The sequence below is a fragment of the Phyllobacterium sp. 01N428 genome (genome assembly GCF_056399405.1).
In genome coordinates this window covers 279742-335878 of record NZ_JBFTRH010000006.1, presented here as the reverse complement: position 1 = coordinate 335878, position 56137 = coordinate 279742, and the positions used below count along the sequence as shown (strand labels likewise).

The following is a 56137-nucleotide window of genomic DNA, read 5'->3' as shown; positions in this document are numbered from 1 at the left end:
ATTAGCACAAGTTTCCCTGCGTTATTCCGTAGTAAGGGGTAGATTCCCACGCGTTACTCACCCGTCTGCCGCTCGTATTGCTACGCGCTCGACTTGCATGTGTTAAGCCTGCCGCCAGCGTTCGTTCTGAGCCAGGATCAAACTCTCAAGTTGAAAATTTGATATTGGCTTTTAAAGTCGCGCACCCGTAAGGGGCGCAATCTTCATTGGTCACGCTTAGAATCGACGAGAACATATTTACACCTGCATTCAACCCCAAAGGGCCAAATGCCTGTCATATCTTCTCTCGAAACGTGTCCGCCAAAGTATCTGTTGAACTTCTTTCGAAGTTCCGCAGGACCCTGCCGCCCACGTCCTTAAACCTTGCCAAGGACCGCTAGCACCAACACGTCAGTCTCGCAACCAACCATCCTGCAAACCTTAGGGCGCATTCAGCAACCGCCAGCGGCGCCCCGCCCTCGTTGTGCCGGTATATAGACCCCACCCAACAAAACTGTCAACACCGATTTTGAAGAATTTATGAAAAATATGACGGTTCGATTTCGCCGCCCTGCACAGCCCTTGCAATGGCTACGAAATCCCGGCCCGGCAAATCCAAATGTGATGGCCTTGGCCACAAACATGCCCCAATCGCGACCTAGCGCTCGCGCCGACATGCGGGCTTTTTCAAACAGCAACCGCGATCGAGCGAGCGAGGCGCACATCCGTTTCGGCGGCCTGCGTTGACATAGTGAAGTCACGGGGGCAAAACTGCGGCCTCGTTGATTTCATGCCAGGGCAAACCTGGCCGGCAAACGCGCCGGGAACCTGCATTCACAACGGCGACGGGATCACACTTTAAAGTATGAGCGAGTACGAGGGGCACTCATCGATCGATCCGGGCAATGAGCCGCCGCTTATCACGGACGGACGCCGCGGGCCGCCTGACCGCCGCGAAATCTCGGCGCGCTGGCTGGCCGGCACGTTTCTTACCGGCATTACCTCGAGCATGCTGATGGGCGTTGCCCTGTTCGCGGCGCTCGACGGGCGTGAACAACTCGCAACACCGCCGGAATTGATCGGCCGCAATGCCATGCCGGCCCCGGCCGACGCCAGCGGCGTGACCAAGGGTTCGCGCGTCGTCGCAACCACCCCCATACAGAAGAACCGGGACCGCCGCCGACTCGACGTTTCGACAATGTTCAAGGATGGCGAGCGCGATGTCGTCCGCTCCATGCCATTCGAGTTCGTACACATTGAACTCGCCGACGTGCACAATACCAATCGCCGCTATCCAAACTTCAATCCGCTCGACGTCTTTGCCGAAGCGAATGAGGATACGGACCCCACGCCGAAGACCGGTCAGATTTACGGCGCCAAGGTCGAGAGCGAAGTCAGCCTGCGCACCGTCGATTTCCCGCTGACCACGGCGCAATATGATCCTGCTGACGATCTCAGCGTCGACGAAGTTGAAGAAGTCGTCCGCAACACCGGTTCGCTTTTGACCGATGGCGCCATCCAGGTTGCTTCGCTGCACTATGTCGATCCGCTGCGTTTCGGTACGGATGACGACCCCTACAATTTGCGCAGTCCGCTCGCGGTCAAGATCATCCAGGAGAATGTGAGCGTTGCGCCGCGCCTGCCCGAGGATGCAGCGAGCACCGGATATTCGGAAGCGCTGATCCCGTTCCGCAGTGACAAGGAAATTACCGCCGCCCTCGCGGACGCCGGCTATGAGAGCGATGATGCGACCGGCATGTCCGGTGCAATCAGCAAGCTCTTGAACTCGCCGCGCCTCAAGAGCGGCAGTGTTCTGCGTCTCGGCATCGAATCGCGCGATGATCTCGATCGTATCGTGCGCGCCAGTGTCTATAATGGCAGCACGCACATTCTGACGATCGCGCTCAACGACAAGGAACAATATGTCCCCGCCGACGAGCCGGAAATGACGCCCGGCCTGCAGGTGGCGTTCGACGACAGTCCCGCCGGATCGCGGCGCGCCGAAGATCTGCCGACGGTCTATGACGGTATCTACAGGGCCGGCATCGCCTATGGCATGACCGATCCGATGATCAAGCAACTTATCCGCATGCTGGCTTCCGATGTCGACTTCCAGTCGCAACTGAGCCCCACGGACGAACTTGAAGCGCTGTTCTCACTGCCTGCAGGCTCCGACAAGGCCGGGGACGAATCGGAAATTCTCTATGTCGCCGCGAACTTCGGCGGCGACCTCAAGAAGTTCTATCGGTTCCACGGCGAGGACGGCACGACCGACTATTACGACGAGAACGGCAAGAGCTCGAAACAGTTTCTCCTGCGTAAGCCGGTGCCCAACGGCACCTTCCGCTCGCCGTTCGGCATGCGCCGCCACCCGATCCTCGGCTATTCGCGCATGCATACCGGCGTCGACTGGTCAGCGCCCCGTGGCACGCCCATCGTCGCGGCCGGCAATGGCGTCGTTGAGCGCGCCGGCTGGACCAATGGCTACGGCATCCAGACCCTCATCCGTCATTCCAACGGTTACGAGAGCAGTTATTCGCACCAGAATGCCGTGGCAAGCGGCGTAGTTGCGGGCGCGCGTGTGCGCCAGGGACAGGTCATCGGTTATCTTGGATCAACCGGCCTTTCGACCGGGCCGCATCTCCACTACGAGGTGATCGTCAACGGTTCGAAAGTCGATCCGATGCGTATTCGCCTGCCGAGCGGCGGCGAACTGCAGGGCAATGATCTCGTTGCCTTCCAGCGCGAGCGTGAACGGATCGACCAATTGCTTCAGGACGAAAATTCCGACGCCACCAAGGTTGCAGCGAGCGGGTAAGTACCCGCTCTATTCCTGGAACTCTACCGTCACGCCCTTCTGAACCATCTTGGAAAGCTCCGTTGCGTCCCAATTGGTCAGGCGCACGCAGCCATGGCTGTTGGTCTTGCCGATCTTCGACGGTTCAGGCGTGCCGTGAATGCCATAGGTGGGCTTCGACAGCGCAATCCACACGGTGCCGACCGGGCCGTTCGGGCCGGGCGGAATCGTAAGGACCTTGTCGTTCTCACCCTGCTTGAAGTTGAGCTTCGGATTATAGGTGTAGTTCGGATTGAGTGCGATACGCTCGACCTGGACCGTGCCCGAAGGCGATGGCGTATCGGTCGATCCGATCGTCGCGGGATAGGCGACGATGAGCCGGCCCTCGGCATTATAGCCGCGCACCTGCTTGCGGCCCTTGTCGGCGATGATCCGCGTTACAGCGCCGCCGGCATTCTGGCCGGGATTGGCCACCTGGATGGAAACACCAGGCGTGTTGAAATTGATGCCCGGATTGATCTCCTTGAGATAAGTCTCATCCATATGGAAGCGTTCGGCCAACATCTCTGTGACCGAAGTAAACGCCATGCGCTCGAGTTGCGCCTTGTGGCCGTAATCTTCCGGGATGGAGGCGACGAAGGGATAGGCCGCGTCCTCCGAGGTGATCGTATAGGACACGAAAGCGGGTCCGCCGGTTTGTTCGAGCGAGGCGTTGATCCCGTCATCATTGAGCGGATCGAATTGCTGGCCGGTCATTTCCTCGAATGCCGCGACAGCCTTGTCGACATTGCCGCCCTTGTGGCCATCGATCACGCCGGGTGACACGCCGATCCGATCGAGCAGGACCTGGATTGCGGCGATCTTTGCCTTCGCGCCCTGCCCCTTCGGCAATTCTACTGTCGGCGCGGGATTTGGATGAGCGGGTATCTGCTCCTGCTGCGGCGTATCGTAGAACCCGTCGTTTTGCGAGTCCGGTGGATTGAAATTCGGATCCGCCGGATTGAGATCGGCCTCGCCGCCTGTGGGCGGCAGCGGCTGCCGGTCGACGCTGCCATAGTCGCGCTCGGACGGGAGCGCCGATTGCTGTTCATAGCGATCATTGCCTGGTCCTGCATAGGGATCGTTCGGGATGGCGCCGGTGTCGTAGGGGTCCTGCGGCGCGTCAGGGAAGTAATCCGCACCCTGATCGTTGCGCGGCTCTTCCACCGAAACGACACGGCCGCGGCGATCAACCGTAACCCTGCGGCCATATTCATCATAGTAGGAACGATAGGCTTCGCGGCGCGGGCGACGCTCGCCTTCGAACCATTGCGCCAACATGTATGGCTTGGCGGCATTGACGGCAGGCGCAATCATTCCGGCCGCGCTCGACGTCGCCGGGGCGGTAACCCCCGCTGAAGCAACGAGCAACAATCCGAGCAATGAATGATGATAAGAGGCCATGCCATAAGATTCCGGTTATTGCCGATAACGCGACATTAATCATAAATGACCGAACTTCCTGTCATTATGGTTAATGCCTTCGCGCTTTTATCGTTGCATTTATGAGATGAACGAGACGTGAAAATGGCCGCGCTGTGGCGGCCATCTTCTTTATTTCAGTGTTGCGAAAGCGCAATCATGCTGCTTCGCTCTTGTCCCGCTCCGGCGCGGATTTGACCGACTTGAAATTCAGCCGGTCCGACCCCGCCGTGATCTTCACCGTCGAGCCGTCCAGAATATCGCCGAGCAGGATTTTCTCTGCCAGCGGATCCTGCACCTCTTTCTGGATGACACGCTTCAGCGGGCGCGCGCCATAGGCCGGATCATAACCCTTCTCGGCAAGCCAGTCGGTTGCTTCGCTGTCAAGCTTGATCGTGATCTTGCGATCGGTAAGCAGCTTCTGCAAATGCTCCATCTGGATCGCAACGATCTTGCCCATATCCTTGCGCTTCAGGCGATGGAACAGGATGATTTCATCGACACGATTGAGGAACTCCGGCCGGAACGCCGATTTGACGACGCTCATGACCTCGTCACGCGCCACGTCGACGTCCTGGTCTTCGCCCAGCGCAGTCAGATATTCGGCCCCGAGGTTCGACGTCATGATGATCAGCGTATTGCGGAAATCAACCGTTCGTCCCTGCCCATCGGTGAGCCGCCCATCGTCGAGCACCTGCAGCAACACGTTGAACACATCCGGATGTGCCTTCTCGATTTCGTCGAAAAGGATCACCTGATAGGGCCGCCGCCGTACCGCTTCCGTCAGGGCACCGCCTTCCTCGTAACCGACATAGCCGGGAGGAGCGCCGATCAAACGCGAGACCGAATGCTTCTCCATATATTCGGACATGTCGAGGCGTACCATCGCCGTCTCGTCCGAGAACAGGAATGCCGCAAGGGCCTTGGTCAGTTCGGTCTTGCCGACGCCTGTTGGTCCGAGGAAGATGAAAGAGCCAATCGGCCGGTTCGGATCCTGCAGACCGGCACGCGCCCGGCGGATTGCTTTCGACACGGCCTGGACTGCCTCACCCTGGCCGACGACGCGCTTGGCAAGCTCGTCTTCCATGCGCAGCAGTTTGTCACGCTCGCCTTCGAGCATCCGGTCGACCGGAATGCCGGTCCAGCGCGAAACGACCTGGGCGATGTGGTCGGAGGTGACCGTCTCCTCTACCATCGACGTGGCGTTGTCCTGCTGTTCGGCGGTGGCAAGTTCCTTCTCGAGCGCCGGGATTGTGCCATAGGCAAGTTCGCCGGCTCTCTGGTATTCGCCATTGCGCTGGGCAGCCGCGAGCGCATTGCGCGCATCTTCAAGCTGCCGCTTCAGATCCGCCGCATGGCCGAGCTTCTGCTTTTCCGACTGCCAGGTATTGGTCAGCGCGGTCGACTCTTCTTCAAGCTCGGCGAGCTCGTGTTCCAGACGTTCAAGCCTGTCGCGCGAAGCATCGTCCTTCTCTACCTTCAGTGCCTCGCGTTCGATCTTCAGCTGCATGATGCGCCGATCGACCTCATCGAGTTCCTCCGGCTTCGAATCGACCTGCATGCGCAGCCGCGCCGCACTCTCATCGACAAGGTCGATGGCCTTGTCCGGCAGGAAGCGGTCGGTGATGTAGCGGTTCGACAGCGTCGCGGCCGCAACGAGGGCCGAGTCCGAAATGCGTACCTTGTGATGCTGCTCGTACTTCTCCTTGAGGCCGCGCAGGATCGAGATTGTGTCCTCGACCGTCGGCTCGTCGACGAAGACGGGCTGAAAACGACGGGCAAGCGCCGGATCCTTCTCGACATGCTTGCGGTACTCGTCAAGCGTGGTTGCACCGACGCAGTGCAGCTCGCCGCGCGCCAACGCCGGCTTCAGAAGGTTGGAGGCGTCCATTGCGCCTTCGCTCTTGCCGGCGCCAACGAGCGTGTGCATCTCGTCGATGAAGAGAATGATCTCGCCATTTGCCGACGTCACTTCCGAAAGCACGGCCTTGAGGCGCTCCTCGAACTCGCCGCGATACTTCGCGCCGGCAATGAGCGCGCCCATGTCGAGCGCCATCAGCTTCTTGTCCTTCAGGGATTCCGGCACGTCGCCATTGACGATGCGCAGTGCCAGTCCCTCGGCGATGGCAGTCTTGCCGACGCCGGGCTCGCCGATGAGCACCGGATTATTCTTCGTGCGTCGTGACAGGACCTGGATCGTTCGGCGGATTTCATCGTCACGACCGATCACCGGGTCGAGCTTGCCCGCCCGCGCGTCGGCGGTAAGGTCGCGCGCATATTTCTTCAAGGCGTCATAGGCATTTTCGGCGGAGGCCGAATCCGCGGTGCGACCCTTGCGGATATCATTGATGACGGCATTGAGCCCAGCGGGCGTTACGCCAGCACGGCTCAGGATTTCGGAAGTCTTTGCCGATTTCTCGATGGCCATGGCCGTCAAGAGGCGCTCGACGGTAACAAAACTGTCGCCGGCTTTCTTGGCCACTTCCTCGGCCGTGGCAAAAACCTTGGCCAATGGCTGCGAAAGGTAAAGTTGACCATTGCCGCCCGTTACCTTGGGCATCGCGTCAAGCGCTGCCTGAAGGCCGAGGCGAACCTCTTCGACATTGCCGCCGGCGCGTTCGATCAGCGACGCAGCAAGGCCTTCCTCATCGTCGACGAGAACCTTCAGCAAGTGCTCGGGAGCAAACTGCTGATGATTGGACGAGAGGGCAAATGTCTGCGCCGACTGGATGAAACCCCGAACCCGTTCGGTGTACTTCTCAATATTCATTACTGTCTCCTTTTCCCGGACGACCCTTAAGCGGCATCGTGCGGTGGTCTGGTGACGGGCCCCCTGCGAGAGGCGGACCCATTCGCTCGAGGCAAATATGGGAACCAGTTCCTAGGCTCGCAAGGTCGAGGCGGAAGGATTTATCATGCCAGAACTAAAGCAAATTATCGATATAAATCATGGCGCATGCCGGCGCGCCCGGGAAGAAGCAATGATGGATTTGGGCGGCGGGCTCTGATCTGCGGCAAGTTTGCCGAATGGTCAGGCTTGCAGCGCAATCGCGAGCGCGGATCCTCGGGTAAGCCGGGGATTAGGGCCAACCAGTCGGCATGTGCTCAACGGCGCCTCCGCGATCTCGCATTCACAAAATGAATAAGCCGCCCGCGAATGAACGCAGGCGGCTTATATCAAGAAAACCGAAATCAGACGTCCGATTCGACCGCGGCCCGGCGCTTCTTCACTTCGGCGACAATTCCTGCCGGCGAAAGATCGTTCGCGGCATCGGCTGTGCTCGGTGCGTCACTGTTGCCTTCGGCCACACGCGGTTCACGCGGGCGAGCCGGGCGACGACCGCGCGGTGCGCGGCGGGCGGACTTGGCCTCGGCATTTTCCGCGTCGACAGATGCCTCGGCCTCCGCCGGCCGGGCCTCGGGCTGAGGCTGCGGCTGGCGCTGGCTTGCCGTATCATCATCATAGGCGACCTCCGCGGGCGTGCCTTGAATGACCGGCTGCGGTCCGCTGCCATTGATCGGCTGGTGCACGATACGTTCGACCTCGTTGCCGTTGTCGTCGTCATAGCCCATGTCGTCGTCCTGGTCATCGCGATCGTCGCGCTGGAACTGGACGGGAGCCTGGGCCTGTGCCGCTAGAATGATTCGATTGTAGTGCTCGGCGTGCTGAAGGTAGTTTTCAGCCATTACCCTGTCGCCGCTGCTCTGTGCATCACGTGCCAGAGTCGTATATTTTTCGGCGATGTGCTGAGCATTTCCCCGAATTTTGACGTCGGGTCCGTTGCTTTCGTAATTGCGGGATAGTGGGTTCGGACCTTTTCGGTTGTTGTTACCGCGTCCGCGCATGCGCCTATTCTGCTGTACTGGCCTCATACTTATCTCTTTTCAGAAAATCAGGGGCGCTGTTTTGCTCACCATTTGAGTCAAAAAGCTTCGCTTCTCAAGTGCCGACCTGAAGCGCGCCCCGCGCTTCAATCGCATCCAAAGTTTCATAAAACTTTTGTGCTGCCGCAAAAACCGTCTTCTCCAAAGTTTTCCCGAAGAAAGATCAAACACCCAGAAATTCCCTACCAACTTCTTGATAGGCAGAACCAGTTTTGTTCGGTTTAGAGCGGTATCCGGAAACTATCCGTCTTCGCGGCAAATTCCAAGCCTTTTTTCAAGATTTTTACGCGGCTGTGAACAAAAGTGCCCGTTCATGGCCGCCAATATCCGTCTTTGTGGCCTCCAGCACCAAATCTGAAGCAGCGAAAATCGCTGCAACGTCGGCGCGTTGATCAAAACCTATCTCCACGACAACTGCTCCACCTTCCCGAAGATACTGGCGGGCCCCGGCGGCGATGATTCGGTATGGTCCAAGACCATCCTCCCCGCCATCGAGCGCCCGGACCGGATCGTGCAATACAACTTCACGTTGCAGGCCTTCGATGTCAGCCGTCCGTATATAGGGTGGGTTGGAGACAATCACATCGTAGACGCCCGTCACGGTGGAAAACCAATCCGAATGCAGGCAGGCAAAGCGCTGCGATACTTTGTTAAGGTGGGCATTCTCGCGCGCCGTATCAAGGGCGCCTGTCGATATGTCGACACCCACGGCCCGCAATTGCTGCAATTGATTGAGCAGCGCCAAGGCAATGGCTCCGGTGCCGGTGCCGAGGTCGAGAAGGTCGGCAACGCCCAATTCCTGAATACGGCGGCGCAGGAAAGGCAGCACGAGTTCCACAATCGCTTCCGTATCGGGGCGCGGCTCCAGCGTTTCGCGCGACAGCGTCAGTTCGATATCGAAAAAGGCCCGTTTGCCGATAATCCGATGTACGGATTCGCCGTTCATTCGCCGGTTAAGCACCACTTCCAGCCGCGCATTCGTTGCAGAATCCACCTGCCTGTCGGGGTTCCGGATCGTTTCCAGTTGATCGGTTTCGGTAACCCATTCAACCAGAAGGCGAGCATCCAGCGTGGCTGTTTCTATTCCTGCACGCGCAAGACGGTCGCGCGCGTGCTTGTGTGCGTCGGCGAGGCGCGCCGTCGTCATAGCCCATCGTTCATCTGGGCGAGCAGGGCCGTCTGGTGATCCGAGATCAAGGCGCCGATGAGTTCGTCGAGATCGCCTTCCATGATGCGGTCGAGTTTGTAGAGCGTCAGGTTGATGCGGTGATCCGTCACACGCCCCTGCGGGAAATTGTAGGTGCGGATACGCTCCGACCGATCACCCGAACCGACCTGGCTGCGCCGCGCCTCAGAGCGCTCGCTGTCCGCCTTCTGCCGCTGCATGTCAAAAAGCCGCGACCTGAGCACCTGCATGGCGCGCGCGCGGTTCTGGTGCTGGGACTTTTCGGCCTGAACGACGACGATGCCGGACGGAATGTGTGTAATGCGGACGGCCGAATCGGTGGTGTTGACGTGCTGGCCGCCGGAACCGGAGGCCCGCATCGTATCGATGCGGATGTCCTCCTGGCGGATATCGATGTCGATTTCCTCGGCTTCGGGCAGAACCGCCACGGTTGCCGCCGAGGTATGAATGCGCCCGCTCGCTTCCGTATCGGGGACACGCTGCACGCGGTGTACGCCGGATTCGAACTTGAGCTTGGCAAAGACGCCCTTGCCGGAGACCATGGCGATGACTTCCTTGTAGCCGCCGGCTTCGCCATCGCTTGCCGAAATGAGCTCGACGCGCCAGCCATTGGCGGCTGCGTAACGCTCATACATGCGAAAGAGGTCGCCGGCGAAAAGCGCAGCTTCCGAACCGCCAGTCCCGGCGCGGATTTCGAGGATCGCGTTGCGCTCGTCGGCGACATCCTTCGGCAGGAGCAGGACCTGGATGTCCTTTTCGAGTTCGCCGATCCGCTCGTCGATCTCCGGCAGTTCCGCCTCGGCAAGCTCGCGCATATCCCGATCGGTCGCTGCATCATCGAGCATTGCCTGCAGCCCATCGGCCTCGCTGCGCGCGGCCAGAAGCTCACGGATCTTGGCGACAACGGGCTCGAGCTCGGAATATTCCGATGCGAGCTTCACATAGGTTTCGGAATCGGGATTGCTCGACATCTGCGTTTCCATCATGGAAAAGCGCTTCAGCAGCTGATCCATACGATCCTGCGGAATGGACATTATTCAAAACCTCTAGAGTGGAACGCCAGCTCGCTCTGCGTACTTCATAAGAAAATTGCGCAACGTGCCGGTCTCGCCGTGATTGTCGATCGCGTCCTTGAGCTGGGCGCTAAGTTCGCCAACGTCCAGAGAGCCGAGCATGGCTTTGACAGGACCGATCGCGGCCGGGGACATTGAAATGGAACGATAGCCGAGCCCGATCAACGCCATGGATGACAAGGGCTTGCCCGCCATTTCACCACAAAGCGTCACACTCGTATTGTTGCGCTCGCCCGCCTCGGCGATCTGGCGCAGCACCCTCAGGAACGGCACCGAGAGATTGTCGAAGCGATTGTTGATGATCGAATTGCCCCGGTCGACCGCCATGACGAACTGGAAGAGGTCGTTGGAGCCGACTGATACGAAATCGACTTCGGCCATCAATTCGTCGAGCTGCCACAGCAGCGACGGCACCTCGACCATGGCTCCGATCTTGACGCGGGTCGGCAGATCATAGGCAAAGCGCGACAGGTGCTGGACTTCGCGGTTGATCAGTTCGCTGGCCTTGCGCACTTCCTGCACTTCCGTGACCATCGGCAGCATCAGGCGCAATTCGCGGCCGCCGGCGGCCTTGAGCAGGGCGCGTACCTGTGTGCGCAGAAGGCCAGGCCGATCGAGCGTGAGGCGCAAAGCCCGCCAGCCCATCGCCGGATTTTCTTCGTTTACGTTGCTGCGAAAGTAGGGGAGCACCTTGTCGCCGCCAATATCGAGCGTACGGAAGGTGACCGGCCGGTCGCCGGCGGCTTCGAGCACAGACCGATAGAGGCGCTCCTGCTGTTCGGCGCGCGGGAAGGTCGATGCAATCATGAACTGGAGCTCGGTCCTAAAGAGGCCGATGCCCGCCGCCCCGGCTTCGGCAAGCTGCGGAAGATCGACCAGCAGGCCGGCATTCATCAACAGCTTGATCGCGATGCCATCCTTGGTGATCGATGGCTTGTCGCGCGATTCGCGATAGAGGGCCTGGCGCTTGGCGCGGAACCGCACCTTCTCCGAATAGGCAGCCTCAAGTTCCGATTGCGGTCGCAGATGTACACGCCCGTCATCGCCATCGACGATCACGGCATCGTTGTTTTCCGCCATGGAAACGACGCCCTTGACCTGGCCCGCCACCGGAATGCCCATAGCGCGCGCCACGATGACCACGTGGCTGGTCGCCGCCCCGTCTTCGAGCACCAGCCCGCGCAGGCGTTCGCGCGGATAGTCGAGAAGCTCCGCGGCGCCCATCGAGCGCGCGATTATGATCGCGTCCTTCGCAAGCGTTCCAGCCATGGTCTTGACATCGCGCCCCATCAACTGGCGCAGCAGCCGATTGGCAAGGTCGTCGAAATCGCTCAGCCGCTCGCGCATGTAGGGGTCGGTCAGATGCATCATGCGGGCGCGCGTATCGCTCTGCACCTTCTCGACTGCGGCTTCCGCAGTGAGGCCGTTGCGGATCGCCTCTTCGAGGCGCCGTACCCAGCCGGTATCGTGAGCAAACATGCGATAGGCTTCAAGCACTTCGCGGTGCTCGCCTTCGAACGCCACGTCGCGCCGCGACAGCATGTCGTCGATGGAAATACGCAAGGACCCAAGCGAGCTCTCGAGCCTGTCGATTTCGGCATTGATATCTTCGTTAAAGAGATTGGTTACGACGATGCGCGGCTCGTGCAGCACAACGTGTCCAAGGCCAACCCCGTCGTTGAATGCGCTGCCGCTGAAGCTCATCGGTTTGCCAAGGTCGAGTTCGACGCCGGGCCGCGCGATGCGGGGAATATCGCCTGCGGCAACCATCTCGGCAAGCACCATGGCCGTAGTCTCGAGCGCCTCGACCTCATCCTCGCGGTAGACGCGCTTGGTGCGGTTCTGAACGACCAGAACGCCAAGCGTGCGCCCGGCCCTCAGGATCGGCACGCCGAGGAAGGAGTTGTAAATTTCTTCTCCCGTTTCCGGCAGATACGCGAAGGCCGGATGCGCTTGCGCATCGGTCAGGTTGAGCGGTCGCGCGCTTGCAGCGATCGTGCCGACGAGACCCTGACCAAGGCGCAGTTGCGCCAGGTGGACGGCCGACGGGTTGAGACCTTCGGTTGCGTATAGTTCGAGGACCCCATCGGAGCGCAGCACGTAGAATGAGCACACTTCCGCGACCATGTTCTGCGCGATTTCGCGAACAATGCGGTCGAGCCTCTCCTGCGGCTCAAGAGCCTCCGCCATTAATTCGCGGAGGCGCTTCAGCATCACACGAGGGCCACTTATCGGGTCGCGTGTAGGCACCGGATGCCTTTCTCCCATTGTCAATTGTGGCAAGGCCACCGGGACCTCACCAAATCAGTCGATCCATCATGTCAGTCGGCACGAACGCCGACAAACAGAATCTCGCTCGTTAATGCTTATCGAGACCGTACACAGAATGCAAAGTGCGTACGGCGAGTTCCGCGTAGGGTCCATCGATCAGGATCGAGATCTTGATCTCGGAAGTCGTGATGGCGCGGATGTTGATTCCCTTGTCTGCAAGGGCGCGGAAAGCCGTGGCAGCGACGCCCGCATGGCTGCGCATGCCGATGCCGATGACGGATACCTTGACCATGCCGGCTTCGGACTGGATAACGTCGAAACCGACATCCTGCTTGACCTTCTCCAGAACAACGAGGGCCTTGTCGAGATCGCCGGTCGGGACCGTGAACGTCATGTCGGTCTTCGACCCGTCCTCGGAAATGTTCTGAACGATCATGTCGACATTGATGTGCGCTTCGGCGAGCGGGCCGAAGATGCCGGCGGAAATGCCGGGGCGGTCGGCAACACGCCGCAACGAAATCTGGGCCTCGTCCTTGGCGTAGGCAATTCCAGTGACAACCTGCTGTTCCACGATTTCTTCCTCGTCGCAAATAAGTGTTCCGGGCGGATTGATCAGATCGCCCATGCCCGGTGCATCGGGATCCTCGAAGCTGGATCTGACAAATGTGCGCACTTTGTGCACCATGGCAAGCTCGACCGAACGGACCTGCAGCACCTTGGCGCCGAGGGAGGCCATTTCGAGCATTTCTTCGAACGAAATGCGCGAAAGCCGGCGCGCCTTGGGCTCGACGCGCGGGTCGGTCGTATAGACGCCGTCGACGTCCGTATAGATATCGCAGCGGTCGGCCTTGACCGCGGCGGCGATGGCGACGGCGCTGGTATCGGAACCGCCGCGCCCGAGTGTCGCTATGCGGTTGTCCGGACCGATGCCCTGGAATCCCGCGATCACCGCGACCTGGCCCTCCTGGAAGCGCTCGATCAGAAAGGAGCCGTCGATGTCGACGATGCGGGCCGCACCATGCGCATTGTCGGTCTTGATCGGTATCTGCCAGCCCTGCCAGGAGCGGGCATGGATACCCATGGATTGCAGGGCGATGGCAAGGAGCCCGGATGTAACCTGTTCGCCCGAGGCTACGATGGCGTCATACTCGCGGGCGTCGTGCATCGGCGACGTCTGCCGGGTCCAGCCCACGAGTTCATTGGTCTTTCCGGCCATTGCCGAGACGACGACGGCAACCTCGTGACCGGCATCGACCTCGCGTTTGACATGCCTGGCCACATTGCGGATGCGGTCAATATCGGCCACCGAAGTGCCGCCGAATTTCATCACGATGCGTGCCATGGAAATTACCGTTCTGGAAAGCCTGAAAACTGGGTCGGAAAAGAGTCGTTTGAAATGAACTGGCTCTTTGCCAAATGAATGCGGCCTCCCATAACGAAATTATCAGCCGACTGCAAGAATGCGAATAAACGCGCGGTCGTCCTCTTCAGGAGGCTCCGTCGCGATCTTCGAATGTGTCATGCGCTATGTTGCGACCGCCATAAAAAACTCCGAGGATCAAGACGGCGTCCGATTTGACCAAAAAGGCAACGCTGACGGTGCGCTTGAAGCCGATGATTCGAATGCCTTGCATGATATCGTCACGAACTGTCCCTCGCTTCGGAAAGGTTGCGAGGCTCATGCAGAAGTCTTTAATGGCAGATAGATACGCGAGCGCCCTTAACGTCCCGGCGGACTCCTGAATATATCGGTGAAGATCAATGAGGTCCTGTTCAGCCCGTGGATGGAACAGGACCCGATAGTTCATTTTTCAGATTGCTTGCAGATCGGAGATGGGCTTCGAGCCTTGAGAACACCTGCTCTCCGGGTACAGGCAGCGAAGGGTCATTCTGGATTTCCAACGCCCGCCCTGCGATTTCGTTTCGGAGCCAGTTCTCCCTGGCCTGCTCATAGTCTTCAAGCATACGTAGACCGGCCCTCACGACTTCACTGGCATTGTTGTAGCGGCCGGAATCAAGCTGCCTTTTTATAAATTGTTCGTAGTGCTCATTGAGTGCGATGCTTGTCATGATGGGGCACACCTCAGGTGTCATTTTGGATGATGTCGATCTTGGTGACAATAGATACCAAAGAATGACATTCATTGACACCGGGAACTGTCACTCGCATTGCGCCTTGACATTGCCTCCTGGAACAGGCCACTCGAAAACAGTCAAAGAGGATAAGGCCATGGCGACAACCGAGCGCACTACAATCGATGCCGCAGAAGTCGAGCGGTTCTCTCGCATGGCAGCCGAGTGGTGGAACCCGCAGGGCAAGTTCCGCCCGCTGCACAAGTTCAATCCAACCCGCCTTGCCTACATCAAGGAAAAAGTCTGCGGCCATTATGGCATCGACCCTCATACGCCGATGCCGTTTTCCGGCCTGCGCATTCTCGATATCGGCTGCGGCGGCGGACTTCTGTGCGAGCCGATGGCGCGGCTCGGCGCAACGGTGGTCGGCGCTGACGCCGGCGAGACCAACATCGAGGTCGCCAAAATCCACGCCGCGCAGAGCGGCCTTGCCATCGATTATCGGGCGACAACGGCAGAAGCGCTGGCGGAGGCCGGCGAACAGTTCGACATCGTCCTCAATATGGAAGTGGTCGAGCATGTCGCCGATGTCGAACTTTACATGTCGGCCTGCGCGCAGATGGTAAAGCCCGGCGGACTGACCTTCGTTGCTACCATCAACCGGACATTGAAGGCGCTGGGGCTCGCAATATTTGGAGCCGAGTATGTCTTGCGGTGGTTGCCGCGCGGAACCCACCAATATGAAAAGCTCGTCCGCCCGGAAGAACTCGAAGCCGCGCTGCGGCAATCCGGGTTGGATGTCGTCGAGAAGATAGGGGTGACCTACAGTCCGCTCAGCGATAGCTGGAACCGCTCCCGCGATACCGACGTCAACTATATGGTGCTGGCTACGCGGCCTTAGTTGCCACCAGCACCTTGGCTTCCATGCGCTGGGCCTTCGTCGTCATCAGCACGCCGATTGTGATGATGAGGGCGCCTCCCCAGGTTGCAAGCTGGTAGACTTCGCCGAGAAATAACGTCCCGGCAAGCAGCGCAACTGCCGCACCCACATAGCCGATCTGGCTGAGATAGACCGGGCCGCCCACCGCCTGCAGCCGAAAGTACAGCGCGAACATGCAGGCAGAAGCCATCACTTGCGCGACAACAAGCCAAGGAATGCCGCGAAGCGGCGCAACCGGAAAGCCGCCAGTCATATAGAAAATGATCGGGATCAGGAGCAGCGCCGTCATAAGGTGGCTGCCAGCCGCGAGCTCGGTCGGATCGGCGCCCGCCGGCCAGTCGACCGTGCGGTAGACGTTGCCGAGCGCGAGCAGAACCGGAATAAGCAAACCGATGGCAACCCAGAGCGGCTCGGCCGGCTGCCCGACCTGTCCGCGGGTGAAGCCGACGATGACGGCGCCGACAAACCCGAGAAGAATGCCGAGGAGGCCGAGCGGACTTGGCCTGCGCAACTTCAACATGACAGAGAACAGCAGGGTGAAGACCGGCGACAGCGTGTACATGATGCCGGTATAGCCCGATCCGAGATGCGGGATGGCCGAAAGCGTCATCAGGTTGGGAACGGCATAGGAAACGAGTGCGGTGATAACGTAATAGCGCAGCATGTGCGCATTGAGCTGCGGCCGCTTGCCCATGACGAAAAAGGCCGCCAGCAGCACCGTCCCGGCGCCGAGTGAAATGACGAATGCCCACAGCGACGGCGCAACACCTGCCACGAATGCGAGCTTGCCGAAGGGAAGCGTTAGCCCAAGGAAGGCGCCGGTGAGAACCAGCAGAACGGCAGCGGAGTTCAATAATTGCATGGGAGAATCACCTCGGTCCGGAGAGGTGAACCTTAGCCATTGGCATCAACGCAGCAAGATCAATTGCGCTCTTCGGGAAAGACCGGAAGCGGCATCACATCGACACCGTCATCGAGAAGCGACTTGACCTCCTCCTGGGAAGCTTCGCCATAGATGCCGCGCTTTTCCACCTCGCCAAAATGGATCTTGCGCGCCTCTTCGGCAAAGTCACTGCCGACATAATCGGCATTCTCGCGCACCTTTCTGGTCATTTCTTTGAGCTCGCTGACCATCTTGCTCATGGCAACGGCGATCTTCTCCTTCTGTCGCCCGGTCGTCACCGACGGCGCCATCAGCGCTTTGCCGATGTTGTGCGAGCCGCAAGTCGGGCAGGCTACCAGTCCGTTCCCCACCTGGGAATCGAAGTCGTCATTGCTGCGGAACCACCCTTCGAATTCATGGTCGTGCTCGCAATGGAGCGAAAACCGGATCATGATGCGACGTCGAGCCTTGTCTTTTCGCCGTCATTTTCGACGATCAATCCGAACGGACGCGCATTCTTGAGGTTCGGTACCTTCGCACGCGCGGCGGCGCTGAGTGCCGGATCGATATCGGCGACAATGATCGCGGGATCGGCGTGGGCAGCCTCTGCGAGAACTTCACCCCAGGGAGCGACGATCAGCGAGTGACCGAAGGTCTCGCGCCCGTCTTCATGCACGCCGCCCTGGGCAGCCGAGATCATGAAGGCGCCGTTTTCAATCGCCCGGGCCCGTTGCAGCACATGCCAGTGCGCCTCACCCGTCTGACGGGTGAAGGCGGCCGGAGCCGATATAACCGAGGCACCGGCAAGCGCCTGGGCGCGGAAAAGCTGCGGGAAGCGCACGTCGTAGCAGATGGCGAGCCCGAGGCGAGCAAACGGCAGATCGATGAGGACGGTATCAGCGCCGGGCGCATAGACGGCGGACTCGCGCCAGCTCTCGCCATTGTCGAGATCAACGTCGAACATGTGGATCTTGTCGTAGCGCGTCAGGATCTTGCCGTCTGGACCGAATACGAATGCGCGGTTCGCAATCTTGCCGTCATCGCGGGCGATCGCCGTCGATCCGATGTGAAGATGGATGCCATGTTTTGCGGCAAGCGCCGAGGCCGTTCGCACGATGACATCGTCTGCTTCGCCCTTGAGCACGCTTGCCAGCGCCTTGCGGTCCCGCTGCAACGCGCCGGTCATTTCCGGCGTCTGCACGTAGACAGCGCCTTTGCCGGCCGCATCTGCCACATATTCGGCAAGGTCAGCGGCATTGCGCTCTGGATCGACGCCGGAGCGCATCTGGATGGCGGCTGCACGAAATGACGTCATTGGATCATCCTCAAGCGAGTTCGCCGGTCTTCAACAGTGTGTCGAGCCGGCCCTGGTTTTCAAGCGCATAGAGATCATCGCATCCGCCGACATGTGTCTCGCCGATGAAAATTTGCGGGAACGTTGTGCGGCCATTGGCACGCGCCAGCATATCCTGACGGGCCGACGGCTCGAGGCTTGCATTGTGCTCGACGAAGGCGACGCCTTTCTCCGCAAGGAGGCTCTTGGCCGCCGTGCAATAGCCGCAACCATTGCGCGTATAGATTGTTACATCAACCATTCGAATACTCCACGTTGCTCCCTATATAGGCATGAAAAATCAACGCGGAAAGACCTGAACTTTGCGACATCTCGCCGTCAGATGGGCAATTCTTTTGCTAGCGCACGGCTGAAAGTGAGAACATCGACCCTTGACGCACCCCCGCGCAGCAATGCGCGTGACGCGGCCTTCACGGTGGCCCCGGTTGTATAGACGTCGTCGATGAGAAGGATGCTCCGGCCCCGGACCTTGATTTCCTGCGCCTCGGGCACCTTGAAGGCGCCGCTCATGTTGAGCCGGCGCGCATTCGAGCCGAGACCGACCTGCTGGCGCGTCCGCTTCACACGTTTGAGCGCATCAGGATCGAACGTCTTGCCGGCAAGACGCGCAACATGCCGGGCGAGTTCGGCCGATTGATTGAACCGGCGAAACCAGAAGCGCCGCGCGTGGAGCGGTACCGGCACGATAATATCGCAACCCTCCAGCAGTTCGGTGCCGGCGCGCAGCATCCAGCGGGCCATCCATGGTCCGAGATCGGTTCGGTCATTATATTTCAGCCCCTGCACCATCTCGGCCACAACGCCCTCATGAACGGCTACCGAACGGGCGCGCTCGAAAGGCGGCGGATCGGCGATTGCTTCCGCGGACAGGATTTCGGCGCCAAGGTCGTGGCTGAATGGCGTCCCGAGAACAGGACAGTAGGGCTTCTCGATAAAGCGAACCTTGGCCCAGCATGCACCGCAAAGACTGCCGGGCTCCGCGACAAGCCGCTCGCAGCCCGAACACACCGGCGGAAACAACAGCGTGGCAAACTGGCGTGTCAGCCCTTTCGCAAGCCCATGCGCCGTCTGCTTGAAGGTTTCCGCTCGGGTTTTCATTGCAATTCGTTCCAAGGCGACGCATCTACCCGTTGACTATACATTGATCAGAGAAATTCGGAATGGAACGGCATCAGGTTTTCGATCGGGCATTGTTGCTGAAACGGCGCCTGCGGGCGTTGCGCCAACACGGCAGCTCCGCCGATTTTCTGCTTGGGCGGGCAGCCGATGATCTCGAAGAACGTCTTTCGGCTGTCGAGCGCCGCTTCGATGTGGCGGTCGATCTCGCTGGCCATAATGGCCTCGGGGCGCAGGCTCTGCTGCGCTCGGGCAAGGTCGAGAGCATCTTGCGCGTTGAACACGATGCATGCTTTCTTGATCGGTCGTTTCCCGGAGTTGTCGCCGACGAGGAGGCCTTGCCGCTCAAGGCCGGGTCCATAGACCTGATCATATCCCTGCTTTCGCTGCACCTGACCAACGATACGCCCGGCACGCTGCTGCAAATAAGGCGCGCCCTCAAACCAGATGGCCTCTTCCTTGGTGCCATGGCGGGTGAGAACACGCTTGGCGAACTGCGCGAATGCCTGCTCGCGGCCGAGAGTGAAATTTATGGCGGCGCATCCCCGCGCGTCGCGCCGTTTGCGGATGTGCGCGATGTCGGCGCACTGCTGCAGCGGGCCGGCTTCACTCTGCCGGTCACGGATATCGAAACCTATACGGTCCGATACGACACGGCGTTTCACCTGATGCGCGATTTGCGGGCCATGGGCATGCAGAACGTTCTCCTCGGGCGTTCGCGTAAGCCGGTGTCGCGGCGCTTCTTCGCGCGCGTTGCGGAAATTTACGCGGAACGCTTCAGTGACCCGGACGGGCGCATAAGGGCGACGTTCTCGTTCATCTGGATGTCCGGGTGGGCCGCACATGAGTCGCAGCAAAAGCCGCTGAAACCAGGCTCGGCCAAGGCCAAGCTCGCGGATTTTCTCACCAGCGTCGAAAACCTCGAGAAGAAATAGCGATCAGCAGTCGCCGCTTTGCGAGCCGTCGCTTTTTATAATGCAAACCGCATTGGGCGAGCGCTGCAATACGCTGCGGTGAATCGTATAGGTCTTCGTCGCCGGCTCGTCCTTGCGGATGGAGCCGGTTGCCATCTCGTCGAGAGACCGGCCGGCGGAATAATCGACGACGGATTGCGACCCGCGATCGGCCAGCGGCGCTATGATCAGCGCCAGCGCAATGGCGGCCGAACCGAATAGCAAAGTGATGCGCAGCAACCCGGTACCCGCATTCATAAGCGTACCTGACAGCCGCGGTTCATCCTCGCGATAGTCTTCCTTGCGCGCCATGCCCCACCTGAACTTCATTGCCCCAATTCGGCTAAAAGTCGCTCAATCAGGTGAAGGATTCATTAACACTTGGAAGACTTGGCAATTTACAGTTGTGTTCAAAGGAGATCGATCAGAAACGGGATCAAGGGTATGTCGGCAGGCGGCATCGGATAGTCGCGCATGTCTTTTGCCCTTACCCATTTCAGCGCCTGCCCTTCCATGGGACGAGGAATACCCTCATAGCGGCGGCAGATGAACAGCGGCATCAAGAGGTGAAAAGTCTCATAGGTATGGCTCGCGAAGGTAAGCGGCGCGAGGCAAGCTGGCTTGACCGTGATGCCAAGCTCTTCATGCAATTCGCGAATAAGGCTCTCTTCGGGCGTTTCACCCGGATCGACCTTGCCGCCGGGAAACTCCCAGAGCCCCGCCAGCGATTTGCCTTCAGGGCGCTGGGTCAGGAGCACGCGCCCATCGGCGTCAACAAGGGCGCAGGCCGTAACGAGAAGGATCGGGTGCGATACGCGCTCACTCATGATCGGGCGCCTGCCTGTAGACGTAACGATAGGCTTCCTTGAACCCCAATTGTTCGTAGAGTCCGATCGCGGCGGTATTTTCGACCTCGACCTGCAGCCAGGCCTTTTTTGCCCCATGCTGTTCGGCCCACTTCAGTGCCGAGCGCACGATCGCGCGCCCAAGTCCGGCGCGCCGGCGCTCGGCTGCGGTGCTGATGTTGAACAGGCCAACGAGAGCTCCGTCCTGAACGCCGATCGCCGTTGCGACCGGTTCCGCGTTCTCCTCGATTACAAAAAGCCCCTTTGAAGGTTTGATTCCGCTGATCACTTCGAAAAGGCCGGGCTTCACTGAAGGATCATCTCCCTGGACCTTGATCGAAGCATCGATGAACCTGCCGATGTCCTTGAGCGGTATTTGATCGATGGCGTCGCCGACATCGACATGCGCGAGATCGGCAACCATGACCATCGATTCATCGAAGCGCGCCCAACCTATGCTTTCAAGATAGGTATCGAGTTCCTGTGGCGCCAGCGGCGAAAGCCGGAACGTTGGCGGCCTGCCATAGGCGCGAAAGCGCTGCGCTGCGCGCGCGACACGATTTTCCATATCGGCAACATCCCCGGGATCGAGCGGATTGACCGAATTCAGCCGTTTCGAGGGATGACTCGCGGTAATGCGAATGGCCCAGCTTCCATCGTAATGAACCGAGGACGCTGGCCAAGCCCTGAATCCAACCGCCTCAATCTGTCTGATCTTCGCCAGTTGCATTCGCTATCCTTGTATGAGCAAGCCCGCCTAGCTGCGATAATCGCCGTTGATGGCGACATATTCCTTCGTCAGGTCGCAGGTCCAAACAGTTGCCTTGCCCTTGCCGAGGCCTATATCGACTCGGATTTTGACATCCTCATTCTTCATGTAATCAGAGGTTGCGTCTTCAGAATAGTCCGGATCGCGTTCACCGTCGCGGGCAACGCGAATGTCGCCGAACCAGATGGCAAGGCGGTCGCGGTCGGCCGGTTCGCCTGCCTTGCCAACGGCCATGACGATACGGCCCCAATTGGCGTCCTCGCCTGCGGCAGCGGTCTTGACGAGAGGCGAATTGGCGATCGATAGAGCAATGCGCTTGGCCGAACCGTCGGACTTTGCGCCAGTCACGTTGATCTCAAGCATCTTGCGTGCCCCCTCGCCGTCGCGAACGACCTGCAGGGCGAGGTTTTTGAGGATCCGGTCGAGCGCCTTCTTGAAATCTTTCAGCCGCTTGTCTTTGACCCTGGTGACAAGCTCGGCGCCGCGTTCGGCTGCCGAGCCCGTCGCGAACAGCAGAAGCGTATCGGAAGTGGATGTATCGCTGTCGACGGTAACGGAATTGAAGCTCTTGCCGACGGACTTCGACAGGAGCTTCTGCAGCACATCCGACTCGATCGGGGCATCGGTCGCAACGAACGACAGCATGGTCGCCATGTCAGGCGCGATCATCCCGGCGCCCTTGGCGATGCCGTTGATGGTGACCGGTACGCCGCCAAGCAGGACCGTCTCCGTCGCGACCTTGGGGAATGTATCGGTCGTCATGATTGCACTTGCGGCTTCCTGCCAGAAGCCGGGCACGGCCTTCTTCGTCATATCAGCAAGGAGATGGCTGAACTTGCCCGCGTCCAGTGGCTCGCCGATGACGCCCGTAGAAGCGAGAAACACTTCCCCTGTCTTGCAACCCACGGCCTTTGCTGCCGCTGCCGCAGTCAGTTTGGTCGATTCGCGGCCTTTCTTGCCGGTAAAGGCGTTGGCATTGCCCGAATTGACCACAACCGCGCGCGCTTTCCCGCCTTCGAGGCTGTCGCGGCAGAAATCGACCGCGGCAGATGGACATTTCGACCTAGTGAAAACGCCGGCGACCGCTGCCGGCTTGTCAAAGACGATCATAAGGACGTCGGTACGGCCCTTGTACTTTATTCCGGCCTCGGCAGTGGCGATCCTGACCCCATGGATATCCGGCATGGCAGGATAGTGTTTCGGTGCCAGCGGCGAGACAGACGTAGACATTGGGCGACCTCGAAAAGCGCTTTTGACAATGTGGGAGGACGTTGGGACCCGGCGCATGAACGCCGGGTCCCTATCAATTACTGTTGCTGCTGCGCTTCCATGGCAGCCTTCATGGCCTTTTCGGTTTCAGGATCGCCATATTCGATCTTCAAGTCGCCGCGGTCCTTCTTGACGAGGTCAAGGTAACGCTCGCGAATGAGGATCGACTTTACCTGCTCCTTGACCTGGTCGAATGCCGGCGGCTGCTGCACGCGCTTGTCTTCGAGCTTGATCACGTGGAAGCCGAACTGAGTCTGCACCGGCACCTTGGTATACTTGCCGATTTCGAGCTCATTGGCTGCCTTTTCGAATTCCGGCACCATCTGGCCCGGTCCGAAATAGCCGAGATCGCCGCCCTGGGCCGCCGAACCATCGGTCGACTTGGCCTTGGCAACGTCCTCGAACGATGCGCCGCCATCGAGTTCCTTGATGATGGCTTCGGCTTCTTCCTTGGTCTTCACCAGAATGTGGCGCGCGCGCACCTCATTCTGCGGCGGCATGGCAGCTATTTCCTTGTCGTAGCGAGCGCGGATGTCGGCATCGGTGATCTTGTCGACGACCTGCTGCTTGAAATAGTCGTTGTGAAGCGCGCGATCCTTGAGGAATTCAAGGCGTGCCTGGAATTCCGGTGTCTGGTCGAGCTTCTCGGACTCCGCCTTTGCCGCCAGCGACTTGATGTCGATGATCGCGGCAAGAGCGGCCAAACGCCGCTGCTCTTCCGGAAGGCGCGAAAACTGCGGATCAAGATCGGCGGCGATCTGGTCTACGTCCTTCACGGTAACTTTCTCACCGTTGACGGTCGCAAGGACCTTGTTCGGATCGACTTTCGCGGGCTCTGCCTGGGTCGCATCGGGCTTCGGGGCTTCTGTTTTTCCTGCGTCCTGAGCAATGGCCAGAGTGGAAACACCGGTCAAAAGCAAAGCAGCAGTCATCAATGAAAGGGTTTTACGTATATGCGTCATGGTCAATTTCTCCTCGGAAGGACCGGTACGTGCTAGGAATGCGGCAGAATTTTGCTATGGCGAAGCGATCAATCGCTTGCTGCTTCAACATTGACATAATTCGGGACCCCTCTTATCTGTCCATCGGCTTTGCGTCCAGATAGCTTGGCAACCATACGCTTATAGATTTGGCTTGGTGTCCGTATTGTAACAGGCATGCTTCATGCGGGCGGCGGGCGCCATTAAATGCCGGGTTTCCTGGCAAAACGGATTAGAGAGGACCAGGGATGGTCAGTTTCGGCGGCCTTGCCCGCAAGATTTTCGGCTCCTCGAACGAGCGCCGTGTCAGAGGCTTCAAACCTCGCGTTGAGGAAATCAATGCGCTTGAAGCGGAAATGTCATCACTTACCGACGAACAACTGAAGGCGAAGACCGCGGAATTCCGCGCGAAGCTCGCCGAAGGCACCAAGCTCGACGACCTGCTGGTACCGGCATTCGCGGTTGCACGCGAGGCGGCCAAGCGTGTCCTCGGCATGCGCCCCTTCGACGTGCAGTTGATTGGCGGTATGGTGCTCCACCATGGCGGCATTGCGGAAATGCGTACGGGTGAAGGCAAGACGCTGGTTGCGACGCTGCCCGTCTATCTGAACGCCCTCGAGGGCAAGGGCGTTCACGTCGTGACTGTGAACGACTACCTTGCAACCCGTGACGCGCACTGGATGGGCCAGGTCTACAATTTCCTCGGCCTGACGTACGGCATCATCGTTCATGGTCTCGACGACGAGGAACGCGCAGCGGCCTACAATTCCGATATCACCTACGCCACGAACAACGAACTCGGCTTCGACTATCTGCGCGATAACATGAAGTATGAGCGCGCGCAGATGGTGCAGCGGCCCCACAACTACGCCATCGTCGACGAAGTGGATTCGATCCTCGTCGATGAGGCGCGCACGCCGCTCATCATTTCCGGTCCGCTCGACGACCGCTCCGACTTCTACAATCTAATCGACACATTCATCCTGCCGCTTAAGCCGGAAGACTACGAGGTCGACGAAAAGCAGAAGACCGCGATCTTCACCGAAGAAGGCACCGAGAAGCTCGAAAATCTGCTGCGCGATGCGGGCCACCTCAAGGGCGAAGGCCTTTACGACATCGAGAACGTCGCGGTGGTGCACCACGTCAACAATGCGTTGCGCGCCCACAAACTGTTCCAGAAAGACAAGGACTACATCGTCCGCGGCGACGAAATCGTCATCATTGACGAATTCACCGGCCGCATGATGCCGGGCCGCCGTTTCTCCGAAGGCCTGCACCAGGCACTCGAAGCCAAGGAACATGTGACGATCCAGCCCGAAAACCAGACGCTGGCATCGATCACCTTCCAGAACTACTTCCGCATGTACAAGAAGCTCGCCGGCATGACCGGTACCGCTTCGACGGAAGCCGAAGAGTTTGCCAATATCTACGGCCTCGAAGTCACCGAAATTCCGACCAATCTTCCCGTCCAGCGCAAGGATGAAGACGACGAGGTCTACCGGACCGTCGAGGAGAAATACAAGGCCATCATCCGTGACATTCGCGAAGCGACAGGCAAGGGCCAGCCGGTCCTCGTCGGAACGACGTCGATCGAGAAGTCCGAACTGCTTGCCGAACGCCTGCGCAAGGAAGGTTTCAAGGACTTTCAAGTCCTGAACGCCCGTTACCATGAGCAGGAGGCATTCATCGTCGCGCAGGCGGGTGTCCCGGGTGCGCTGACCATCGCCACGAACATGGCCGGTCGCGGTACTGATATTCAGCTCGGCGGCAATCTCGACATGCGGATCAAGGCCGAACTGGACGACATGCCGTCCGGCGACGAGCGCACCGCCAAGGAGGCCGCAATCCGCGCCGATATTGCGCGGCTGAAGGAAAAGGCGCTTGCCGCCGGCGGTCTCTACGTTCTTGCCACCGAACGCCATGAAAGCCGCCGCATCGACAACCAGCTGCGCGGCCGTTCCGGCCGTCAGGGCGACCCAGGCCGCTCGAAGTTCTTCCTGTCGCTGCAGGACGACCTCATGCGCATTTTCGGTTCCGAGCGCATGGACGGCATGCTGCAGAAGCTCGGCCTGAAGGAGGACGAGGCCATCGTCCACCCCTGGATCAACAAGGCGCTCGAAAAGGCGCAGAAGAAGGTCGAGGCGCGCAACTTCGACATCCGCAAGAACCTTCTCAAATACGACGACGTGATGAACGATCAGCGCAAGGTGATCTTCGAACAGCGCATCGAATTGATGGATGGCACCGATCTCAGCCAGACCACCAGGGAAATGCGCGAGGACGTCATCGACGACCTTCTCGCCCGTCATACGCCGGAAGGCGCCTATGCCGAGCAGTGGAACATCAAGCAGCTCGATGAGGACGTCCGCAACATCCTCAATCTCGACCTGCCCGTCACCGAATGGGCGCTCGAGGACGGCATTACGCCGGACGACATTCGCGAGCGCCTGACCGAGGCGGTCGAAAAGGCAGCGGCGGATCGCGCCGAGCGATTCGGCCCCGAGATCATGGCCTATGTCGAGAAGTCGGTAATCCTCCAGTCGCTCGATGCGCTTTGGCGCGAGCATCTAGTCAATCTCGACCATCTGCGTTCGGTCGTCGGCTTCCGTGGTTATGCGCAGCGCGATCCCCTCAACGAGTACAAGACCGAAGGCTTCGAGCTCTTCCAGACGATGCTCGTCAACCTTCGCCAGAACGTGACCTCGCAATTGATGCGTGTCGAACTCGTGCGCGAAGCCGCAGCCGCCCCTGAACCGGCGCTCCCGGTCATGGAAGGCCATCACATCGACGGCTTCACCGGCGAAGATGATTTTGGCGAAGGCAGCGTCCTCGCGGTGCAGGAGGATCTTCGGGTGGTAGACCCCGCCGACCGCGATCCGAACAATCCGAAGACCTGGGGCAAGGTCGGCCGCAACGAGGCCTGCCCTTGCGGTTCCGGCAAGAAGTACAAGCATTGCCACGGCGCCTTCGTCTGAAGTCGCCCGATCAATGACTTATGAAAAGGGCCGCGCTCACCACGCGGCCTTTTTTCTCCTGTGAGCGCACACCTTCGGGGCGTTGACATTCCGAACCGTTTCTAAACGTTTACGGACTAATACCCAGGGTTGAACAAGTGGAGCGGCCTTTGCGAATTTCTGCGGTACGAACTGCAGACCTTCTATTGCCAAAACGACTGTCGGAGCAGCTTAATCCGTGGCTTTTACGCCTCGACCAGCTGTTCGACGGATCGAACCAGCATGCCGTTGCGCAGCGCGTCTCGCTTATCGCTTTTTCCGTTCGCATTTTCAGCGCCATGATCGCGCTGATTTCGCAGGTGATCTTCGCGCGCTGGATGGGCCAGTTCGAATACGGCATTTTCGTGCTCGTCTGGGTGACAGTGGTCATCCTTGGAAACCTTTCCTGCCTCGGCTTCCAGACCACAGTCATCCGCTTTGTCCCGGAATATCTCGAGCGCGGCCAGCTGAACCATCTGCGCGGCATTCTCTTTACCAGCAAGACGTTTGCCGTCGGCCTTACCACCCTGGTTGCGCTTATCGGTGCGGCCGGCGTCTATTTCCTCCGCGACCGGATTGAATCCTACTACGTCGCGCCGTTTATCGCGGGCTTTATCTGCCTGCCTATGATTGCACTTGGCGATACGCTCGACGGCACGGCGCGCTCGCGCTCGTGGGCGCTTGTCGCCCTCACCCCGACCTATATCGTCCGCCCCATCCTCACCCTCATCGTCATGAGCATCGGCCATGTGACGGGTTTTGCCCCGACCGCGATGACCGCCATCATCTCGGCGATCATCGCCACCTATGCGACGAGCCTGTTCCAGTTCCTGGTTGTCCGGCACCGGTTCAAGGCGGTGGTCCAACCCGGCCCAAGGACCATCGAGTTCGGCCACTGGTTTGCGGTGTCACTCCCGATTTTCCTTGTCGAAGGCTTCTTCTTCCTGCTGACCAATGCCGATGTCCTGATGGTCGGCCGCTTCCTCGATCCCGAGAAAGTCGCAACCTATTTCGCCACGGTGAAACTTCTGGCGCTCGTGCATTTCGTCTATTTTTCGGTAAAGGCCGGGGCGGCGCAACGCTATTCCGAGCTGACGCAGAGCCACAACCAGGCGGAGCTCGGGCAATTCGCCCGCGATACGGCGCGCTGGACCTTCTGGCCGTCTCTCGCCATGGCGATGCTGCTGCTCATTGCCGGCAAGCCGCTTCTCTACCTTTTCGGCGCACAGTTCACCGATGGTTATCCGTTGCTTTTCATCATGGTGATCGGCGTCGTAGCCCGTGCATCGGTCGGCCCGGCGGAGAGCCTTCTCAATATGGCCGGCCGGCAGAACATCTGCGCGACGGTCTACGCAGTGACGCTTGTCGTCAACATCTGTCTCAGCATGCTCTTGATCCCGATCTATGGCCTGGCGGGCGCCGCCTGCGCCACGGCATTCTCAATGGTGTTTGAAGCGGCGACCCTGTCACTGACCGTCTATTATCGCCTGGGCATAACAATGTTTGTTTTTGCCGGCAGGTCTGAGGCCAAGCCCGCCAAGGAAGAGATCTGATGGCAGCCACACCCCTTCTCGAAGAATTGGCCGCTGGCCCGTCCGCACAGATCATTGCGCAGCTTTCCGGCTTCGACAATCCGGGCGATGCGGCAAAGCAGATCGAGGAATCGCTCGGCAATCGAGGCGTGCCGCGCAAGCTCTCGGTCTATTCGGCGTCCGCAGGCTTCGAACTTCTCGAAGAACTCGACTACCTGACTTACCGCACCGTCGAGCCGAATATCTTCTTCAATCCGCGCTTCCTGGCTCCCGCCATGCCTCGCCTTGACGACAGGCAGGTGCGCCTGATGGTCGTGCGCGACGAAAACGACGCCAAGAGCCGGCTGCGCTTCGTCATGCCCTATACGATCGAAAGGCCCGGCTTTGCCCTGTCGGCCTCGATCATCCGCGGCTGGGCGACGTCGTTTGGCCCGCAGGGAACGCCATTGATCGACCGCGACGACCCGATCGGCGTGCTCAATGATTTCTTCGACATGCTCGGCCGCAAGCATTTGAAGCTGCCGCAGATCCTCGTCTTGCCCGACATGCTCCTCAACCGGCCGGTTGCGCAGTTGATCCGCTCGGTTGCCATGGACCGCGACCTTACGATCGAAACCGTCAACGAGGTCGAGCGCCCCTTCATCGAAAGCAAGCTCGACGGCGACGATTATCTGCGCGAGGCCATCGGCACCCGCCACGCCAAGGAATATCGGCGCCTGTGGCGCCGCCTCGCCGAAAAGGGCAAGCTGACCTACACCGTCAGCCGCAGCGAAGAAGACATTCGCCTGAAGCTCGAAGAGTTTCTGGCCCTTGAAACCAGCGGCTGGAAGGGCCAGCGCGCCTCGGCGATGGCTGTCGATCGTTTCCGCGCCGCCTTTGCCCGGGAAGCCGTCAACAACCTCGCAGGACGAGATCTGGCGCGCATCCACGCGCTTGAACTCGACGGCAAGACCATCGCCGTCCTCGTCGTTTTCGTCGAAGCCGGCGAAGCCTGGACCTGGAAGACCGCATACGATGAAAGCCTCGGCGCCTATTCGCCAGGGGTGCTCCTGATGATCGAGATGCTGAAGAACCACCTCGACGATCCGAACATCGACCGGACCGACTCTTGCGCCATCCCCGACCACCCCGTCGCCTCCCGCCTCTTCCGCGAGCGCGAATTGATCGGGACGCTGGTGATCGGACTGACGCCCGGAGCCGACCGCGCCGCACGCCAGGCGGCGTCGCAACTCCACCTCTACCGGCGCACCCAGAACCTTGCCCGCGCCCTGCGCGAGCGGATACGGGATTTCACCCGGCGGAAGTAGTTTGGTAGATGCCGGCCGGCGCTTACTTGGGCGCGGCGCATGACGCCGCCGCCCTGCCTTGGGCTAACTGGATGTTCACCCATGCGGCGCTCAGCGACAGGACCTCTGACATCCGGTTTCGGCCGTCCACATCCACCATTCCGTGGTCGAAGCTCGGAAATTCCCAGTATGTAAGATTGCACCGTCCATTTTTTGCAAAGAGATCCGCCACCAATCTTGCATTGGCGACAGGCGTTGAATCGTCCTTGCCACCCTGGATAAGCAAAAGCGCGGACTTCGACAGAAGCATTGCATCCACAGGGCGGCGATCTATGGCGTCAGCCCAAAAGCGATAGCTCGACCCAGCCCACACTTCGCTGCTTTGGGGGTTCTCCCGCGCCTTTCTGAAAGCTTCATCGACTGGCGGCCATTGGTCCTTGGGAACCGCATTCCGCGCCATGTCATCCATGATCGACTGCCGCACCATCTCACCGAATGTAACGCCGCCTCCCGTCGATAGGAGAACGGCCGCGTCGGCATCGATTTCCGGAGCAAGGCGGGCGGCGACACCGCCTCCCTCGGAACCTCCGAACAGGACGATTTTGCCGTCCCACCAGGTCTCGTCGCGGAGCGGCGCCAAAACCTGCTTATAGTCCGCGACGCGCTGTCCCATCGTGTGGTGGGCACGGAACGCCTCCGAACATCCCTTGTCGAACGGGTCGGCGGGGTCATCCCCCGCACCAACCCCATACTTGTCGACCATGAGGGCGGCGAAGCCGGGAAACGCCTCGCGCGCAACAGCCAGATTCTTGCTGGCCAATGCCGACTGGCATCCCGAGCCTTGCGCGAGGATGATGATGCCAGCTCTGGCATTCTCCGGCCTGTCGAGGTACCAGTTGATGGTGCTGCCGTCTGGCCGCTTCGTCTCGTGACGTTCCGGCGCGGCAGCGGCGGCGGATGCCAGTACACCAACAGTTAGTGCCGCCACAGCGAGGCGAAGCGATTTGAAACTAAGGCATCTGGAATAATCGTTCAATCTCTGCAATCTCCAGGACATTTACCTGGAATATACGTCCGGACGTTCCCATTCCTCAATCGCCAATTCGAAAAGCTTCGCATTTTCAATGCGTTACAATCACGCCGTGTAAATTGCCGCGATACTTCAGACCGTCGCCGCCCGCTTCTCCCACTCGGCGACAATCGCCTCGCGCGCTGCAATCGACGGAGCGATGCGCTCCCTCGCCAACGCGAGGAGCTGCGGCGAAGCCTGCCGGGGCGTGCCGGAGGAAAATGGCGGATGCGGATCATATTCGAGCGAAAGCTGGACGCGTTCTGCCTCCTGCTGCCCCATGAGTTCTGCAACGACCGCCAACCCGAAATCGATCCCTGCGGTCACTCCTCCGGCGGTGATGAGATTTCCGTCCTTGACGATGCGGGCCTCGACATGGGTCGCGCCGAAACGGGCGAGATAATCGACTGCATTCCAATGCGTTGTCGCCCGCTTCCCCTTTAGCAGTCCTGCAGCGCCGAGGACGAGTGCCCCCGTACAGACCGAGGTGACGTAGCGCGCGCCAGCAGCTTGTTCGCGCACAAATTGCAGCACGTCTTCATCCAGAAGCAACGCGTTGACGCCCGCCCCGCCCGGTATGCAGATCACATCGAGCTGCGGGCAATCGGCGAGCGTATGTGTCGGCGTCAGCATGAGGCCGGTTGCCGAGCGAACCGGGGCGAGGTCCTTCCAGACAAGGTGCATCTGCGCACCCGTGGCAGAGGCGAACATTTCATAAGGACCGGTGAGATCGAGTTGCTGGACATTTGGAAAAACAAGAAAGCCAAAGCGATAAGACATGGGCGAACTCCTTATTGACTTCTGGCAGTTTACGACATCAGACTTTGGCAAGTTTGCCAAAGGCCCCACATTTCATGCCAAACGGTCGCAATATCGAAATATTGGCTTTCGCCGACGCCCAAGTGCTGGACATATCCGGTCCGCTCCAGGTGTTTTCGAGCGCGAACGACTTCGCCGCCGCCGGCAGCGCCCCGGCGCCCTACAGGCTGACAATCGTCGGAAAGTCGTCACAAATACGCACAAGCTCAGGTTTGGTGCTGACGGCCGAGCCCTTGCCCGAACCTAGCCGTGACCTCGACACATTGGTGATCCCCGGCGGCTGGGGCGTCAACGCCGCTTGCGAAGACCCCGCGCTCGTCGAATGGGTCGGACAGAGTTCCGCGCAAGCGCGCCGCACGGTCTCCGTTTGCAGCGGCGCCTTTCTGCTCGCCACGACGGGCGTCCTCAATGGCCGGAGAGCCGTCACCCATTGGCAGCGTTGCGCCGAATTTTCGCGACGCTTTCCTGACGTCAGGCTCGAACCCGATCCGATTTTCATCAGGGACGGAGCCATCTGGACATCCGCTGGGGTAACGGCCGGAATAGACCTCGCCCTCGCGCTCGTCGAGGCTGATCTGGGACGTGAGGCAGCACTCGCCGTTGCCCGCCAACTGGTGGTGTTTTTCAAGCGCCCGGGCGGTCAGTCGCAATTCAGCGCGACACTTGCCCTGCAGGAGAGCGCCACGCGCTTCGACCGCCTGCACGCCTGGATTCTCGAAAATTTGCGCTCTGACCTTTCGCTCATCCGGCTGGCGGAGCAAGCCAACATGAGTGCCCGCAGCTTTTGTCGCCACTACCTGAGCGAGACCGGACTGACGCCGGCGCGCGGGGTCGAACAAATCAGGTTCGAAACGGCGCGTCGCATGCTGAAGCAAGGCAACTCCGTCGGGCGCATGGCCGCGCATTGCGGCTTTGGCTCGGACGAGACAATGCGACGCTGCTTCCTGCGCTATGTCGGCATCACGCCACAAGCCTATCGCGAACGTTTTTGAACCTTATTGGCAAATCCATTGGCCTTGCCTAATGTAACCTCTGATTTGTATTTCTATTAACGTATTGCGTTTGGGGATTGTGATATGAAACCTGTATTTGCGCATGGCCTGATCCTCCCGCTGGTTCTGACAACAACAGTGTTGGGTGCACAGGCGCAGGAATCGACCGCCGATCTCGCCAAGAAACTCTCCAATCCCGTGGCCGCGATGATCAGCGTGCCGTTTCAGGCAAATTACGACGGCGGCTACGGACCTGAAGACGGCAGCAAATATACGATCAACATCCAGCCAGTCATTCCTTTCACGCTCAACGAGGATTGGAACGTAATTTCGCGCACCATCCTGCCTGTTGTCTGGCAGGACGACATTGCGGGGCCGTCTGGCCATCAATTCGGCCTTGGCGACACGACGCAGAGCTTCTTCTTTTCACCAAAGAAGCCGGGCCTGGGCGGCGTTATCTGGGGCGTTGGACCAGCCTTCCTGCTACCGACCGCGACCGATGATCTCCTCGGCGGCGAGAAATGGGGCGCGGGTCCGACGGGGGTCGTGCTCAAACAGGAGGGCCCCTGGACCTTTGGCGCGCTCGCCAACCACATCTGGTCATTCGCCGGCGATGACGACCGCAGCGACGTTAACGCGACTTTCCTGCAACCCTTCCTGTCCTATACGACACCCGATGCCTGGACATTCGGCATCAACACCGAGTCGACTTACAATTGGGATGAAGACCAGTGGTCGGTACCGATCAACCTGACGGTCGCCAAGCTGGTGAAGTTCGACAAGCAGCCGGTAAGCTTCACGGCCGGCGTGCGCTACTGGGCCGAGAGCCCGGAGAATGGCCCCGATGGCTGGGGCGCGCGCTTTGTCGTCACTTTCCTGTTTCCAAAGGGGAAATAGACAGGCTGGCTAATTCAAACCACGTCGATGACAGTCGCACTCATTGCCTGCATGCAAAATTGATTTGAAAGATATTATTTGAGCTGGAGATGTTTTGATGACGTCAATATTTCCGAAATATTGGATTTACCTGTTCTTGTTCGCGGCATCCACCGCTCATGCCGAGGAGTCTACTGCGGAACTTGCGAAGAAGCTCTCCAATCCGGTTTCCTCCTTGATCAGCGTTCCGTTCGAAGCCGATTACGATCGCGGTTATGGCCGTGGCGACGGCAGCAAATATACGGTCAATCTCCAACCGGTCATCCCTTTCACCCTCAACGAGGACTGGACGGTCATCTCGCGCACCATTCTTCCTGTTACCTGGCAGGACGATGTTGCATATCATTCCGGTCAGCAATTCGGCCTCGGTGACACGACCCAGAGCTTCTTTATCTCGCCGCGGCCAACGGATGACGGCATTATCTGGGGCGCGGGCCCGATGTTCCTTTTACCCACGGCAACGGACGACCTTCTCGGTGGCCAGAAATGGGGTGCCGGCCCAACAGTCGTCGTGCTGAAACAGTCTCAGTCCTGGACTTACGGCCTGCTTGCCAACCATCTCTGGTCATTTGCCGGTGACAGGGACCGAACCGATATCAGCACGAGCTTTGTCCAGCCGTTCATCGACTATACGACCAAGGATGCATGGACATTTGAACTTGGCTCGGAGTCGAACTATGATTGGCAGAGCAGCGAGTGGTCCATCCCGATTAACTTCGATGTCTCCAAACTGGTGAAGATCGGCGACCAGCCGGTGAGCATCGGCGGCGGGGTGCGCTACTGGGCCGCCAGCCCGAAAGATGGGCCTGAAGGTTGGGGTGCACGCTTTGTGGTCACGTTCCTGTTCACAAAGTGAGGCTCCATAAATTGCAGGAGACCTGAAACATGATCCGTTTGACGATGCTCCTTGCACTTACACTCATCGGCCTTTCGGGTTGCACGTCGAGCGGCAATGTAAGCCCCCTCAGATTTTGCGACAGGCCGACGGACATCAATGCCAGGGTCTTCACCAACTGCACGCCGAGAGTAGACGACAGGGTTTGACCTGCCGCATGTCTGTCGCTCTCGGTCAGGCATGCCAGAACCGGTAACGCACGCAATTTCCAGATTGTTCGGGTGGTGCATTGGTGCCCCCTGCCGGAATCGAACCAGCACTCCTCTCGGAACCTGATTTTGAGTCAGGCGCGTCTACCAATTCCGCCAAGGGGGCCGCAAAAGCGTCGGGTGCGGCGAACCGCACCGTCAAAGCCAAATACATGCTGGAGCGGCCCGCGGTCAACACCATTCCGCCAATTTCTCGCGATAACGCACTCGTGTGTTGCCGGTCGCGCAGGCCACAAGTAGAGGCGAAACAGCCTGGCTGGCAAAAATCGACCGCAGCGATTCCATTTGGATGAAGTTTGCTCTAAGGATCACCGACTTTCTCGAACAACTTCCCCGGACAGGAACCGCCATATGCTTCGCAAACTCTATGATTGGACGATGTCGCTCGCCGCGCGCAAATCCGCGGAAGTCTGGCTCGCCATCATCGCCTTCGTGGAGAGTTCGGTTTTCCTCGTTCCCGCCGACGTGCTCTATCTTCCCATGGCGCTGGCACGGCCGGAGCGCGCCTATCGTTATGCGCTCGTGGCGACAGTCGCCTCGGTGCTCGGCGGCATTGCCGGCTGGCTTCTCGGCTATTACGCCTATGAGACGCTGGCAAAGCCCATTCTAGAAATGTACGGCAAGCTCGATGCTTTCGAGGCGCTGCGCGGCTCGACCAGCGCAGATGCGATCCTCCTGCTGCTCATCACCTCCGGCCTTGCGCATCTGCCCCCGATCAAGGTGGTGACGATCCTCTCCGGTGCTGCCGCGATCAACATCTGGGTATTCATCGGATCGGCAATTCTTGCACGCGGGGCGCGGTTCTTCTTCCTCGCCTGGCTCTTGCGCCGCTACGGCGAACCGATCCGCCATTTCATCGAAAAGCGGCTCGGCCTCATCGCCGGGGCAGCCGCTGCGGTGCTGATTTTGCTCTACGCCGTATTCCACTATTATCATCTATAGTTCGAGGACGCTTCGCGCATCATGACAATGGCAACGGCACCCGCGATGAGTTCGACGCATTTCCGGACCGCATTGTTCCTTCTCGCCGCAATGATAGTGACGGTCGGGTCGGCGCTGGCCTTCCAGTATGTGGGCGGCTACCTGCCCTGCAAGCTCTGCCTCGAGCAGCGCTATCCCTACTATGCCGGCATTCCGCTCATGGGGCTTGCCGTCGTCGCCTCTCTCCTGCGCTGGCCGGCAGGCGTGACACGGCTGCTGATCGCATTGGGCGGCATCCTCATGTTGATCGGTCTCGGCCTTGCGATCTTCCATGCGGGCGTCGAGTGGAAGTTCTGGGCGGGACCGACGGATTGCACCGCGGTCGCAATGTCCATCACCACCGATGCCGGCAATCTCCTGAGTGACCTCAACGCAGTGCATCCACCGGCATGCGACACCGCGGCGCTGCGCGTGCTCGGCCTGTCATTCGCCGGCTGGAACGCCATCGCCAGCCTCATTCTCGTTGTCGTGGCGTTCCGTGGAGCGATGAGGCGGGGTTAAGCGCCTGGCAATCTGCTGAGCAAATTATGCATCGCAGAGAGCTCAGCAAAAAATAGCCGGACGCGGCGAAGGGTTGCCGAACCCTCAAGGCTCCAGTTCGACATCCCAGTAGAGATAATCCATCCAGCTGTCGTGCAGGTGGTTTGGCGGGAAGAGCCGTCCATTGTTGTGAAGGTCGTGCACTGTCGGCTGGAATGGCTTCTGCCGCGGCCACATTTTGGCGCGGTCTGGCATCAGTCCGCCCTTGCGAAGATTGCACGGCGAACAGGCGGCGACGACATTTTCCCAGATCGTCTCACCACCGGCGCAACGTGGGATCACATGGTCGAAGGTCAGGTCTTCTTCCGAACCGCAATACTGGCACTCGAACCGGTCGCGTAGGAAGACGTTGAACCGGGTGAAGGCAGGGTTGCGCGATGGCTTGATGTAGGTCTTGAGCGAAACGACGCTCGGCAGCCGCATGGCAAAGGAAGGCGAGGACACCTCGTGCTCATACTCGGCGACGATGTTCACACGGTCGAGAAACACCGCCTTGATCGCGTCCTGCCATGACCAGAGCGACAAGGGATAGTAACTGAGCGGACGATAATCCGCATTGAGCACCAGTGCCGGCAACCCGTCCGGCGAGACGGCTATTGTCAAGGAATCAACTCCAATCCAACCATCAGGCCCTATTATTGTAAGCTGGACGTGACAAGAATGTGAAGCGAATTGCTCGCTTATGCAGCGAAAAACGCCGCTATATCAAATTCATGCGATTGGTGTGCCGTCGCGGCCACGCGTCGCGGCATAATAGGCCCAGAAAAGCCGGGCCGCCACCCCGCGCCAGGGCGACCATCTTTCGGCAAAACGCCGCAGCGCCTTGGAATCGGGCCGGGCTGATTCGCTGTAGGCGTGGGCATAGGCATGCTGCAGGGCAACGTCGCCGGACGGGAACACATCCGCATGCCCGGCCGAGAACAGGAGGTAGACCTCCGCCGTCCACGGCCCCACGCCCTTGATGCGCGTCATCAGTGCCATGGCCTCCTCTATCGGCCGCTCGCAAAGATCGAGAAGGTCGAGCTCCCCGGCAATGATCGCCTCGCTGATCCGCGCGAGGGTCTCCTGCTTGGCGCGTGAAAGGCCGGCTGCGCGCCACGCCTGCTCGCCGGCCGCAAGGTAGTTTTGCGGCGTCAGCGGATCGATGAGCCCTATGAGCCGCGACCATATCGATGCGGCGCTCGCCTTGGAAACCTGTTGCGAAACGATGACCGAAGCAAGGCTGGCAAAGCCGGGCTCGGAGCGTCGCAGCGGCAAAGGCCCTGCCCGTTCCGCAACTGCAGCGAGCTCGGGGTGAGCCTTGAGCAATGCGGTCAGGCCTTCGGCCACGTCGTCGAGCGTATCTATCCTGCGCATGTCGTCACTTTGAATCGTCGGGAAAACACAGTATCAACCCGCGTATATGGTCACGCAAGGACACCAGTTCACGCTCATGACAGTTCCTGTCTTTCGCTTTGCGCCTAGCCCCAATGGATACCTGCATCTCGGCCATGCCTATTCGGCACTCCTCAACCAGAAGATGGCGCGCGAAAGTGGCGGCCGCCTGCTCCTGCGCGTGGAAGATATCGACCGCGAGCGCTGCTCGCCGGAACTCGAAGCGGCCACGCTCGAGGATCTGCGCTGGCTTGGCATCACCTTCGAGGAGCCCGTGCGCCGCCAGTCGGAGCATTTCCCGGTCTACCAGCAAGCGTTGCAGCGGTTGACCGACATGGGTCTCGTCTATCCGGCGTTTCTCAGCCGCGGTGAAGTCAGGCGGATTGCCGAAACGACTGAAGGCGGCATAAAGAATTGGCCGCGCGATCCCGACGGCGCATTGCTCTATCCGCCCCATGACCGGAAGCTTTCGCGGGACGAGCGTACCCGTCGCATCGAAGACGGCTCGCCCTACGCGCTTCGCCTCGACATAGAGCGGGCGCTGGCGGCGATTCCGGCTCCGCTAAGCTGGCACGAAGAAGGAGCTGGCGAAAGCAGTGTCGAAGCGCGTCCGCAGGATTGGGGCGATGTCATCATTGCCCGCAAGGATGTACCCACGAGCTACCATCTGTCGGTCGTAACCGATGATGCCGCGCAGGGGGTAACGCATGTCGTGCGCGGCCGGGACCTCTTCCAAAGCACCAGCGTCCATAGGCTCCTGCAACATTTGCTGGAGATTGAGCCGCCGGTCTACCACCATCACGCGTTGATTCTTGACCGTGATGGCGAGAAACTGTCGAAAAGCCGCAGGGACACGTCCTTGCGGGAATTGCGGCAAGCGGGAGTGACGCCTCAGCAGATTTTGACCATGGTCGGCCTCTGACCTTTCGCTACGCAACGTTCGGGTATAAACAGCCCTGCTATCCTCGTTCCGCCGGTCCCCCGACATGCCCGTACGTCTTTTCCCCGCACTCTTCGTTCTGCTCTGGGCCACAGGCTTCATTGGCGCGCGTTATGCGATGCCCTATATGGAGCCGTTCCTGTTTCTGACGCTGCGGTTTCTTATTGCAGGCACAATCCTCGGGGTCTGGGTCGCGCTCACGGGCAATGCATGGCCGGGCAGGCGCGGGGCGATGCATGCAATCATTGCCGGTTGTCTCATCCACGGCGTTTATCTCGGCGCCGTGTTCTGGGCGATCCACCAGGGCCTGCCCGCCGGCATGTCGGCGCTGGTCGTCGGCCTGCAGCCGCTCATCACCGCGCTGATTGCCGGCGTTGCTCTCGGCGAGACTATCCAGCCCCGCCATTGGGCCGGTCTGGCCGTCGGTTTCGCCGGCGTCGCCATGGTGCTCTGGCCGAAGCTGTCTGTCTCGGCGGACGGGATCACGCCTGCCACTGTTACCGCATCGATCGTCTCGGTTATCGCCATCAGCGCCGGCACCGTATGGCAAAAGCGCTTCGTCGGCGCTATCGACCTGAAGGCAGGGACGGCTCTGCAATATTTCGGCGCCGCGGTGCTGATGGGGTTACTTTCCCTGGTCCTTGAAACGCATCAAGTCACGTGGGCCGCCCCGCTTGCCTTTGCAATGTTCTGGCTGGTCTTCGTGCTTTCGATCGGTGCCGTGCTGCTTCTCATGATCCTGATCAAGCAAGGCGCCGTTTCCAAGGTCGCTTCGTTGTTCTATCTCGTGCCGGGCGTCACCGCGCTCATGGCCTACGTATTATTTGGCGAAACGCTGACGCATTTCCAGCTCATCGGCATGGCGATTGCCACGCTCGGAGTGGCGCTGTCGACGGGTCAGAGACGTTCCGCTGCCTTACCTTCGCGGTAGCGGATGATCGCCGCATTGACCTCAGCACCGATGATGAAGATCGCGGCGATGATATAGAGGAAGACGATAGCGACCATGATCGAGGCAAGACCCGCATAGGTCGTCACATAGGAGGCGAAGGTCTCGAGATAGCTTGCGAAAATGGTCGCGCCAACGGTCCATGCGATCAGGGTGATGAGAATGCCCGGCAGGATGTCGACGAAGCGCCTCTGCCCGGCCGGCAGCCAGAGGTGCACGACGAGGAGGCCGACGACAAGAACCGCCGTAGCAATGACATAGCGCCAGAAGACAATCGTACCCGAAACGAGGACGAGTTCCGGTATCCAGCGTGTTGCAATGCGCAGAGCGAGCGGTGCAAGGACGAGCAGGAAACTGATAGCCATGATGCCGATCGTCGCGACCATGACGAAGCCGAGACTTTGCAGCCGGCAGAAAATGATCGAGCGCGTGTCGATGACGCGGTAGGCCCGGTTGAGGGCAACGCGCAGCGCTTCGATGCCGTTGGAGGCAAAATACGCGGCCGCGATGACGCTGACCGTGAGCAGTCCGCCGCGCTGCACGTTGAGGACGTTGCGCACCTCCTGTGCAATCGGTCTTGCGATGACATCGGGCCAGGTATCGAAGATGACGTGCACGGCCGTATCGGTGAAGGCGCTAGCGCCAAGAAAGCTCGCAAGCGACGTCGCAAAAATGAGGAACGGGAACAGCGCCAGGATGCCGGAAAGGGCGACATGGCTGGCAAGCGCCCAACCGTCATCGGTCAGGAAATGCCCCAGCGCATCGGCGACCACACGCCGGAGAAACCCAAACACTTTACGCATCGGCGATGATTGCCCCCTGTGAAGCCCAAGATTGCAAGGCGCGGTCGAATATGTGAAGTCTTTTCTTGTCTTGGATCAAACGAACAATTTGAAAACATTCAGCAACATGGCCGATTCCAGAACGATTCTCCTTACCGGATGTTCCAGCGGCATCGGCGCGCATTGCGCAAGGGCGCTGAAGGCCGACGGGTGGACTGTGTTCGCCACCGCGAGGCAACCGGCCGATATCGAAGCCCTCGATGCAGCCGGCCTCACCGGCCTCTACCTCGACTACCGGGAACCGCAATCGATCGCCGCCACCGTCGATGCGGTGTTTTCCCGCACGGGCGGAAAGCTCGACGCCCTGTTCAACAACGGCGCCTATTCGCTGCCCGGCGCGGTCGAGGACTTGCCTATTTCCGCTTTGCGCGAACAGTTCGACGCCAATTTCTTCGGCTGGCACGAATTGACGCAAATGGTCGTTCCCGCCATGCGCCGACAGGGACACGGACGGATCGTCCATTGCTCCTCCATCCTCGGCTTGTTGCCGATGAAGTGCCGCGGCGCCTATGTCGCCTCGAAGTTTGCCGTCGAGGGCCTCATGCTCGTGCAGCGCATGGAGCTTGCGGGATCCGGCATCGAGGTGTCCCTCATCGAGCCGGGGCCCATTGCAACACGTTTTCCCTTGAATGCGCTCAAGCAATTCGAGGCGAATATCGATGCGGAAAAATCGGTGCATCGCGATGACTACCGCAAACTTGTAAGCCGGCTTGGCGGTGGCGGAACCAAATCCCGCTTCAAGCTTGGTCCGGACGCAGTTTATGCGGTGCTCAAGGACGCCTTGGAAAATCCACGCCCGAGGCCGCATTATATCGTTACTCGCCCGGCAAAAATTAGCGCATTCGCAAGCAGATTTCTCAGCGCACGTGCGCTATACGCCATGCTTGCACGCCAATCATAATGAGATCAGCCTATAGTCTGGCCGGTCTGAAAGGAAATGCATCATGGATATCATCTTCAAGTTTCTGTCGGTCGTTGCCATTGCGGCAGTCACGATCGTTCTTCTCATCGGACTGCGGAATATGATGAAGGGAGGCGATGCCAACTTCTCCAACAAGATGATGCAACTGCGCATCTTCCTGCAGTTGATCGCCATCATCCTCATCGTCGGCGCACTCTATTTCCATCGTGCGGCAGGCTAGGTTTCACAAATGGTCAAGCTCAACAAGATCTACACGCGCACGGGCGACGACGGAAGCACGGGTCTAGGCAGTGGCGAGCGGCGCTTGAAGCATGACCTTCGCGTGGAAGCCTACGGCACCGTCGACGAAGCGAATTCCTGCATCGGGCTTGCGCGCATCCACACGGGCACCTTTCTGGAGCTTGATGCAATGCTCGCACGCATCCAGAACGACCTGTTCGATCTCGGCGCCGACCTTTCAACCCCCGATACCGGCGAGTCACTTGCCTACGAGCCGCTACGCATCATCGACAGTCAGGTCCAGCGGGTCGAGGCAGATATAGACGCGCTCAACGCCAACCTTGCGCCCCTGCGCTCCTTTGTGCTTCCCGGCGGATCGCCGGCATCGGCGGCACTTCACCTGGCGCGCACCGTGGCAAGGCGCGCCGAGCGCCACATGGTTGCGCTGTCGCAGAAGCCGGACGAAACCGTGACACCGGCGGCGCTCAAATACATCAACCGCGTTTCCGACTTTCTCTTCGTCGCCGCACGGGTCGTCAATGACAATGGCGCGAAGGACGTGCTATGGGTCCCCGGGCATAATCGCTAAGTGCGGAGGGGATAGAGGCGCCGATGTTCATTCCACTGCATGACGCCAACAGCCTCAAATACATCAAGCTCCAATATGTCACGCTGACCCTGATCGGCATCAATGTCCTGGTTTTCGCGGTGATGAGCGTTGCGGGCGACGTATCGCAGGCCGCCGCGATCGGCCTAGGTTACATCCCCGCCGTCATCCACCATCTGGTCAACCTCCCGGCGAACTACGATTTCGTGCCGCCGGATGCGACCTACATCACATATGCCTTCCTGCACGCCGATATCTTCCACCTCGGTGGTAACATGCTGTTCCTCTGGGTGTTCGGCGACAATGTCGAGGACGCCCTTGGACATGTGAAGTTCCTGATCTTCTATCTCCTCTGTGCGGCGGCGGGTGCGTTTCTGCACGGCGTCATTCTGCCCGCCTCGGAAATGCCGCTCATCGGCGCGTCGGGGGCAATCGCCGGCATTGTTGCGGCCTATCTGCTGCTCCACCCGCGTGTCCGCGTATGGGTATTGGCCTTCGGGCGAATCCCATTGCGCATCCCCGCTATCTACCCGCTCGCACTGTGGGTGGCGACGCAATTTCTCATGTTGGGGTTCGGCGGCGCTGAACAGGTTTCCTGGCCGGCCCATGTCGGTGGCATCATTGCGGGTGCGCTTCTGATCATCATCATGAAGCGCCGCGGCGTGCCGCTTTTCGACAGGGCGATTGTCTCTCCAAAGGCAGTCATAACCGAAAAGGCGCCCGAGCAGGCAACCTCAAATGTGCCGCCGGTCCGGTGGGGGCGTTAGCACCCGAGACATGAGATTTATTCAATCGTTTGAACTTAAAAATCGCCCGCCGCACCAATTGACCTTTACTTCCCTCATATTTACGGTCCGGCGCAATTCCGGCACCTGACGTGTCGTTTTTTTCACCTCAATGTCGGCATCCGGCAAGCGGGTACTATATTGAGGCAGTTAAATCTGCCTTTCTTTTTTGAAGAGGGAGTCCCCATGAAAGTCCTCGTACCGGTTAAGCGGGTAGTCGATTACAACGTGAAGATCAGGGTGAAGGGCGACGGCTCGGGCGTTGAGCTTGCCAACGTCAAAATGTCGATGAACCCGTTCGACGAAATCGCGGTCGAGGAAGCGTTGCGGCTGAAGGAAGCCGGCAAGGTCGAGGAAATCGTCGTTGTCTCCATCGGCCCCGCGCAGGCGCAGGAGACAATCCGTACCGCGCTCGCCATGGGCGCCGATCGCGGCATCCTCGTCAAGGTCGACGACATTGTCGAGCCGCTTGCCGTTGCCAAGATCCTGAAGGGTGTCGTCGAGGCCGAACAGCCGAAACTCGTCATCCTCGGCAAGCAGGCCATCGATGATGATGCCAACCAGACGGGCCAGATGCTTTCCGCGCTGCTCGGCTGGAGCCAGGGAACCTTCGCCTCCAAGCTTGAACTCGGCAGCGACGACGCCAAGGTGACCCGCGAAGTCGATGGCGGCCTGCAGACCATCGAAATCAAGCTGCCGGCGATCGTGACCACGGACCTGCGCCTGAACCAGCCGCGCTATGCCTCGCTCCCGAACATCATGAAGGCGAAGAAGAAGCCGCTCGACGAGAAGTCGGCCGCCGACTACGGCGTCGACACCAAGCCCCGCCTCAAGGTCATCAAGACCGAGGAACCGGGCGGTCGCAAGGCCGGCGTCAAGGTCAAGGACGTCGCCGAACTCGTCTCCAAGCTGAAGAACGAAGCCGGCGTTCTCTGAGATTTAGGAAAGGAACATAAAATGGCTATTCTTCTATTTGCCGAACACGACAACGAGACCCTTTCCGACCAGACCGCCAAGGCGTTGACGGCCGCCCTCGCCATCGGCCCGGACGTGCATGTGCTCGTCGCCGGCAAGGGCGCCAAGGGCGTTGCCGAGCAGGCCTCCAAGCTTGGCGGCGTCAAGAAGGTTCTCCTCGCCGACAGCGACGATCTGGCCAACCGCCTAGCCGAGGCAAGCGCCGCGCTCATCGTCTCGCTTGCCGGCAATTACGACACGATCATTGCCGCTGCCACCACCAACGGCAAGAACATCCTGCCGCGCGTTGCAGCGCTCCTTGATGTTATGCAGGTCTCGGACATCATCGAAGTCGTATCGCCCGACACGTTCAAGCGTCCGATCTATGCCGGCAACGCCATCCAGACCGTGCAGGCCACCGATGCCACGAAGGTCATCACCGTGCGCACCGCAACGTTCGCGGCCGCCGGTGAAGGTGGTTCGGCACCGGTCGAAAGCGTCAATGCCGCTGCCGATCCCGGCCTGTCGAAATTCATCGAAGCCAAGCTTTCGGGCGGCGACCGTCCGGAACTGACCTCGGCGAAGATTATCATCTCGGGTGGCCGCGCGCTCGGCTCCAACGAGAAGTTCAAGGAAGTGATCCTGCCTGTTGCCGACAAGCTCGGCGCAGCGGTGGGTGCGTCGCGCGCGGCCGTCGATGCCGGCTACGCCCCCAACGACTGGCAGGTCGGCCAGACGGGCAAGGTCGTCGCTCCTGACCTCTACATCGCGGTCGGCATTTCCGGTGCGATCCAGCACCTTGCCGGCATGAAGGATTCGAAGGTCATCGTCGCCATCAACAAGGACGAAGAAGCCCCGATCTTCCAGGTGGCGGATTACGGCCTCGTCGGCGACCTCTTCACCATCCTGCCGGAACTTGAAAAAGCGCTTTGAGATCCTTCAAAATTTGAAATGAAATTATCTGGCCGGGGTAGACGATACTACCCCGGCCATTTAGTTTGTATGGTACATATAACAATCGGATGGAAACATGGCTGGCACGATCAAGACTGTAGGCATTATTGGCGCAGGGCAAATGGGTTCGGGCATTGCCCAGGTTTGCGCAGTCGCCGGTTACAATGTTTTGATCCATGACCAGTCTGCCGAACAGATCGAGAAGGGCATCGCCACGGTCAACGGCAACATGGCTCGCTCGGTTTCCCATGGCAAACTCGAGGAAGCCGCCCGCGTCAAGGCCCTCTCGCATATCCGTCCTGCCCTGAGCATGGAGGATCTGGCCGGCGTTGATCTCGCCATCGAGGCGGCGACCGAAGACGAAACCGTCAAGCGCAAGATTTTTGCCCAGCTTTGTCCAAATCTCAATCCGGAGGCGATCCTCGCCACCAATACGTCGTCGATTTCGATCACGCGCCTTGCCGCCACCACCGACCGGCCCGAGCGCTTCATTGGCATTCATTTCATGAATCCGGTGCCAGTGATGAAGCTGGTCGAACTCATTCGTGGTATCGCTACCGAAAATGTGACCTTCGAGACCGCACGGGAATTCGTTGCCAGCCTCGACAAGACGATTACGGTCGCCGAGGACTTTCCCGCCTTCATCGTCAATCGCATTCTGCTGCCGATGATCAACGAGGCGATCTATGTGCTTTATGAGGGCGTCGGTTCGGTAGAGGCGATCGACACGGCGATGAAACTCGGCGCCAACCATCCAATGGGGCCGCTGCAGCTTGCCGATTTCATTGGTCTCGACACCTGCCTGTCGATTATGCAGGTCCTGTATGACGGCCTTGCAGATTCGAAGTACCGCCCCTGCCCGCTCCTCGTCAAATATGTCGAAGCCGGCTGGCTCGGGCGCAAGGCGGGACGCGGCTTTTACGACTATCGCGGCGAACACCCCGTGCCGACACGCTGATCCTCCGCCAGCCGCTTGCCGCAAAAGTATATTTCGATCAAACCCTTGCATTGGTCTCCGCCTCTTCCCAACTGAGGCAGAATTGCAGCACCGGGCCCCTCTGGCGGGAGTTACCGGCTCTCTCGTGATGTCGGAGCTGTAATCTGGAACCGATGCCGGCGGATCTTTTTCAACATGGAGCTTCTATTTACCGACGCCATGGGCCAGCCCCTGTGGATGTGGCTTGGCTTTCTAACCCTCGTTCTCGTTCTTCTCGTCCTTGATCTGGGCGTTCTCAACCGTAAAAATCACGACATAGGCATGAGCCAGAGCCTTTTGCTCTCGGCCTTTTATATCAGTCTCGGCCTCGCCTTCGGCGGGTTCATCTGGTGGGAACTCGGCCCTGAGGCCGGAATGCAATATCTCACCGGCTTCGTCGTCGAAAAAAGCCTGGCGATGGACAATATTTTCGTCATAGCGATGATCTTCGGCTATTTCGCCATTCCAAAGCAGTATCAGCACCGCGTCCTCGTTTACGGCATCCTTGGCGTCGTCGTCCTGCGCGGCATCATGATCGCCGCCGGCGCTGCCATCGTCCAGGAATACCACTGGGTGCTTTATCTCTTCGCTGCCTTCCTTGTCTTTACCGGCATCAAGATGCTCGTTTCCGGCGACGAGGCGTATGACGTCTCGGCCAACCCGGTCTTCAAGTTCATGAGCAAGCGCTTCCGCGTCACGCCGGAACTGCACGGCGAGAAGTTCATCGTGCGCCGCACGGATCCGCTGACGATGAAACGCCAGACCTGGATCACACCGCTGCTTCTGGCACTGGTCATGGTCGAACTCGCCGACGTGATATTCGCAGTCGACTCGATCCCGGCGATTTTCGCCATCACCACCGACCCCTACCTCGTCTTCACGTCGAACATCTTCGCAATTCTTGGTTTGCGTGCGCTCTATTTCGCGCTGGCAAGCCTCATCCACCGTTTCGTTTACCTGAAATACGCGCTCTCACTCGTCCTCGTTTTCATCGGCGGAAAGATTTTCGTCGCCGACGCATTGGGGCTGGCAAAGATACCGCCGATGTGGTCACTGTCGATCACGCTTGGCATACTGCTCGCGGGTATCCTCGGTTCGCTTTGGAGCACCCGGCACGAGCATAAGGCCGGATTGTCACATGATGGAAAACCCTCCCCAGCCGCAGCTGCCGCTGACACGTCGGGGAAGGTCTGAACCATCGAGCAGGAGGACGCGATGAACGCTGACGGAACACCGTCCGACTGGGACCCGACCGGGTCTGCTGACGAACGGCGCCTCTCTAGCGTTCTTGTCCATCTTGGCGACAGACAGGCGGACAGGATATCACTCGACGATATCCTGTCCGCACTTTCGGAGCGCAGCTTCGGCGCGCTCCTGATCTTGTTTTCGGCGCTCAACCTGGTGCCGCTTCCCCCCGGGACATCGACAATATTCGGCATTCCCCTCGTGCTGCTCTCGATCCAGATGCTGATCGGTTTCGAGAACCCGTGGTTCCCTGCCTTCATCCGCCGCAAATCCATGCGTATCGAAACGTACCGCGCCTTCATCGGCCGGATACAGCCCATTCTGCTGCGGTTCGAAAAGCTGGCTCGCCCCCGCTACTGGCTGGTGACGCAGATCATTGTCGAGCGTGTCGTCAGCATTGTCGCGCTGGCAATGTCACTGATCGTGATTTTGCCGTTTCCCCTGATCAACCAGATGCCGGCACTGAGTATCGTTCTGCTTTCGATCGGGCTTGGCGAACAGGACGGATTGTGGCTCGGCACCGGGCTGCTCGTTGCGGCGCTCGCTGCCGGCATTGCCATCGGCCTTGGCGCCTCCGTTGGCCTTGCCGCCTTGCATATTTTCGGCTGAACCATGACCGACGCCAACAAGATCACGATCTATGTCGATGCCGACGCCTGTCCGGTCAAGGCGGAGATCTACCGTGTGGCCGAACGCCATGGCGTCAAGGTCTATGTCGTGTCGAATTCCTTCATGGCGATCCCGCGCGACCCGATGATCGAGCGCGTCATCGTCAGCGACGGGTTCGATGCGGCCGACGACTGGATCGCGGAGCGCGTCCACCGGGGCGATGTAGTCGTTACGGCGGATATCCCGCTCGCAAGCCGCTGCGTCAAGGCGGGAGCCGATGCGATTTCGCCGACGGGCCGGGCCTTCACCGAGGCCTCGATCGGCAACACGTTGGCGACGCGCAACCTCATGGAGGAATTGCGCCAGGCGGGACAGATTACCGGCGGCCCGCGGCCCTTCTCGCCGAAGGACCGCTCGGCTTTTCTTTCAGCGCTCGACCTTGCCATCGTGCGTCTGAAACGGGCGGGGTTCGTTTAGCCAACGAACCCGCGCCCAACAGCCTCTAGCGCAGCAGCATCACTGCCGCCGGCCCTTCTGGGTACGGTCCTATAAAATGTCCGTGTGCGACCAATGTGCACCGTGCGCCTTTCCCTAATGCTTTGCCGCCAACGCAAAAAACTTGGTCATCGCAGGATTTCCCGAGAGGGCGGAGGCGGATTGTTCGCGCGGCAAGCCTCCCGCCATTGACGAAATGCGCGATAAGTTCTACGAGGACGCAACAAAGCTATATGCGTGCCGCTCGTGCTCCCATTGACGCCGAGCCCAGACACCAGCCCAAACCCATACTTGAAAGTTCATAAATGACCATCTTCGATTCTATCGCCCCGGCGTTGTCCGGTGCATTGGCAGCCCGTGGCTATGAGACCCTGACCCCGGTCCAGACCGCCGTGCTCGCTCCAGAGGCAGAAGGCGCAGACCTTCTCGTCTCCGCCCAGACCGGCTCCGGCAAGACCGTTGCCTTCGGCATCGCCATCGCACCGACGCTGCTCGATGGCGCCGAGCGCTTCGAATCCATCGGCGCACCCTATGCGCTGGTCATCGCACCGACGCGCGAGCTTGCACTGCAGGTGCGGCGCGAACTCGAATGGCTCTACGAGCAGACCGGCGCGCGTATTGCGTCCTGCGTCGGCGGCATGGACATGACCAAGGAGCGCCGGGCCCTGCAGGGCGGCGCCCATATCGTCGTCGGCACCCCCGGCCGTCTGCGCGATCACATTACCCGCGGCTCGCTCGACATGGCGGACCTGCGCGCCGTCGTTCTCGACGAAGCCGACGAGATGCTCGATCTCGGCTTTCGCGAAGATCTCGAATTCATCCTCGGCGAGGCGCCGGAAGACCGCCGGACATTGATGTTCTCGGCGACGGTGCCGAAGCCCATCGCCCAGTTGGCCAAGCAGTTCCAGAACAATGCGCTGCGCATTTCCGCCACCAGCGAAAAGGAACAGCACAGCGATATCGAATACCACATCATGCCGGTGGCGCCGCGCGAGCGCGAAAATGCCATTATAAACGCATTGCTCTACTACGATGCGCAGAACACCATCATCTTCGGTTCGACCCGTGAAGCGGTCAAGCATTTGACGAGCCGCCTTTCCAATCGCGGCTTCAACGTTGTGTCGCTTTCCGGCGAACTCAGCCAGGCCGAGCGCACCAACGCCCTGCAGGCGATGCGCGACGGTCGCGCGCGCGTTTGCGTTGCGACCGATGTCGCCGCCCGCGGTATCGACCTACCCAATCTCGACCTCGTCATCCACGCCGACCTTCCCAACAATTCCGAGACCTTGCTCCACCGCAGCGGCCGCACGGGACGCGCCGGACGCAAGGGCGTCTGCGTGCTGATCGTGCCGCCATCACGCCGCCGCACGGCGGAGCGCCTGCTGCAGGGTGCCAAGCTGGCGACTTCCATGGTCCCGCCGCCGGATGCTACAGCCATCAACAAGCGCAATCGCGAACGTATCCTCAACGATCCGTCATTGACCGAAACCGTAGCTGAGGACGAGACGGATTTCGTGCGGGAACTCCTCGAAAAGCATTCGCCAGAGCAGATTGCGGCCGCCTATCTGCGCCAGCAGATGGCCGCACGTCCTGCCCCTGAGGAACTGTCTTCGACGCCGTCGCATGTGCTCGAACCAATGCGCAAGGGCGACCGTTTCGACGAGCGTCCGGAGCGGGGCGATCGGGCTGACCGCGGAGCGCGCTCGGCGCGCAATACGGAGTTCGAAAGTGGCGCATGGTTTTCCGTCAGCGTCGGCCGCAAGCAGCGCGCCGAACCGCGCTGGCTGCTGCCGCTGATCTGCAAGGCCGGCGATATCACCAAGACCGATGTGGGATCGATCAAGATTCTCGACACCGAAACGCGTTTCGAGATCACTGCAAGCAAGGCCGACGATTTCCTCGCCCGCATCAAGCAGTACGGCAGCGGCGAAAAGGGCGTAAATATTACCCGCAGCGAGGGCCCTGGCTCTGCTGGTGCACGCCGCAGCGATGGGGGCGAATACAAGGGCAAGAAGAGCTTCGGCGAAAAGCGCGATTGGGATGACAAGCCGCGCAGCCGCGACGACAAGCCGAAAGGCGATTGGTCAGCCAAGCCGGCCAAGGCGAAGCCCGAAGGCTGGACCACCGAAAAGCCGAAAAAGCAGCCGAAGGAGCGCAAGCCCGGCGAGTTGCATGGCTTTGACAAATACAAGGCCAAGAAGGCACGCAAAGCCGCCGCCGCCGGCAGCGAATAATAAGCGATACACCGGGGCTGCCTTGTTCGTCAGCCTTCGCGTTTCGTCGGCTTCGCGGAGCCCTCTCTCCAACTACTCAAACACCACGTTTGCGATCATCCTCGCGCTTGGCGCGAGGACCCAGGCGCACCGCCTTTATAGAACCTTGGGTCAAGCCCAAGGATCGCGATAGCGATCAGGGAAGCATTAGCCCTGATCTAGAGAGCCTTTGCCGCGTCGATAAAGCGGGAGGCGTCTTCGCCGGACCATTCGGCGGGGCCGTTCATGGCGGCAATCTGGCAGCCTTCCTTGTCGACAAGCATTGTGACGGGAAGGCCGAAGGCGAGGTTCTTGCGCTTCAGATCGTTGAAGACGCCCATCGACGGATCGCGATAGAGCTCCAGCGATTTGACGCCGATTTCATTCAGGAACGTCCTCGGCTTCGTTTCGTCGCCCGTATCGATATTGATCGTCACGACCTTGAAGTCGTCGCCGCCTTTCTTCGCCTGTAGCGCGTCGAGCGCCGGCATTTCCTCGCGGCAGGGCAGGCACCAGGTGGCCCAGAGATTGACCAGCAAAGTCTTGCCCTTGAAATCCTCGAGCCGTACCGGCTTCCCGTCGGGGCCGGTGAAGCTGAGCGACGTCATGGATTGCGGCGTATCGGCGCCGCGCATCGCCGCCACAGCACCGGTTGCCGACTTATCGATCGTCTTTGCATTGGCGGTTTTCAGCGCACATTGATCGCCGGTGTTTGTCGCGGTGGCAATATTGCCAGAGGGCCGCTCCATCACGTATACCGCAACCGCACCGGCAAGGATGCCTGCGAGCGCGGCAAGGGAAATGATCCTCCTGCTGCTGCTCCGTTGGGTTTTGCCTGTCTCGTCGCTGCCTGCCATTTTCTACTCTTTTCGCTACTCACCAAGGCGCATCATGTCCGACAAGAAGAACAGCAATGAAATGTGGGGCGGCCGTTTTGCCTCCGGTCCCGCCGCGATCATGGAAGAGATCAACGCTTCCATCGGTTTCGACCAGAAACTCTACGCCCAGGACATTCAAGGTTCACTTGCCCATGCTGCCATGCTTGCGAAAACCGGCATAATCGCGGCAGAGGATTACGACAAGATCGCGGGCGGCCTGAACACGATTTTGTCAGAGATCGAGAGCGGAAAGTTCAATTTTTCACGCAAACTTGAAGACATTCACATGAATGTCGAGTCGAGGCTGGCCGAACTCATCGGTGCAGCGGCGGGCCGCCTGCACACGGCGCGTTCGCGCAATGATCAGGTCGCGGTCGATTTTCGCCTTTGGGTAAAGGCGGAATTCGAAAAGGTCGCGGTCGCCTTAAAGAAGCTAATCGAGGCGTTTCTTCGCCGCGCCGAAGAACATGCGGCAACGCTGATGCCGGGCTTCACCCATCTTCAAACCGCCCAGCCTGTCACCTTCGGCCATCATTGCATGGCCTATGTCGAAATGTTCGGACGCGACCTCAGCCGCGTCAAGGATGCAATCGCCCGCATGGACGAATCGCCGCTCGGCGCGGCAGCCCTTGCCGGTACCGGCTTTCCCATCGACCGTCACATGACCGCGAAGGCGCTCGGCTTTCGCGAACCGACCAGGAACTCGCTCGACAGCGTATCCGATCGCGACTACGCGCTCGAATTTCTCTCGGTGGCCGCAATTGCCGCGACGCATCTATCACGCCTCGCCGAGGAGATCGTGATCTGGTCGACGCCGCAGTTCGGTTTCGTGCGGCTGTCGGATTCGTTTTCGACCGGCTCATCGATCATGCCGCAGAAGAAAAACCCCGATGCCGCGGAACTTGTGCGGGCCAAGACCGGCCGCATCACCGGTTCTTTGGTTGGTCTCCTGACCGTCATGAAGGGTCTGCCGCTCACCTATTCGAAGGACATGCAGGAGGACAAGGAGGCAGTGTTTGACGCCGCGGAAACCCTCGAGCTTGCCCTTGCGGCGATGACCGGCATGGTCGGCGACATGACGATCAATGTGGCGGCGATGAAGAAGGCCGCGGGCTCGGGCTATTCCACCGCGACGGACCTCGCGGATTGGCTGGTGCGTGAGCTCGGACTGCCGTTTCGCGAGGCGCATCACGTCACCGGACGCGCTGTCGCCCTCGCCGAGCAGAAGAAATCCGATCTCGGAAAATTGTCGCTCGCCGAGCTTCAGGGCATTAACCCGGGGATTACCGAGGCTGTGTTCGGCTTTGTGACCGTCGACAAATCGGTGCGCAGCCGCAAATCCTATGGCGGAACAGCCCCGGAACAGGTTCGCAAGCAGATCAAGTTCTGGCAAAAGCGAATTGCAAAACTCTAGGTAGCGGGTGACCCTTCCCTAAGTCGCCATCATGCACTAGACAAGGACAACCGCCCTTCCGGACGACAGGATCAAGACCTATGGCAAGCCGTTCCATTCTGACGACAATTCTGGTCACACTGGCGATTGCGAGCGCCGTTTCGGCTTGCGGCCGCAAGGGTCCGCTCGAATTGCCGCCAGCTTCCGTAACCTCCGCGCCGGGCGAGCCGAAAACGGCCGCCCCTCCCGCCCAGGACAAGCGTTTCATACTCGACCCATTGATCTAGGCCATTGCCGTGAACCATTTCGAATACAAGGACGGCGTTCTACACGCCGAAGGCGTCAGCATCCCCGATATCGCGCGGGTCGTGGGCACGCCGTTCTATTGCTATTCGACCGCAACGATCGAACGGCATTTCAAGATCTTTTCCTCCGCTTTTGCCGAAATGGATGCGCTCGTCTGTTACGCGCTCAAGGCCAACTCCAATCAGGCTGTGCTGAAAACGCTGGCGAAGCTGGGTTCAGGCGCCGATGTCGTCTCGGAAGGCGAACTGCGCCGTGCGCTGGCCGCCGGCATTCCCGCCGGCAAGATCGTCTTTTCCGGCGTCGGCAAGAAGCCCGGCGAGATGGACTATGCCCTCGCTGCCGGCATCCACTGCTTCAACGTCGAATCCGAGCCTGAACTCGAATTGCTTTCGAGCAGGGCCATGGCCGTGGGTAAGGTTGCACCGGTATCACTCCGCATCAACCCCGATGTCGATGCCAAGACTCACAAGAAGATCTCGACGGGCAAATCGGAAAACAAGTTCGGCATTCCGCTTGCAAGGGCAAGTGCGGTCTACGCCCGGGCCGCAAAACTTCCGGGACTTAAGGTCATCGGCGTCGACATGCATATCGGCAGCCAGATCACCGATCTCGAACCTTTTGACAATGCGTTCCGTCTCCTCGCCGAGCTGGTCGCCCAGCTCAAAGCCGATGGGCACGACATCCAGCATGTCGATCTCGGCGGTGGCCTCGGCATCCCCTATCATTTCGACAACAACCCGCCGCCGCTGCCGGATGCCTATGCCGAGATCGTTGCGAGGCACATCAAACCGCTGGGCCTGAAGACGATCTTCGAGCCCGGGCGGCTCATCGTTGGCAATGCCGGTATCCTCGTCAGCGAGGTCATCTTCGTCAAGGAAGGCGACGCACGCAACTTCGTCATCGTCGATGCGGCAATGAACGATCTGATCCGCCCGACCTTGTACGATGCTTTCCATATCATCCGGCCCGTCAGGGAGGCTTCAGCTTCGCAGCCGCGTATCCGCGCCGACATTGTCGGGCCGGTTTGCGAGACCGGCGATTATCTTGGGCTGGACCGCGACCTGCCGCGGCCGGCGCCAGGCGATCTCATCGCCATCGGTACGGCCGGTGCCTACGGAGCCGTGCAGGCCGGCACCTACAACACGCGCCTGCTCGTGCCGGAAGTCCTTGTCAGCGGCGATCAATTCCATGTTGTCCGCCGACGCACGAGCTATGAGGAGCTGATCGGGCTTGATTCGATCCCTGAATGGTTGTGAGTTTTTTACAGACCTAAACACAAAACTATGATCGGTTTTTTCGGCCAAGGCCTCGCCTTTGCCATGATGGATGTTATTGTTCTTCAGGGCCATCATCGTCGATGTTGCCGAGATGGAGTGCGTATGACCGATCAACACCCCGACCAACGGGACGCTGAAGGGGTCAGGTTCGATATTTTCAGGAGTATCGATCGCCTCCGTTTGTCCACATGGGTCGCGATCGGTTTCGAGCGCCTGTGGCCGCTGCTGCTGCCGTTCCTGCTGCTCGGCGGCGTCTTTCTTTGCCTTTCCTGGTTTGGAATTTTCCGGCTGATGCCGGATCTCTTGCGCCTCGGTACGCTGGCGCTTTTCCTAATCGCACTCATGCCGTGCTTCTATTTCCTTTTGACGTTCCGCCTGCCGGATCAGGAGGAGATCGACGCACGGCTCGAAAAGGTCAATGCCCTCGACCACCAGCCAATCACCGTGCAATCGGAAGAACTGGCGACGAGCAGCTCCGACCCCTTCGCCCGCGCACTCTGGGACGAGCACCGCCGGCGGATGGCGGAACGCATTCGCAATCTCAAGAGCGACCTGCCACAAACGCGTGTTCCCGAAATCGACCCGTGGGGTTTGCGCGCGATCGTCGGCCTGTTTCTGGTTATTGCTTTTGCCTTCTCTGGCGGGCCTTTGGGCGGGCATATCAGCGATGCTTTCCGCAGCCATGGCGGTAGCAACGTGGCGCCGCCGCGCATCGATGCCTGGGTCACGCCGCCGCGTTATACCGGGCGCGCCCCGCTATTTCTGACGTCAGCAGCCAACACCGCCGAGAAGCAGTTCACGGTTCCGGAAGGCAGCATCCTCACTATCCGCGTTATCGGTGGAAACGGTACGGAGAAGGTGACACTGCGACCACAAGGCGGAATTGCCGCGGACGTTGCTGCCAAGCAGGAAGGCAAGCAGCCTGAAGGCGAGGCAGTAAAGGACAGGCCGCGCAATTTCGAAATGTCGCTCGGCGCGACCAGCACCGTCGCGCTGTTTGTCGATGGCCGCGGCAACGCCGAATGGACTTTCTCCGTCATCCCGGATGAGCCGCCTTCGATCCGCTTCACCAAGGACCCGTCAAGCGCGGCAAACGGGACGATGGAGGTAACCTACGAAATCAAGGATGATTACGGCGCGGTCAGTGCCGTCGCCAGGATGGAACAGGCCAAGCCTGCCGACAACGACGCCCGTCCGCTCTACAATGCGCCGGATCTTCCGCTTGCCCTGCCCCGCCGCGGCGAACCGGCGAAAGAGACCAAGACCACCAAGGACCTTACGGAACATCCATGGGCGGGCTCCGAAATCCGCATGACGCTTATTGCCACCGATGACGCCAAGCAGGAGGCGCGCAGCGAAACGAAGACGCTCATCATGCCGGAGCGGCCGTTCGCCAATCCACTGGCCCGTGCGGTAATCGAGCAGCGCCGCAACCTGGCGCTGAATGCCAACGCCCGGCAGGATGTGCTCAACACGCTGGACGCAATCACGATGTGGCCGGAAGAAACCATCAAGAACGCCTCGCATTATCTGGCCTTGCGCAGCGTCCACACACGGCTCGACATTGCCCGCACCGATGACCAGTTGCGCGACGTTGTCGCCTATATGTGGCAGGTCGCGCGCGGCATCGAGGATGGCGCCCTTTCTGACGCTGAACGGCGGCTGCGTGAAGCGCAGGAAGCGTTGAAACAGGCGTTGGAACGGGGCGCGAGCCAGGAAGAAATCGAACGCCGCATGGCCGAACTGCGACAGGCGATGAACCAGTATCTGCGCGAGTTTGCTGAAAAGGCGCAGAAAAATCCCAACATGGCGCAAGCGCCGAACCAGAACATGCAGGAACTGCGCCAGGAAGACCTCGACCGCATGCTCGACCAGATCGAGGATCTTGCCAAGCAGGGTTCGCGCGATCAGGCGCAACAGTTGCTCTCCGAATTGGAGAACATGCTCAACAATCTGCAGATGGGGCAGAACCAGCGTGGCCAGAACGGGCAGCAAGGTCAGATGCGCCAGCAGATGGACAAGCTCGGCGAGCTGATGCGGCGCCAGCAGGATATGATGAACCAGACCCACCGCC

54 protein-coding genes, 1 tRNA gene and 1 rRNA gene (2 of these 56 running past the window's edge) are annotated in these 56137 nt (G+C 59.8%); 29 read left to right on the top strand and 27 right to left on the bottom strand.

The genetic code is table 11. The features are described from left to right. Positions 1-153 (bottom strand): 16S ribosomal RNA (locus AC1DNI_RS16855) (it extends 1330 nt beyond the left edge of the window). Positions 154-844: 691 nt separating this feature from the next. Here AC1DNI_RS16855 and AC1DNI_RS16850 point away from each other — a divergent pair. Continuing rightward, positions 845-2797 (top strand): M23 family metallopeptidase, encoded by a 1953-nt coding sequence (locus tag AC1DNI_RS16850; protein ID WP_027229655.1) that lies wholly within the window; start codon positions 845-847, stop codon positions 2795-2797. A 9-nt stretch (positions 2798-2806) separates the two neighbouring features. Here the strand turns inward: AC1DNI_RS16850 and AC1DNI_RS16845 are convergent, their stop codons facing one another. The 9 genes from AC1DNI_RS16845 to AC1DNI_RS16805 all read right to left on the bottom strand — a co-directional run bounded on the left by AC1DNI_RS16845 (position 2807) and on the right by AC1DNI_RS16805 (position 14722). Then, the gene (locus AC1DNI_RS16845) at positions 2807-4132 is read right to left on the bottom strand and encodes a L,D-transpeptidase (RefSeq protein ID WP_477692677.1); all 1326 of its coding nucleotides are present in this window, start codon (positions 4130-4132) and stop codon (positions 2807-2809) included. Between the two features lie 262 nt (positions 4133-4394). Next, on the bottom strand, positions 4395-7007 hold the full coding sequence (gene clpB, locus AC1DNI_RS16840) for an ATP-dependent chaperone ClpB (protein WP_027229657.1): 2613 nt from the start codon (positions 7005-7007) through the stop codon (positions 4395-4397). Between the two features lie 422 nt (positions 7008-7429). Continuing rightward, complete coding sequence (locus tag AC1DNI_RS16835; protein WP_477692671.1) at positions 7430-8110, bottom strand: DUF4167 domain-containing protein; 681 nt, start codon at positions 8108-8110, stop codon at positions 7430-7432. A 295-nt stretch (positions 8111-8405) separates the two neighbouring features. Then, positions 8406-9269 (bottom strand): peptide chain release factor N(5)-glutamine methyltransferase, encoded by an 864-nt coding sequence (gene prmC / locus AC1DNI_RS16830; protein WP_477692670.1) that lies wholly within the window; start codon positions 9267-9269, stop codon positions 8406-8408. After that, on the bottom strand, positions 9266-10345 hold the full coding sequence (gene prfA, locus AC1DNI_RS16825; protein WP_091921324.1) for a peptide chain release factor 1: 1080 nt from the start codon (positions 10343-10345) through the stop codon (positions 9266-9268). Before prfA ends, prmC begins: the two co-directional genes overlap by 4 nt. Positions 10346-10354: 9 nt before the next feature. Continuing rightward, positions 10355-12649, bottom strand: coding sequence for a phosphoenolpyruvate--protein phosphotransferase (gene ptsP / locus AC1DNI_RS16820; protein WP_477692669.1), 2295 nt, complete (start codon positions 12647-12649; stop codon positions 10355-10357). A gap of 91 nt (positions 12650-12740) precedes the next feature. After that, positions 12741-13994, bottom strand: coding sequence for an aspartate kinase (locus tag AC1DNI_RS16815; protein WP_027229661.1), 1254 nt, complete (start codon positions 13992-13994; stop codon positions 12741-12743). A 145-nt stretch (positions 13995-14139) separates the two neighbouring features. Beyond that, positions 14140-14460, bottom strand: a complete 321-nt coding sequence (locus AC1DNI_RS16810; protein WP_477692668.1) for a type II toxin-antitoxin system RelE/ParE family toxin — start codon at positions 14458-14460, stop codon at positions 14140-14142. Further along, a complete protein-coding gene (locus tag AC1DNI_RS16805) occupies positions 14426-14722 on the bottom strand; it encodes a type II toxin-antitoxin system ParD family antitoxin (protein WP_477692667.1) in 297 nt (98 codons plus the stop codon). The genes AC1DNI_RS16810 and AC1DNI_RS16805 overlap by 35 nt, the downstream gene beginning before the upstream one ends. 160 nt (positions 14723-14882) lie before the next feature. On the opposite strand from AC1DNI_RS16805, the gene ubiG reads away from it, so the two are divergent. After that, positions 14883-15626, top strand: coding sequence for a bifunctional 2-polyprenyl-6-hydroxyphenol methylase/3-demethylubiquinol 3-O-methyltransferase UbiG (gene ubiG / locus AC1DNI_RS16800; protein WP_477692666.1), 744 nt, complete (start codon positions 14883-14885; stop codon positions 15624-15626). On the opposite strand, the gene AC1DNI_RS16795 is transcribed toward ubiG, so the two are convergent. From AC1DNI_RS16795 to AC1DNI_RS16775, 5 genes are all read right to left on the bottom strand, one after another. After that, complete coding sequence (locus tag AC1DNI_RS16795) at positions 15613-16527, bottom strand: DMT family transporter (protein ID WP_477692665.1); 915 nt, start codon at positions 16525-16527, stop codon at positions 15613-15615. The genes ubiG and AC1DNI_RS16795 overlap by 14 nt on opposite strands. Before the next feature lie 59 nt (positions 16528-16586). Next, positions 16587-17000, bottom strand: a complete 414-nt coding sequence (locus AC1DNI_RS16790; RefSeq protein WP_477692664.1) for a DUF1178 family protein — start codon at positions 16998-17000, stop codon at positions 16587-16589. Next, complete coding sequence (locus AC1DNI_RS16785) at positions 16997-17863, bottom strand: carbon-nitrogen hydrolase family protein (RefSeq protein ID WP_477692663.1); 867 nt, start codon at positions 17861-17863, stop codon at positions 16997-16999. Before AC1DNI_RS16785 ends, AC1DNI_RS16790 begins: the two co-directional genes overlap by 4 nt. Positions 17864-17873: 10 nt before the next feature. After that, entirely contained in the window at positions 17874-18143 is a 270-nt protein-coding gene (grxC, locus tag AC1DNI_RS16780; protein WP_091921308.1) for a glutaredoxin 3, read from the bottom strand. A 77-nt stretch (positions 18144-18220) separates the two neighbouring features. Then, a complete protein-coding gene (locus AC1DNI_RS16775; protein ID WP_477692662.1) occupies positions 18221-19000 on the bottom strand; it encodes a ComF family protein in 780 nt (259 codons plus the stop codon). A gap of 62 nt (positions 19001-19062) precedes the next feature. Between AC1DNI_RS16775 and AC1DNI_RS16770 the strand changes: the two genes are divergently transcribed. After that, positions 19063-19953, top strand: a complete 891-nt coding sequence (locus AC1DNI_RS16770; protein WP_477692661.1) for a methyltransferase domain-containing protein — start codon at positions 19063-19065, stop codon at positions 19951-19953. A gap of 3 nt (positions 19954-19956) precedes the next feature. Here the strand turns inward: AC1DNI_RS16770 and AC1DNI_RS16765 are convergent, their stop codons facing one another. From AC1DNI_RS16765 to AC1DNI_RS16745, 5 genes are all read right to left on the bottom strand, one after another. Then, positions 19957-20301, bottom strand: coding sequence for a hypothetical protein (locus AC1DNI_RS16765; protein WP_477692660.1), 345 nt, complete (start codon positions 20299-20301; stop codon positions 19957-19959). 80 nt (positions 20302-20381) lie between these two features. Then, complete coding sequence (locus AC1DNI_RS16760) at positions 20382-20798, bottom strand: (deoxy)nucleoside triphosphate pyrophosphohydrolase (protein WP_153667254.1); 417 nt, start codon at positions 20796-20798, stop codon at positions 20382-20384. Next, positions 20791-21546, bottom strand: a complete 756-nt coding sequence (locus AC1DNI_RS16755; RefSeq protein WP_091948488.1) for a GNAT family N-acetyltransferase — start codon at positions 21544-21546, stop codon at positions 20791-20793. Before AC1DNI_RS16755 ends, AC1DNI_RS16760 begins: the two co-directional genes overlap by 8 nt. Before the next feature lie 27 nt (positions 21547-21573). Continuing rightward, the gene (gene argJ / locus AC1DNI_RS16750; protein ID WP_477692659.1) at positions 21574-22815 is read right to left on the bottom strand and encodes a bifunctional glutamate N-acetyltransferase/amino-acid acetyltransferase ArgJ; all 1242 of its coding nucleotides are present in this window, start codon (positions 22813-22815) and stop codon (positions 21574-21576) included. 77 nt (positions 22816-22892) lie between these two features. Continuing rightward, positions 22893-23816, bottom strand: a complete 924-nt coding sequence (locus tag AC1DNI_RS16745) for a peptidylprolyl isomerase (RefSeq protein ID WP_477692658.1) — start codon at positions 23814-23816, stop codon at positions 22893-22895. 266 nt (positions 23817-24082) lie between these two features. Between AC1DNI_RS16745 and secA the strand changes: the two genes are divergently transcribed. From secA to bspF, 3 genes are all read left to right on the top strand, one after another. Continuing rightward, on the top strand, positions 24083-26809 hold the full coding sequence (gene secA, locus AC1DNI_RS16740) for a preprotein translocase subunit SecA (protein ID WP_477692657.1): 2727 nt from the start codon (positions 24083-24085) through the stop codon (positions 26807-26809). 149 nt (positions 26810-26958) lie between these two features. After that, positions 26959-28380 carry a lipopolysaccharide biosynthesis protein gene (locus tag AC1DNI_RS16735; RefSeq protein WP_477692656.1) on the top strand — a complete coding sequence of 474 codons (1422 nt, stop codon included), beginning with the start codon at positions 26959-26961 and terminating at the stop codon, positions 28378-28380. After that, complete coding sequence (gene bspF, locus AC1DNI_RS16730; protein WP_477692655.1) at positions 28380-29666, top strand: type IV secretion system effector crotonyl transferase BspF; 1287 nt, start codon at positions 28380-28382, stop codon at positions 29664-29666. Before AC1DNI_RS16735 ends, bspF begins: the two co-directional genes overlap by 1 nt. 22 nt (positions 29667-29688) lie before the next feature. On the opposite strand, the gene AC1DNI_RS16725 is transcribed toward bspF, so the two are convergent. Together AC1DNI_RS16725 and AC1DNI_RS16720 are read right to left on the bottom strand one after the other, a co-directional pair. Continuing rightward, on the bottom strand, positions 29689-30681 hold the full coding sequence (locus AC1DNI_RS16725) for an alpha/beta hydrolase family protein (protein ID WP_477692654.1): 993 nt from the start codon (positions 30679-30681) through the stop codon (positions 29689-29691). 126 nt (positions 30682-30807) lie between these two features. Then, entirely contained in the window at positions 30808-31494 is a 687-nt protein-coding gene (locus tag AC1DNI_RS16720) for a DJ-1/PfpI family protein (protein WP_477692653.1), read from the bottom strand. 74 nt (positions 31495-31568) lie between these two features. On the opposite strand from AC1DNI_RS16720, the gene AC1DNI_RS16715 reads away from it, so the two are divergent. From AC1DNI_RS16715 to AC1DNI_RS16700, 4 genes are all read left to right on the top strand, one after another. After that, a complete protein-coding gene (locus tag AC1DNI_RS16715) occupies positions 31569-32525 on the top strand; it encodes a GlxA family transcriptional regulator (RefSeq protein WP_477692652.1) in 957 nt (318 codons plus the stop codon). Positions 32526-32609: 84 nt separating this feature from the next. After that, positions 32610-33422, top strand: coding sequence for a transporter (locus tag AC1DNI_RS16710; protein ID WP_228017755.1), 813 nt, complete (start codon positions 32610-32612; stop codon positions 33420-33422). Between the two features lie 97 nt (positions 33423-33519). Beyond that, entirely contained in the window at positions 33520-34317 is a 798-nt protein-coding gene (locus AC1DNI_RS16705) for a transporter (protein WP_477692651.1), read from the top strand. Positions 34318-34346: 29 nt separating this feature from the next. After that, positions 34347-34505, top strand: coding sequence for a hypothetical protein (locus AC1DNI_RS16700; RefSeq protein WP_155810780.1), 159 nt, complete (start codon positions 34347-34349; stop codon positions 34503-34505). A gap of 81 nt (positions 34506-34586) precedes the next feature. On the opposite strand, the gene AC1DNI_RS16695 is transcribed toward AC1DNI_RS16700, so the two are convergent. Then, positions 34587-34671: transfer RNA gene (locus tag AC1DNI_RS16695), tRNA-Leu, on the bottom strand. Positions 34672-34916: 245 nt separating this feature from the next. Here AC1DNI_RS16695 and AC1DNI_RS16690 point away from each other — a divergent pair. Then, positions 34917-35507, top strand: coding sequence for a YqaA family protein (locus tag AC1DNI_RS16690; RefSeq protein ID WP_027231365.1), 591 nt, complete (start codon positions 34917-34919; stop codon positions 35505-35507). A gap of 21 nt (positions 35508-35528) precedes the next feature. Further along, positions 35529-36047, top strand: coding sequence for a disulfide bond formation protein B (locus tag AC1DNI_RS16685; protein ID WP_477692650.1), 519 nt, complete (start codon positions 35529-35531; stop codon positions 36045-36047). An 84-nt stretch (positions 36048-36131) separates the two neighbouring features. On the opposite strand, the gene AC1DNI_RS16680 is transcribed toward AC1DNI_RS16685, so the two are convergent. Both AC1DNI_RS16680 and AC1DNI_RS16675 read right to left on the bottom strand, forming a co-directional pair. After that, positions 36132-36689, bottom strand: a complete 558-nt coding sequence (locus tag AC1DNI_RS16680) for an HNH endonuclease (protein ID WP_027231363.1) — start codon at positions 36687-36689, stop codon at positions 36132-36134. Between the two features lie 108 nt (positions 36690-36797). Then, positions 36798-37442 (bottom strand): DNA-3-methyladenine glycosylase family protein, encoded by a 645-nt coding sequence (locus AC1DNI_RS16675; protein WP_477692649.1) that lies wholly within the window; start codon positions 37440-37442, stop codon positions 36798-36800. Between the two features lie 76 nt (positions 37443-37518). Here AC1DNI_RS16675 and gluQRS point away from each other — a divergent pair, with 76 nt between their 5' ends. Both gluQRS and AC1DNI_RS16665 read left to right on the top strand, forming a co-directional pair. Further along, on the top strand, positions 37519-38382 hold the full coding sequence (gene gluQRS, locus AC1DNI_RS16670; protein WP_477692648.1) for a tRNA glutamyl-Q(34) synthetase GluQRS: 864 nt from the start codon (positions 37519-37521) through the stop codon (positions 38380-38382). 64 nt (positions 38383-38446) lie between these two features. Next, complete coding sequence (locus tag AC1DNI_RS16665) at positions 38447-39331, top strand: DMT family transporter (protein ID WP_477692647.1); 885 nt, start codon at positions 38447-38449, stop codon at positions 39329-39331. On the opposite strand, the gene AC1DNI_RS16660 is transcribed toward AC1DNI_RS16665, so the two are convergent. Beyond that, positions 39298-40152: a YihY/virulence factor BrkB family protein gene (locus AC1DNI_RS16660; RefSeq protein WP_027231359.1), complete on the bottom strand. Its 855-nt coding sequence runs from the start codon at positions 40150-40152 to the stop codon at positions 39298-39300. The two genes, AC1DNI_RS16665 and AC1DNI_RS16660, sit on opposite strands and share 34 nt — an antisense overlap. Before the next feature lie 106 nt (positions 40153-40258). Between AC1DNI_RS16660 and AC1DNI_RS16655 the strand changes: the two genes are divergently transcribed. The 11 genes from AC1DNI_RS16655 (at position 40259) to AC1DNI_RS16605 (ending at position 50191) form a co-directional block, all read left to right on the top strand. Continuing rightward, a complete protein-coding gene (locus AC1DNI_RS16655; RefSeq protein WP_477692646.1) occupies positions 40259-41092 on the top strand; it encodes an SDR family oxidoreductase in 834 nt (277 codons plus the stop codon). Positions 41093-41135: 43 nt separating this feature from the next. Next, positions 41136-41333 (top strand): twin transmembrane helix small protein, encoded by a 198-nt coding sequence (locus AC1DNI_RS16650; RefSeq protein ID WP_477692645.1) that lies wholly within the window; start codon positions 41136-41138, stop codon positions 41331-41333. A 9-nt stretch (positions 41334-41342) separates the two neighbouring features. Next, on the top strand, positions 41343-41921 hold the full coding sequence (locus tag AC1DNI_RS16645) for a cob(I)yrinic acid a,c-diamide adenosyltransferase (RefSeq protein ID WP_477692644.1): 579 nt from the start codon (positions 41343-41345) through the stop codon (positions 41919-41921). A 23-nt stretch (positions 41922-41944) separates the two neighbouring features. After that, positions 41945-42706, top strand: a complete 762-nt coding sequence (locus AC1DNI_RS16640; RefSeq protein ID WP_477692643.1) for a rhomboid family intramembrane serine protease — start codon at positions 41945-41947, stop codon at positions 42704-42706. Positions 42707-42910: 204 nt separating this feature from the next. After that, positions 42911-43660, top strand: coding sequence for an electron transfer flavoprotein subunit beta/FixA family protein (locus AC1DNI_RS16635; protein WP_477692642.1), 750 nt, complete (start codon positions 42911-42913; stop codon positions 43658-43660). A gap of 21 nt (positions 43661-43681) precedes the next feature. Beyond that, positions 43682-44611 (top strand): electron transfer flavoprotein subunit alpha/FixB family protein, encoded by a 930-nt coding sequence (locus AC1DNI_RS16630; RefSeq protein WP_153667234.1) that lies wholly within the window; start codon positions 43682-43684, stop codon positions 44609-44611. 97 nt (positions 44612-44708) lie between these two features. Next, a complete protein-coding gene (locus AC1DNI_RS16625; RefSeq protein ID WP_477692641.1) occupies positions 44709-45590 on the top strand; it encodes a 3-hydroxybutyryl-CoA dehydrogenase in 882 nt (293 codons plus the stop codon). A 174-nt stretch (positions 45591-45764) separates the two neighbouring features. Continuing rightward, positions 45765-46802 (top strand): TerC family protein, encoded by a 1038-nt coding sequence (locus AC1DNI_RS16620; protein WP_153667233.1) that lies wholly within the window; start codon positions 45765-45767, stop codon positions 46800-46802. A gap of 21 nt (positions 46803-46823) precedes the next feature. Then, on the top strand, positions 46824-47462 hold the full coding sequence (locus AC1DNI_RS16615) for an exopolysaccharide biosynthesis protein (protein WP_477692640.1): 639 nt from the start codon (positions 46824-46826) through the stop codon (positions 47460-47462). A 3-nt stretch (positions 47463-47465) separates the two neighbouring features. Beyond that, positions 47466-47939: a YaiI/YqxD family protein gene (locus tag AC1DNI_RS16610; RefSeq protein WP_477692639.1), complete on the top strand. Its 474-nt coding sequence runs from the start codon at positions 47466-47468 to the stop codon at positions 47937-47939. A gap of 323 nt (positions 47940-48262) precedes the next feature. Continuing rightward, on the top strand, positions 48263-50191 hold the full coding sequence (locus AC1DNI_RS16605) for a DEAD/DEAH box helicase (protein WP_477692638.1): 1929 nt from the start codon (positions 48263-48265) through the stop codon (positions 50189-50191). A gap of 197 nt (positions 50192-50388) precedes the next feature. Here AC1DNI_RS16605 and tlpA read toward each other — a convergent pair whose 3' ends face one another. Continuing rightward, positions 50389-51066, bottom strand: a complete 678-nt coding sequence (gene tlpA / locus AC1DNI_RS16600) for a thiol:disulfide interchange protein TlpA (RefSeq protein ID WP_477692637.1) — start codon at positions 51064-51066, stop codon at positions 50389-50391. Between the two features lie 34 nt (positions 51067-51100). Between tlpA and argH the strand changes: the two genes are divergently transcribed. From argH to AC1DNI_RS16580, 4 genes are all read left to right on the top strand, one after another. Continuing rightward, complete coding sequence (gene argH, locus AC1DNI_RS16595) at positions 51101-52501, top strand: argininosuccinate lyase (protein ID WP_477692636.1); 1401 nt, start codon at positions 51101-51103, stop codon at positions 52499-52501. Positions 52502-52581: 80 nt separating this feature from the next. Next, positions 52582-52767, top strand: coding sequence for an LPS translocon maturation chaperone LptM (gene lptM, locus AC1DNI_RS16590; RefSeq protein ID WP_091948373.1), 186 nt, complete (start codon positions 52582-52584; stop codon positions 52765-52767). 9 nt (positions 52768-52776) lie between these two features. After that, positions 52777-54042 (top strand): diaminopimelate decarboxylase, encoded by a 1266-nt coding sequence (lysA, locus tag AC1DNI_RS16585; RefSeq protein WP_477692635.1) that lies wholly within the window; start codon positions 52777-52779, stop codon positions 54040-54042. A 123-nt stretch (positions 54043-54165) separates the two neighbouring features. Further along, positions 54166-56137, top strand: partial view of a TIGR02302 family protein gene (locus tag AC1DNI_RS16580; protein WP_477692634.1) — the 5' portion only. It continues 593 nt past the right edge of the window; the window shows 1972 of its 2565 coding nt (coding positions 1-1972); its start codon is at positions 54166-54168; its stop codon lies beyond the right edge, outside the window.

Excerpts from the sequence above, each read along its gene's own strand:
- AC1DNI_RS16850 (WP_027229655.1), top strand. The coding sequence starts at position 845 with ATGAGCGAGTACGAGGGGCACTCATCGATCGATCCGGGCAATGAGCCG.
- AC1DNI_RS16845 (WP_477692677.1), bottom strand. The coding sequence starts at position 4,132 with ATGATTGCGCCTGCCGTCAATGCCGCCAAGCCATACATGTTGGCGCAA.
- clpB (WP_027229657.1), bottom strand. The coding sequence starts at position 7,007 with ATGAATATTGAGAAGTACACCGAACGGGTTCGGGGTTTCATCCAGTCG.
- AC1DNI_RS16835 (WP_477692671.1), bottom strand. The coding sequence starts at position 8,110 with ATGAGGCCAGTACAGCAGAATAGGCGCATGCGCGGACGCGGTAACAAC.
- prmC (WP_477692670.1), bottom strand. The coding sequence starts at position 9,269 with ATGACGACGGCGCGCCTCGCCGACGCACACAAGCACGCGCGCGACCGT.
- ptsP (WP_477692669.1), bottom strand. The coding sequence starts at position 12,649 with ATGGGAGAAAGGCATCCGGTGCCTACACGCGACCCGATAAGTGGCCCT.
- AC1DNI_RS16815 (WP_027229661.1), bottom strand. The coding sequence starts at position 13,994 with ATGGCACGCATCGTGATGAAATTCGGCGGCACTTCGGTGGCCGATATT.
- AC1DNI_RS16810 (WP_477692668.1), bottom strand. The coding sequence starts at position 14,460 with ATGAACTATCGGGTCCTGTTCCATCCACGGGCTGAACAGGACCTCATT.
- AC1DNI_RS16805 (WP_477692667.1), bottom strand. The coding sequence starts at position 14,722 with ATGACAAGCATCGCACTCAATGAGCACTACGAACAATTTATAAAAAGG.
- ubiG (WP_477692666.1), top strand. The coding sequence starts at position 14,883 with ATGGCGACAACCGAGCGCACTACAATCGATGCCGCAGAAGTCGAGCGG.
- AC1DNI_RS16795 (WP_477692665.1), bottom strand. The coding sequence starts at position 16,527 with ATGCAATTATTGAACTCCGCTGCCGTTCTGCTGGTTCTCACCGGCGCC.
- AC1DNI_RS16790 (WP_477692664.1), bottom strand. The coding sequence starts at position 17,000 with ATGATCCGGTTTTCGCTCCATTGCGAGCACGACCATGAATTCGAAGGG.
- AC1DNI_RS16785 (WP_477692663.1), bottom strand. The coding sequence starts at position 17,863 with ATGACGTCATTTCGTGCAGCCGCCATCCAGATGCGCTCCGGCGTCGAT.
- grxC (WP_091921308.1), bottom strand. The coding sequence starts at position 18,143 with ATGGTTGATGTAACAATCTATACGCGCAATGGTTGCGGCTATTGCACG.
- AC1DNI_RS16775 (WP_477692662.1), bottom strand. The coding sequence starts at position 19,000 with ATGAAAACCCGAGCGGAAACCTTCAAGCAGACGGCGCATGGGCTTGCG.
- AC1DNI_RS16770 (WP_477692661.1), top strand. The coding sequence starts at position 19,063 with ATGGAACGGCATCAGGTTTTCGATCGGGCATTGTTGCTGAAACGGCGC.
- AC1DNI_RS16765 (WP_477692660.1), bottom strand. The coding sequence starts at position 20,301 with ATGAAGTTCAGGTGGGGCATGGCGCGCAAGGAAGACTATCGCGAGGAT.
- AC1DNI_RS16760 (WP_153667254.1), bottom strand. The coding sequence starts at position 20,798 with ATGAGTGAGCGCGTATCGCACCCGATCCTTCTCGTTACGGCCTGCGCC.
- AC1DNI_RS16755 (WP_091948488.1), bottom strand. The coding sequence starts at position 21,546 with ATGCAACTGGCGAAGATCAGACAGATTGAGGCGGTTGGATTCAGGGCT.
- argJ (WP_477692659.1), bottom strand. The coding sequence starts at position 22,815 with ATGTCTACGTCTGTCTCGCCGCTGGCACCGAAACACTATCCTGCCATG.
- AC1DNI_RS16745 (WP_477692658.1), bottom strand. The coding sequence starts at position 23,816 with ATGACGCATATACGTAAAACCCTTTCATTGATGACTGCTGCTTTGCTT.
- secA (WP_477692657.1), top strand. The coding sequence starts at position 24,083 with ATGGTCAGTTTCGGCGGCCTTGCCCGCAAGATTTTCGGCTCCTCGAAC.
- bspF (WP_477692655.1), top strand. The coding sequence starts at position 28,380 with ATGGCAGCCACACCCCTTCTCGAAGAATTGGCCGCTGGCCCGTCCGCA.
- AC1DNI_RS16720 (WP_477692653.1), bottom strand. The coding sequence starts at position 31,494 with ATGTCTTATCGCTTTGGCTTTCTTGTTTTTCCAAATGTCCAGCAACTC.
- AC1DNI_RS16715 (WP_477692652.1), top strand. The coding sequence starts at position 31,569 with ATGCCAAACGGTCGCAATATCGAAATATTGGCTTTCGCCGACGCCCAA.
- AC1DNI_RS16710 (WP_228017755.1), top strand. The coding sequence starts at position 32,610 with ATGAAACCTGTATTTGCGCATGGCCTGATCCTCCCGCTGGTTCTGACA.
- AC1DNI_RS16705 (WP_477692651.1), top strand. The coding sequence starts at position 33,520 with ATGACGTCAATATTTCCGAAATATTGGATTTACCTGTTCTTGTTCGCG.
- AC1DNI_RS16700 (WP_155810780.1), top strand. The coding sequence starts at position 34,347 with ATGATCCGTTTGACGATGCTCCTTGCACTTACACTCATCGGCCTTTCG.
- AC1DNI_RS16690 (WP_027231365.1), top strand. The coding sequence starts at position 34,917 with ATGCTTCGCAAACTCTATGATTGGACGATGTCGCTCGCCGCGCGCAAA.
- AC1DNI_RS16685 (WP_477692650.1), top strand. The coding sequence starts at position 35,529 with ATGACAATGGCAACGGCACCCGCGATGAGTTCGACGCATTTCCGGACC.
- AC1DNI_RS16675 (WP_477692649.1), bottom strand. The coding sequence starts at position 37,442 with ATGCGCAGGATAGATACGCTCGACGACGTGGCCGAAGGCCTGACCGCA.
- gluQRS (WP_477692648.1), top strand. The coding sequence starts at position 37,519 with ATGACAGTTCCTGTCTTTCGCTTTGCGCCTAGCCCCAATGGATACCTG.
- AC1DNI_RS16665 (WP_477692647.1), top strand. The coding sequence starts at position 38,447 with ATGCCCGTACGTCTTTTCCCCGCACTCTTCGTTCTGCTCTGGGCCACA.
- AC1DNI_RS16660 (WP_027231359.1), bottom strand. The coding sequence starts at position 40,152 with ATGCGTAAAGTGTTTGGGTTTCTCCGGCGTGTGGTCGCCGATGCGCTG.
- AC1DNI_RS16655 (WP_477692646.1), top strand. The coding sequence starts at position 40,259 with ATGGCCGATTCCAGAACGATTCTCCTTACCGGATGTTCCAGCGGCATC.
- AC1DNI_RS16650 (WP_477692645.1), top strand. The coding sequence starts at position 41,136 with ATGGATATCATCTTCAAGTTTCTGTCGGTCGTTGCCATTGCGGCAGTC.
- AC1DNI_RS16645 (WP_477692644.1), top strand. The coding sequence starts at position 41,343 with ATGGTCAAGCTCAACAAGATCTACACGCGCACGGGCGACGACGGAAGC.
- AC1DNI_RS16640 (WP_477692643.1), top strand. The coding sequence starts at position 41,945 with ATGTTCATTCCACTGCATGACGCCAACAGCCTCAAATACATCAAGCTC.
- AC1DNI_RS16635 (WP_477692642.1), top strand. The coding sequence starts at position 42,911 with ATGAAAGTCCTCGTACCGGTTAAGCGGGTAGTCGATTACAACGTGAAG.
- AC1DNI_RS16630 (WP_153667234.1), top strand. The coding sequence starts at position 43,682 with ATGGCTATTCTTCTATTTGCCGAACACGACAACGAGACCCTTTCCGAC.
- AC1DNI_RS16625 (WP_477692641.1), top strand. The coding sequence starts at position 44,709 with ATGGCTGGCACGATCAAGACTGTAGGCATTATTGGCGCAGGGCAAATG.
- AC1DNI_RS16620 (WP_153667233.1), top strand. The coding sequence starts at position 45,765 with ATGGAGCTTCTATTTACCGACGCCATGGGCCAGCCCCTGTGGATGTGG.
- AC1DNI_RS16615 (WP_477692640.1), top strand. The coding sequence starts at position 46,824 with ATGAACGCTGACGGAACACCGTCCGACTGGGACCCGACCGGGTCTGCT.
- AC1DNI_RS16610 (WP_477692639.1), top strand. The coding sequence starts at position 47,466 with ATGACCGACGCCAACAAGATCACGATCTATGTCGATGCCGACGCCTGT.
- AC1DNI_RS16605 (WP_477692638.1), top strand. The coding sequence starts at position 48,263 with ATGACCATCTTCGATTCTATCGCCCCGGCGTTGTCCGGTGCATTGGCA.
- tlpA (WP_477692637.1), bottom strand. The coding sequence starts at position 51,066 with ATGGCAGGCAGCGACGAGACAGGCAAAACCCAACGGAGCAGCAGCAGG.
- argH (WP_477692636.1), top strand. The coding sequence starts at position 51,101 with ATGTCCGACAAGAAGAACAGCAATGAAATGTGGGGCGGCCGTTTTGCC.
- lptM (WP_091948373.1), top strand. The coding sequence starts at position 52,582 with ATGGCAAGCCGTTCCATTCTGACGACAATTCTGGTCACACTGGCGATT.